51 protein-coding genes (2 of these 51 cut by a window edge) are annotated in these 57,671 nt (G+C 74.0%); 17 read left to right on the forward strand and 34 right to left on the reverse strand.

From position 1 onward, the window contains the following. From AAEM63_RS16575 to AAEM63_RS16620, 10 genes are all read right to left on the reverse strand, one after another. Nucleotides 1–17, reverse strand: the 5' end (the start) of a protein-coding gene (locus AAEM63_RS16575) for a hypothetical protein (RefSeq protein ID WP_341359327.1). It extends 868 nt beyond the left edge of the window; 17 of the gene's 885 nt are visible here — the first part of the coding sequence; it begins with the start codon at nt 15–17; its stop codon lies beyond the left edge, outside the window. 343 nt (nt 18–360) lie between these two features. Next, on the reverse strand, nt 361–603 hold the full coding sequence (locus tag AAEM63_RS16580; protein ID WP_341359328.1) for a glycoside hydrolase family 99-like domain-containing protein: 243 nt from the start codon (nt 601–603) through the stop codon (nt 361–363). Between the two features lie 70 nt (nt 604–673). Continuing rightward, on the reverse strand, nt 674–1,546 hold the full coding sequence (locus AAEM63_RS16585) for a glycosyltransferase (RefSeq protein ID WP_341359329.1): 873 nt from the start codon (nt 1,544–1,546) through the stop codon (nt 674–676). Beyond that, a complete protein-coding gene (locus tag AAEM63_RS16590; RefSeq protein WP_341359330.1) occupies nt 1,537–2,496 on the reverse strand; it encodes a glycosyltransferase in 960 nt (319 codons plus the stop codon). Before AAEM63_RS16590 ends, AAEM63_RS16585 begins: the two co-directional genes overlap by 10 nt. 1,503 nt (nt 2,497–3,999) lie before the next feature. Then, on the reverse strand, nt 4,000–5,337 hold the full coding sequence (locus tag AAEM63_RS16595; protein WP_341359331.1) for a glycosyltransferase: 1,338 nt from the start codon (nt 5,335–5,337) through the stop codon (nt 4,000–4,002). After that, the gene (locus AAEM63_RS16600) at nt 5,249–6,385 is read right to left on the reverse strand and encodes a glycosyltransferase (protein WP_341359332.1); all 1,137 of its coding nucleotides are present in this window, start codon (nt 6,383–6,385) and stop codon (nt 5,249–5,251) included. The genes AAEM63_RS16595 and AAEM63_RS16600 overlap by 89 nt, the downstream gene beginning before the upstream one ends. Next, nucleotides 6,382–7,395: a glycosyltransferase family 4 protein gene (locus AAEM63_RS16605; protein ID WP_341359333.1), complete on the reverse strand. Its 1,014-nt coding sequence runs from the start codon at nt 7,393–7,395 to the stop codon at nt 6,382–6,384. Before AAEM63_RS16605 ends, AAEM63_RS16600 begins: the two co-directional genes overlap by 4 nt. Continuing rightward, complete coding sequence (locus AAEM63_RS16610) at nt 7,392–8,528, reverse strand: glycosyltransferase family 4 protein (RefSeq protein WP_341359334.1); 1,137 nt, start codon at nt 8,526–8,528, stop codon at nt 7,392–7,394. The genes AAEM63_RS16605 and AAEM63_RS16610 overlap by 4 nt, the downstream gene beginning before the upstream one ends. Beyond that, entirely contained in the window at nt 8,525–9,829 is a 1,305-nt protein-coding gene (locus AAEM63_RS16615; protein ID WP_341359335.1) for an O-antigen ligase family protein, read from the reverse strand. Before AAEM63_RS16615 ends, AAEM63_RS16610 begins: the two co-directional genes overlap by 4 nt. Then, nucleotides 9,826–11,805, reverse strand: a complete 1,980-nt coding sequence (locus tag AAEM63_RS16620; protein ID WP_341359336.1) for a glycosyltransferase — start codon at nt 11,803–11,805, stop codon at nt 9,826–9,828. The genes AAEM63_RS16615 and AAEM63_RS16620 overlap by 4 nt, the downstream gene beginning before the upstream one ends. A gap of 175 nt (nt 11,806–11,980) precedes the next feature. Here AAEM63_RS16620 and AAEM63_RS16625 point away from each other — a divergent pair, with 175 nt between their 5' ends. Next, nucleotides 11,981–13,534 carry a polysaccharide biosynthesis tyrosine autokinase gene (locus AAEM63_RS16625; RefSeq protein WP_341359337.1) on the forward strand — a complete coding sequence of 518 codons (1,554 nt, stop codon included), beginning with the start codon at nt 11,981–11,983 and terminating at the stop codon, nt 13,532–13,534. A gap of 5 nt (nt 13,535–13,539) precedes the next feature. On the opposite strand, the gene AAEM63_RS16630 is transcribed toward AAEM63_RS16625, so the two are convergent. Continuing rightward, nucleotides 13,540–14,118, reverse strand: coding sequence for a hypothetical protein (locus AAEM63_RS16630; RefSeq protein WP_341359338.1), 579 nt, complete (start codon nt 14,116–14,118; stop codon nt 13,540–13,542). Nucleotides 14,119–14,444: 326 nt separating this feature from the next. Between AAEM63_RS16630 and istA the strand changes: the two genes are divergently transcribed. Continuing rightward, a complete protein-coding gene (istA, locus tag AAEM63_RS16635; protein WP_341358078.1) occupies nt 14,445–15,977 on the forward strand; it encodes an IS21 family transposase in 1,533 nt (510 codons plus the stop codon). Next, the gene (istB, locus tag AAEM63_RS16640) at nt 15,977–16,786 is read left to right on the forward strand and encodes an IS21-like element helper ATPase IstB (RefSeq protein WP_341358079.1); all 810 of its coding nucleotides are present in this window, start codon (nt 15,977–15,979) and stop codon (nt 16,784–16,786) included. Before istA ends, istB begins: the two co-directional genes overlap by 1 nt. Before the next feature lie 379 nt (nt 16,787–17,165). On the opposite strand, the gene AAEM63_RS16645 is transcribed toward istB, so the two are convergent. From AAEM63_RS16645 to AAEM63_RS16660, 4 genes are all read right to left on the reverse strand, one after another. Next, nucleotides 17,166–17,453: a PqqD family peptide modification chaperone gene (locus AAEM63_RS16645; RefSeq protein WP_341359339.1), complete on the reverse strand. Its 288-nt coding sequence runs from the start codon at nt 17,451–17,453 to the stop codon at nt 17,166–17,168. A gap of 8 nt (nt 17,454–17,461) precedes the next feature. Next, complete coding sequence (locus AAEM63_RS16650; protein WP_341359340.1) at nt 17,462–18,340, reverse strand: hypothetical protein; 879 nt, start codon at nt 18,338–18,340, stop codon at nt 17,462–17,464. Between the two features lie 53 nt (nt 18,341–18,393). Then, the gene (locus tag AAEM63_RS16655) at nt 18,394–19,560 is read right to left on the reverse strand and encodes a hypothetical protein (protein ID WP_341359341.1); all 1,167 of its coding nucleotides are present in this window, start codon (nt 19,558–19,560) and stop codon (nt 18,394–18,396) included. A 72-nt stretch (nt 19,561–19,632) separates the two neighbouring features. Next, nucleotides 19,633–20,229 carry a hypothetical protein gene (locus tag AAEM63_RS16660; protein WP_341359342.1) on the reverse strand — a complete coding sequence of 199 codons (597 nt, stop codon included), beginning with the start codon at nt 20,227–20,229 and terminating at the stop codon, nt 19,633–19,635. Nucleotides 20,230–20,486: 257 nt separating this feature from the next. On the opposite strand from AAEM63_RS16660, the gene AAEM63_RS16665 reads away from it, so the two are divergent. Then, a complete protein-coding gene (locus AAEM63_RS16665) occupies nt 20,487–21,335 on the forward strand; it encodes a response regulator transcription factor (protein ID WP_341359343.1) in 849 nt (282 codons plus the stop codon). A 64-nt stretch (nt 21,336–21,399) separates the two neighbouring features. On the opposite strand, the gene AAEM63_RS16670 is transcribed toward AAEM63_RS16665, so the two are convergent. The 6 genes from AAEM63_RS16670 to AAEM63_RS16695 all read right to left on the reverse strand — a co-directional run bounded on the left by AAEM63_RS16670 (nt 21,400) and on the right by AAEM63_RS16695 (nt 29,137). Beyond that, nucleotides 21,400–22,599 (reverse strand): signal peptidase I, encoded by a 1,200-nt coding sequence (locus AAEM63_RS16670; protein WP_341359344.1) that lies wholly within the window; start codon nt 22,597–22,599, stop codon nt 21,400–21,402. Next, the gene (locus tag AAEM63_RS16675; RefSeq protein ID WP_341359345.1) at nt 22,599–23,987 is read right to left on the reverse strand and encodes an alternate-type signal peptide domain-containing protein; all 1,389 of its coding nucleotides are present in this window, start codon (nt 23,985–23,987) and stop codon (nt 22,599–22,601) included. Before AAEM63_RS16675 ends, AAEM63_RS16670 begins: the two co-directional genes overlap by 1 nt. A gap of 7 nt (nt 23,988–23,994) precedes the next feature. Beyond that, nucleotides 23,995–24,540, reverse strand: coding sequence for an alternate-type signal peptide domain-containing protein (locus AAEM63_RS16680; RefSeq protein WP_341359346.1), 546 nt, complete (start codon nt 24,538–24,540; stop codon nt 23,995–23,997). 135 nt (nt 24,541–24,675) lie between these two features. Then, nucleotides 24,676–25,830 (reverse strand): GGDEF domain-containing protein, encoded by a 1,155-nt coding sequence (locus tag AAEM63_RS16685; RefSeq protein WP_341359347.1) that lies wholly within the window; start codon nt 25,828–25,830, stop codon nt 24,676–24,678. Then, on the reverse strand, nt 25,827–27,446 hold the full coding sequence (locus tag AAEM63_RS16690) for a PAS domain-containing sensor histidine kinase (RefSeq protein WP_341359348.1): 1,620 nt from the start codon (nt 27,444–27,446) through the stop codon (nt 25,827–25,829). Before AAEM63_RS16690 ends, AAEM63_RS16685 begins: the two co-directional genes overlap by 4 nt. Nucleotides 27,447–27,853: 407 nt before the next feature. Next, nucleotides 27,854–29,137 (reverse strand): MFS transporter, encoded by a 1,284-nt coding sequence (locus AAEM63_RS16695; RefSeq protein WP_341359349.1) that lies wholly within the window; start codon nt 29,135–29,137, stop codon nt 27,854–27,856. Nucleotides 29,138–29,231: 94 nt separating this feature from the next. On the opposite strand from AAEM63_RS16695, the gene AAEM63_RS16700 reads away from it, so the two are divergent. Together AAEM63_RS16700 and AAEM63_RS16705 are read left to right on the forward strand one after the other, a co-directional pair. Further along, on the forward strand, nt 29,232–29,834 hold the full coding sequence (locus tag AAEM63_RS16700; RefSeq protein ID WP_341359350.1) for a low molecular weight phosphatase family protein: 603 nt from the start codon (nt 29,232–29,234) through the stop codon (nt 29,832–29,834). A gap of 155 nt (nt 29,835–29,989) precedes the next feature. Beyond that, nucleotides 29,990–31,465: a hypothetical protein gene (locus tag AAEM63_RS16705; RefSeq protein WP_341359351.1), complete on the forward strand. Its 1,476-nt coding sequence runs from the start codon at nt 29,990–29,992 to the stop codon at nt 31,463–31,465. A gap of 660 nt (nt 31,466–32,125) precedes the next feature. Here the strand turns inward: AAEM63_RS16705 and AAEM63_RS16710 are convergent. The 5 genes from AAEM63_RS16710 to AAEM63_RS16730 all read right to left on the reverse strand — a co-directional run bounded on the left by AAEM63_RS16710 (nt 32,126) and on the right by AAEM63_RS16730 (nt 35,798). Continuing rightward, complete coding sequence (locus AAEM63_RS16710; protein WP_341359352.1) at nt 32,126–32,476, reverse strand: hypothetical protein; 351 nt, start codon at nt 32,474–32,476, stop codon at nt 32,126–32,128. A gap of 379 nt (nt 32,477–32,855) precedes the next feature. Then, the gene (locus AAEM63_RS16715) at nt 32,856–33,212 is read right to left on the reverse strand and encodes a hypothetical protein (protein ID WP_341359353.1); all 357 of its coding nucleotides are present in this window, start codon (nt 33,210–33,212) and stop codon (nt 32,856–32,858) included. 266 nt (nt 33,213–33,478) lie between these two features. Further along, on the reverse strand, nt 33,479–33,709 hold the full coding sequence (locus AAEM63_RS16720; protein WP_341359354.1) for a lipoyl domain-containing protein: 231 nt from the start codon (nt 33,707–33,709) through the stop codon (nt 33,479–33,481). Continuing rightward, nucleotides 33,706–34,743 (reverse strand): alpha-ketoacid dehydrogenase subunit beta, encoded by a 1,038-nt coding sequence (locus AAEM63_RS16725; protein WP_341359355.1) that lies wholly within the window; start codon nt 34,741–34,743, stop codon nt 33,706–33,708. Before AAEM63_RS16725 ends, AAEM63_RS16720 begins: the two co-directional genes overlap by 4 nt. Then, nucleotides 34,740–35,798: a thiamine pyrophosphate-dependent dehydrogenase E1 component subunit alpha gene (locus AAEM63_RS16730; protein ID WP_341359356.1), complete on the reverse strand. Its 1,059-nt coding sequence runs from the start codon at nt 35,796–35,798 to the stop codon at nt 34,740–34,742. The genes AAEM63_RS16725 and AAEM63_RS16730 overlap by 4 nt, the downstream gene beginning before the upstream one ends. A gap of 564 nt (nt 35,799–36,362) precedes the next feature. Between AAEM63_RS16730 and AAEM63_RS16735 the strand changes: the two genes are divergently transcribed. From AAEM63_RS16735 to AAEM63_RS16750, 4 genes are read left to right on the forward strand one after another with little or no spacing between them, the layout of a single operon-like run. After that, nucleotides 36,363–38,063 carry a S8/S53 family peptidase gene (locus tag AAEM63_RS16735; RefSeq protein WP_341359357.1) on the forward strand — a complete coding sequence of 567 codons (1,701 nt, stop codon included), beginning with the start codon at nt 36,363–36,365 and terminating at the stop codon, nt 38,061–38,063. Then, complete coding sequence (locus AAEM63_RS16740; protein ID WP_341359358.1) at nt 38,060–38,671, forward strand: sigma-70 family RNA polymerase sigma factor; 612 nt, start codon at nt 38,060–38,062, stop codon at nt 38,669–38,671. The genes AAEM63_RS16735 and AAEM63_RS16740 overlap by 4 nt, the downstream gene beginning before the upstream one ends. Further along, complete coding sequence (locus AAEM63_RS16745) at nt 38,668–39,150, forward strand: hypothetical protein (protein WP_341359359.1); 483 nt, start codon at nt 38,668–38,670, stop codon at nt 39,148–39,150. The genes AAEM63_RS16740 and AAEM63_RS16745 overlap by 4 nt, the downstream gene beginning before the upstream one ends. Nucleotides 39,151–39,199: 49 nt before the next feature. After that, nucleotides 39,200–41,713 (forward strand): CHAT domain-containing protein, encoded by a 2,514-nt coding sequence (locus AAEM63_RS16750; RefSeq protein WP_341359360.1) that lies wholly within the window; start codon nt 39,200–39,202, stop codon nt 41,711–41,713. 24 nt (nt 41,714–41,737) lie between these two features. Here AAEM63_RS16750 and AAEM63_RS16755 read toward each other — a convergent pair whose 3' ends face one another. From AAEM63_RS16755 to AAEM63_RS16780, 6 genes are all read right to left on the reverse strand, one after another. Then, the gene (locus AAEM63_RS16755; RefSeq protein WP_341359361.1) at nt 41,738–42,475 is read right to left on the reverse strand and encodes an IclR family transcriptional regulator; all 738 of its coding nucleotides are present in this window, start codon (nt 42,473–42,475) and stop codon (nt 41,738–41,740) included. A 75-nt stretch (nt 42,476–42,550) separates the two neighbouring features. Continuing rightward, the gene (locus AAEM63_RS16760) at nt 42,551–42,928 is read right to left on the reverse strand and encodes a hypothetical protein (protein WP_341359362.1); all 378 of its coding nucleotides are present in this window, start codon (nt 42,926–42,928) and stop codon (nt 42,551–42,553) included. Between the two features lie 428 nt (nt 42,929–43,356). Continuing rightward, entirely contained in the window at nt 43,357–44,772 is a 1,416-nt protein-coding gene (locus tag AAEM63_RS16765) for an MFS transporter (protein WP_341359363.1), read from the reverse strand. 148 nt (nt 44,773–44,920) lie between these two features. After that, on the reverse strand, nt 44,921–45,805 hold the full coding sequence (locus AAEM63_RS16770) for a sulfite exporter TauE/SafE family protein (RefSeq protein ID WP_341359364.1): 885 nt from the start codon (nt 45,803–45,805) through the stop codon (nt 44,921–44,923). A 55-nt stretch (nt 45,806–45,860) separates the two neighbouring features. Then, nucleotides 45,861–46,736, reverse strand: a complete 876-nt coding sequence (locus AAEM63_RS16775; protein ID WP_341359365.1) for a DUF3027 domain-containing protein — start codon at nt 46,734–46,736, stop codon at nt 45,861–45,863. A 34-nt stretch (nt 46,737–46,770) separates the two neighbouring features. After that, on the reverse strand, nt 46,771–47,145 hold the full coding sequence (locus AAEM63_RS16780; RefSeq protein ID WP_123914989.1) for a cold shock domain-containing protein: 375 nt from the start codon (nt 47,143–47,145) through the stop codon (nt 46,771–46,773). 392 nt (nt 47,146–47,537) lie between these two features. Between AAEM63_RS16780 and AAEM63_RS16785 the strand changes: the two genes are divergently transcribed. After that, entirely contained in the window at nt 47,538–49,358 is a 1,821-nt protein-coding gene (locus AAEM63_RS16785; RefSeq protein ID WP_341359366.1) for an SseB family protein, read from the forward strand. Between the two features lie 12 nt (nt 49,359–49,370). Here the strand turns inward: AAEM63_RS16785 and AAEM63_RS16790 are convergent, their stop codons facing one another. Next, entirely contained in the window at nt 49,371–49,742 is a 372-nt protein-coding gene (locus AAEM63_RS16790; RefSeq protein WP_341359367.1) for a VOC family protein, read from the reverse strand. Nucleotides 49,743–49,782: 40 nt separating this feature from the next. Here AAEM63_RS16790 and AAEM63_RS16795 point away from each other — a divergent pair, with 40 nt between their 5' ends. Next, nucleotides 49,783–52,125 (forward strand): helicase-associated domain-containing protein, encoded by a 2,343-nt coding sequence (locus AAEM63_RS16795; protein WP_341359368.1) that lies wholly within the window; start codon nt 49,783–49,785, stop codon nt 52,123–52,125. Nucleotides 52,126–52,131: 6 nt separating this feature from the next. Here AAEM63_RS16795 and AAEM63_RS16800 read toward each other — a convergent pair whose 3' ends face one another. Continuing rightward, nucleotides 52,132–53,328 carry an aminotransferase class I/II-fold pyridoxal phosphate-dependent enzyme gene (locus AAEM63_RS16800; protein WP_341359369.1) on the reverse strand — a complete coding sequence of 399 codons (1,197 nt, stop codon included), beginning with the start codon at nt 53,326–53,328 and terminating at the stop codon, nt 52,132–52,134. A gap of 79 nt (nt 53,329–53,407) precedes the next feature. On the opposite strand from AAEM63_RS16800, the gene AAEM63_RS16805 reads away from it, so the two are divergent. The 5 genes from AAEM63_RS16805 to AAEM63_RS16825 form a co-directional block, all read left to right on the forward strand. Next, nucleotides 53,408–53,797 carry a DUF2237 domain-containing protein gene (locus tag AAEM63_RS16805; protein ID WP_341359370.1) on the forward strand — a complete coding sequence of 130 codons (390 nt, stop codon included), beginning with the start codon at nt 53,408–53,410 and terminating at the stop codon, nt 53,795–53,797. A gap of 5 nt (nt 53,798–53,802) precedes the next feature. Beyond that, nucleotides 53,803–54,303: an HIT family protein gene (locus tag AAEM63_RS16810; protein WP_341359371.1), complete on the forward strand. Its 501-nt coding sequence runs from the start codon at nt 53,803–53,805 to the stop codon at nt 54,301–54,303. 109 nt (nt 54,304–54,412) lie between these two features. Further along, complete coding sequence (locus AAEM63_RS16815) at nt 54,413–56,506, forward strand: PhoX family phosphatase (protein WP_341359372.1); 2,094 nt, start codon at nt 54,413–54,415, stop codon at nt 56,504–56,506. Between the two features lie 169 nt (nt 56,507–56,675). Further along, entirely contained in the window at nt 56,676–57,533 is an 858-nt protein-coding gene (locus AAEM63_RS16820) for a Rieske (2Fe-2S) protein (RefSeq protein WP_341359373.1), read from the forward strand. 66 nt (nt 57,534–57,599) lie between these two features. Further along, nucleotides 57,600–57,671, forward strand: the start of a protein-coding gene (locus AAEM63_RS16825) for a DNA repair helicase XPB (protein ID WP_341359374.1). The gene runs 1,572 nt beyond the window's last position; 72 of the gene's 1,644 nt are visible here — the first part of the coding sequence; the start codon lies at nt 57,600–57,602; the stop codon falls past the right edge of the window.

Here is a 57,671-nt window from a genome sequence, read left to right on the forward strand (position 1 = left end):
GCAAGCAACTCGGTCACCTCCCGCAGGTCAGGCTTTTCGGTTTGTGAGCTCGTCCTTGAGCACCTCGAGCCGCTGGTAACCGTACTCGAGATCCGGCTCGAGGTAGTTGCCCTCCGCCCACTCGTTCCAGACTTCACCCAGAGCAGCCGCTCCTGCCCGGGTCGGTCTGCGAGCGTCGTGACGGCGTCGCCGACGTGGACGCAGAAACGCTCCGGCAGCAGCGCGGCGAGTACGCACGGTAGTCCTCCACACCGGGATAGGTCTGCTCGATCAGCACCCGGTCGCGCGCGCCTTGCCAGATCGACGTCCAGGTCTCGTTCGCCCAGCGCAGGCAGCACCGTAAGGGCGGCCGCCCGGAGGTCAGCACAGCACGTCGGTGAAGGGCCGTTCGAGAATCCGGCGTCCGCCTCCGAACCAGTGGTGCCGGTAGCAGAACGCCTCGATCCCGTGCACCCCGGCAATCTCGGCCTCGGCCTCCCATGGCTCGAGCAGCCGCAGGTCGTAGAAGCCGAGGACGCCGGGCAGGTGCGGTTGGCGGTGGCCGGGGAAGCGCTTGCGCGCGCCGGCGACGTTGCGCCACTCGGTGAAGCCGGGACCCCCCACTCGTCGTTCTCCGGTACGGCGTGGAACTGCGGCAGGTAGAGGGCGGCGACGCGCGCCGCGGGCGCTCCGCTCACTCACGCACCGCCAACAGTCGGACTGTGCGGGCCAGGACGGCCTGCTGTACCGGCCCGAGCACCGTGCGCCTCGACTCGATCAACGCTCGGAGCGGCGCGAGCTCGCGCACCATGCGCTCAGTTCCCGACTCGCGGGACCACAAGGCCTCCAGCCACGACGCTGGCACACCGAAGTTGCGGTCGACGAACTCGTCGTAGGCGGCCCGAAGCGGGGGGTCGTCGAACGCGCTGCCGATGAAGTGCTGTTGCTTCGAGGTCTGCCGGGGGTGGTGGCGGTAGGCCAGGACCGGACGCGCCGTGCGTTGGAGACGAAGGCCGGCCGCCAGGGCGCGGAGCCACAGGTCGTGGTCTTCCGCGACAACGCTCCGGTAGCCGCCGGCCGCGTCGACTGCCGACCGGCGGGCGGCCATCGTCGGGTTGCAAAGGAGGTTGTGCACGAGGAGGTGCAACGGCATCGCCTCGGCCGAGATCGGTAGCGGCAGGCCTGGCCGGATCCTCCGTGGGGTGTCCCAGAAGCTGATGATCGGGGAGAAGACGAGGTCGGCCCCGCCGCGCAGTGCCCTGAGCTGGGACCGGAACCGCCCGGTCAGGGTGACGTCGTCGGCATCCATCGACGCCACGTACTCGCTGTCGGTCCTGTCGAGCAGGAGCTGCCGCGCTGGTCCGATGCCGGCGCTCACGTCGATGCGCTGGAGCCGCAGCCGCCGGTCCTCGAAGCCCGCGAGTGCGCCCCCGAGGTGCTCCCGCGATGCGTCGTCCAGGACCACGAGCTCCGCGTCGCGTGGGAGCGCGGCAAGCGTCGATCGCACTGCCAGTGGCAGGGTGCCGGCGGCGTCCCGAGCGGGGAGGTGCACCGAGATCAGCGGCACTGCGCCGCCACCTCCCCCCAGAACCGCTCAAGCGAGCAGCGCTCCAGGACCTCTGCGCGGGCGGCCCGTCCGAGGGAGGACCGCAGCTCGGCGTCCGCGATGAGACGGGTCAGAGCGGCACCGAGCGCCGCCGCGTCCCCGGGCGGGACCACCAGGGCGGTCTCGCCGTCACGGACGTAGTCCCGTGTGCCGTTGACCGCGGTGGCGACGACGGCCTTGCCGGCGGCCATGGCGTCGAGGAGCACCAGCGGGCCGGCAGGGAGGTCGGTCTCCTCCATGACCACCGCCACCACACTGGCCCGCGCGGCGAGCGAACGGCCGACCTCGGGCGGCGGCATCTCGACGACCTCGACGCGACCGCGGGACCGTTCCGGGACGTCAACGTCCCGTCCCGGGGCGATCTTGGCCACCAGCCGCTGCTCATCCAGCGCGGCGACGAGCGTGCGCCAGTCCCGGTGCGCCCAGCCGGCCGAGTAGACGTAGCCGTCCTCACCGACGTCGGCCGGCACCTGGTCCGCGCGCACGGGCCACGGCACGAAGACGCACCGTTCCCGGGGCACGCCGAAGCGACGCGCGAGCATCGCGACGTCGCCGGAGCGGATCACGAGGAACCGGTCGATGCCTCGGAAGAGCAGGCTGGCGAGGCTGCGGGGAAGTTCGCGGCGGGGTGCGAGGAAGTCGAAGACGACCACTCTCGTCGAACGCGAGCGCACCTTGATCAGGAGGGCCGTGAGGGCGGCCTCGACACCGACGGTCGACAGGACGACGGCGTCGTATGCGCCTGCCCGCCATGCGAGGGAGGCCGCGTAAGCCAGCATCCCTCGACGGGTGGCCGCACGGGACAGGCCCCAGTCCGACCGTCGCCGCAGCAAGGTCAGCGTGACCTCACCGAGGTCGTCGGGCTCGCCGAGGTTCCACGTCCACGACGTCGACATCAGGACGTGCGACATCGCCCTCCGTCCGTCGCCTGTCAGGAGTCAGATTATCGCCTGGCTATGGCGCACGGTGCGTTTTGGCCCAGTCCGCTTCTCCTTCACCTAGTGTCCCCCCATGCGAGTGCTGTGGTTGAGCGACGAGACACCCGACGTTGACGGTCAGGGTGGACAGAGACGTCAGTTCTTCCAAATCAAGGCGTTGCGTGACGCCGGACATGAAATCACGGTCGCATCCGTTATGGGGTCACAGTCAGACGACAACGTGAGAAGAATAGCAACAGTGCACCGCGTCCAGACCAGGATTGGTCCGCTGAGGAATTTGTTCGCGGGGGTTCAGACACGCAACAGTGTCGCAGGGGAATGGGATCGAATAGTTGTGGCTCATTCCGAGTCTTGGGTCCGTTGGGGGGATACTGCGAAGCGCCTCGGCGCCCCCACCCTCGTGGACATGCACAATGTCCTGAGCGCCTGGCATCGACAGCGAGGTGAATTTGATGTGGCGAGGCACTGGCACTCGATAGAGAGCGATATTGCAGCGAGGGCAACTATTAGCGTTTGCTCCCCGAAAGAAGCGGAGCGCCTTCGTCCGATCTCAGATGCAGCGATAATCCTTCCGCACGGAGTGGAGCCCTCAGAGTGGAGTAGGCCACCGAGCAGGTCGGCACGCCCGAAACTCAAGTTATTCGGCAATTGGTACTGGCAACCGAATCGCGACGGTCTGGCGTGGTTCGCCGAGCGCGTCTGGCGAGAGCTGCCCGACGGATTGTCGTGCGAGATCGCAGGAGCGGGCGCCGAATCAATTACCCTACCGCCAGGCGTCCGGGCGGTCGGTCGCGTCCCGAGTGTTTCCGAATTTCTCTCCGACGCGCACCTTGTGGCAGTCCCGGTGCAGGGCGGTGTCGGCGCTCCGGTCAAGTACCTCGAGGCTCTCACTTCGGGCGTGCCGACCCTGGCCACGCTCGATGCTGCCGCATTTGCTACTCCTGTTCCCACCTTCATCTCGGACAGTGCGGAAGAGTGGGTTAGTCACATTGGAGACGTTCTCAATCAACCGGAGATGCCAGCACGGGAAGCACTGACAATCCGCGCTTGGGCACTCCACGAAATGCACTGGGCTCGCACATCAGAGCCTCTCTTGGCATGGGTAGAGGATTCGTCGCGATCGCATGAACCCGAGCATGCTTGACGGCCATGTACGCAAACGTGCCACCAGGGGGTAGCGAGAAGGAGCGCGAGTCCAGCGACGATCCTCGCTGACGAGGAAAGATGGCCTGCCCTGGCCGATTGTTTCGCTAAGACCCCACGCCACGCATTACAGGCGCGCCAACAGTGGCGAGCCCCAATAGCGGTTACACACGAGTTCACTCGAGATCACCGCCACAAGGCACGTTCTCGCGTCGGCGGGTGCGTGCCGTGCACCCCTTGGAACGACTGCAGATCTGCGATGACGCACCAGCGCATTGAGGTGCGTTCGAGGAAGTCGCGCGACGATCAAGACAGGGCCTCGAGGCCTGTCGGTCACCGCGGTCTCGCACGTCGATATACCGAAGCCGCCGCCCATTCTGCGAGGCGCACGCACGGGAACGCGTCGAATCCCGAGTTTCTGCACCAGGATGAGTAGCGGCGGAAAGCGAACTCACGGTCCAACACGGCACTCAGGAGGTCGTGCGTCCGATGCAACGCCTCACCCTGGACTGCCAGTGCGCTCCCGCGAGCGGCGTTGCTCAGGGAGCGTCGAACCTCGGGGCCGCTCAGGCCCTGAAGGGCGATTACCAGCGCCTCGACATCGCGTGGCGGAATCAGTACCCCCGTGACGCCGTCACCAACGAGCTCGAGCGGGCCGCCCTCGGCCATCGCCACGACGGGGCGCCCTCGAGTCAGGTACTGGAGGACGTTCTGCCCCAGGGGCTCAGGCTGCGTCGAGCACTGAACAGCGATGTCGAGGCTGTCGATGAACGCGCCGACGTCCCGGACGTGTCCGTGGAACACCACCCGCTCCGCGACCCCGAGCTCAGTGGCGAGCTGGCGCAGTCGGGCCAAATGGTCGGACTCACCGAAGAGGGGGGCGCCCGCCAGGTGCAACGTGACATCTTCACCCGGGTACGCGAGCGCGAACGCCTTGATGAGGAGGTCTTGCCCCTTCCACGGCGAGATCCGGGCGACCATACCGATCCGTTCGACCTTCAGCCGCGGAGCCGGGGGCTCACCGGAGGAGACATCACCCACCGGGCTGTGAATAACGGAGGTGAGCCCCGACAGGGGCGCACAGCGCTCCGCCAGTTCTAGCGTGTACCTCGAGTTCGCGACGACGGCCGCCGCCCGGGGGAGCACCAGACGGGTCATCGCCTTATACCCCGTCGTCCCGAGCGCCTGCCGCGAGACGGCGTCACGGAGGTGGACGACCACGGGCTTGCGCAGCAACGCGCCGACGACGGTGGTGTACACCGCCGAGCGCGCCGAGTTGGCGTAGAGCACATCCGCGCGACGCACCTCTTGGCGTAGCACGAGGGCGCCGACCTGCCGCATGACGTCCAGGGCATGGCGAACCTGAGAGTGAAGCTCAGCGCTACCCGCCCCAGGCCGCAGTGTCGGCCCAGCGCGGACCACCCCCACTGGGCCGCCCCGCGATAGCGCGGCGTACGCCCCCAGTGGCCCGCGGGGTACCACGAGGCTCGCGTCCCAACCGGCGCTGGCCGCCAGCAACCGCGAAAGGGCGAGCTGGGCACCACCGGGCACGGTCGTGTGGTCCGTGAACACGACGCGCACGTCAGCTGCCTCCCGCGACACGTGCCACGACCTCGGCCATCTGCTCGGTCCGCTCCCGCCACGTCGGCACACCCAGCGCCACGCCGTCACACGGCGAGTGGCCCCAAGGGTCTACCACCCGGACGGCCTCGGTCGTGGCCAGGACCGCGCGGGCGAAACCGTCCCGGTCCGTCACGGTGACCAGCGGGTCGGTGGAGTCCCGGAACCCGGCCACGGGGGTGCTCACCACGGGCCGGCGGGCGGCGGCGTACTCGTAGAGCTTGATGGGGTCGAGGCTGTCGGTGAAGTCGTCGACGACGTGCGGGACGACGAGGACGTCGGCGTGCCGCAGGTAGGCGGGGACGTCGCGGCGGTCGCGCGGGCCGAGGAGCACCGCCCCGGCGTGCGTGAGCAGGTCGAGGTCCGCCGGTGGCAGCGGCGCTGGGCCCACCAGGGCGAGCCCGCCGGGGCCGAGGGCACGGGCGACCTCGGCGCAGAGCTCGACGTCGATGCGGTCCCGGTGGACCGTGCCGACGTAGACGGCGACCGGCGCGGGCGGCAGATCGGCGGGCCGCGCGACGGGACCGGTGTACCCGGCCGTGTCGACAGCGTTGGGGACGAGCGTGACGGGCCGGACAGCGCCCTTGGTCCGGGCCAGGTGCGGCGAGCAGACCACGACCTCGGCGCACCGGTCGAGCAGCACGCCCTCGTCCCGCAGGAGCCGGTCGTGCTCGGCGGGGGTGCGTCGGGCGGCCACCCAGTCGTCGGTGACGTCGTAGAGCGCAGGCCATCCGGTGAGTGCGAGGACGGCGGCGCCCGCGGGGTCGTTGACCCACAGGACGGGGTGCCCCATCCCCAGCCGCCGCGCGGCTCTGCGCACGACGTCGGCGAGACGGCGGTCGGCGCCCGGGTCCGTCCGTCGTGGCAGCCACTTCGTGGGCTCGAGGAGCCAGAGCCGTTCGGTCGTGGGCTCCCGGCGGAGGCCGCGGCCGCGCCCGGGGGAACGACCGGACGCGAGGGCATGCAGCGGGTCGGCCGCGGGCTCCACGAAGAGCACGCGGAGCGACGGGTCGCGCCGGAGCAGGCCCGCGACGAGGTGCTGGTTGCGGCGCCAGACCGCGTCCCAGACCTCCAGGGAGAGGACCACCAGCTCTGTCACAGCACGCTCCGGTAGACGGCCTCGGTGGCCCGCTGCTGCTCCGCCACGGTGAACCGTTGTTGTTGGGTGAGGCGCAGGGCACTCCCGTACGTGTCACGGCGGCCCTGGTCAGCTGCGAGTTCCCGGAGGAGCCGGGCCGCGACGTCGACGTCTCCCGGTGGGAAGAGCGCCGCACCCTGGGTGGAGCCGACCGTCTCGAGGTGTCCGCCGGCCGCGGCCGCGACCACCGGCAGGCCCGCGGCCATCGCCTCGAGCACACTCATCCCCAGCCCTTCGAGGGGGCACGGCGCCAGGAGTACAGCCGCCGCCGCCATCCGGTCCTGCACGTCGTGGCGCCGGCCCAGGAAGCGCACCGAGCCTGGTGATGCCTGCGCAGCGGCCTGCCGCTCGAGCCGCGCCCGCTCGGCACCGGGGCCCACCACGTCCATCGACCAGCCCTGCTCCGCCAGCCCGCTTCGGGCGAAGGCCTCGACCGCGACCGCCGTCTGCTTCTCCGGCTGAAGTCGCTGCACCACGAGGACGGTGCGGTCACGCTCGGCGGCGGGACGGCCGGGAGGTCGGACCGGCACCCCGGTCGGGACGACCGTGCTCGTGCCCTCGACGGAGCGCGCGACGTAGGAGCTGATGGCGATCTGCGCCGCCAGTCGGTGCTCGATCACCCGAGCGGCTGTGCGGGCCAGGGCCTCTGAGCCCCGCCGTCCGGCGAAATGGCGGGTGGCGACCACCGGACTCCTGCCGAACGGATCGGCCAGGACCGCCGCGAGCTCGGCCGCCGTCATATGGACGTGCAGGACGTCGTAGCCCCGCCACCGCCCAATCGCAGCCGCCGTCTGGGTCACCGTCCGCGCCGGACGGTGCGGCACGGTGTCGAGGAGGCCGGCCATCGCCGTCGGGTCCCCACCGACGACGGCCACCCGATGCCCTGCTCGCTCCTGCTCGACGGCCAAGGAGGCGATGTGACGCTCGACCCCCGCGAACCCGTCCGACCGCACGGCGTGCAGGACCCTCATCCCGGTTGCGCCGCTCTGGACTGGACCACGTGGTCCACCACTGCGAGGTACTCGCGCGCTACGGCCGCCCAGGAGTGGGCTTCCGCGGTTCTGCGAGCCGCGTGTGCCATGGACGACGGGCCCTCCCGCAGAAGGTCGAGGATGCGGCCTCTGATCTGTTGCGCCGAGCCGTCCACGACGTACCCGTTCACCCCCTGAAGGATGACGTCGGGGACGCAACCTGTCGAGGTGGCCACCACGGGCAGCCCCGAGGCCAATGCTTCGAGCACCACGAGCCCGTACGACTCGTAGGAACTGGGGAAGACCAGTGCATCAGCGGCATGGAAGTACGCACGGGGGTCTTCGCACGACCCCACCGCCTGGACGCGCGCGCCGAGCCCGCGCGCATGTGAGCTGCGTCGGAGGGCGTCCACGGCGGTCACCGACCCGCCCACGACAATGAGCCGGACATTTTCGGGGAGCTCCGCGAGGGCGTCGAGCACAACGGGCAGTCCTTTGCGCTCGTGCTCGTGACCGACGAAGAGAAGCGCGAGATCCTCGTGGGCGAGCGACAGCGACTGCCGCGCCGAGGTGCGCTCCGCATCGCTGGGCGGGCGGTATCGATCGACGTCGACTCCGTTGCCGATCACGAGGGTGCGCGGCCGAATCCCGGGGTATGTGCGCCGCAGATCGACGTCCTCCCGTTCGGTGAGGTTGACGACGGTCTGGTGAACGGTTCCCCGGTAGCGGATGTGGTCACGCGCGGCTGTGAACAGGTGGAGCGGGTTGCGCACCATCCGACGCACGTAGTTTCCTCTGGCCCGCATGGCCACCTGGAGGATTCCGTGATTGACGTACACATCCCCTGCGACGACGTCGTTGTGGCAGATCGTGACGACGTCGGAGCGCCTCGCGTACCGGCGGCGAACGAGAACGGTGCCGACCGTGGAGAACCAGGTCACGCGGAGGGCGTGGGCGCCCTGCCGCACCCAGCCGCGCCCAGTCTCGGGGATCCAGTCACCGCGCGCATCTTTCATCGTGAAGCGCTCGGTCCGCACGCCGGCTCTCTCGAACTCCTGCTCGAGATGGAAGGCCACTGCCTCGACACCACTGCCCGGCCTTATCGCCGGTGCGATCTGTGCAATCACCGTCATGTCGCCGCCCGGACGAGCGCGGACTCCAGGCGCTCGCGCTCCACAGCCCACTGCTGTGCGCCGAGACATATCCCCGCCACCACGAAAGGAACCGACACCTGGACAGCTGACCAGAAGAGATCGAACTGGGCCTGGGTGAGGCGGACGAGGAGGATCGAGAAGGCGAGGGTCCCGTAGGTGGGGTCGAGCCGCCAGAGGACGATGAGCCCGCCGAGCATGAGGAGCAGGAACCCCGCCAGTCCGACGACGCCGGCGGAGGTGAGGACCTCCAGCTCGGCGTTGGGTGGCTGGGCGGTCTCGGCCCCGATCCACCACCGCAGCCCCACGCCCGCCCACGGGTTCTCGAGCCACACGTGCCAGGCGTCCGCGAGGAACGTGGCTCGCTGAGCGAGGGAGTTGTGCCGACCGCTCTCGATGTCCTCCTGGATGAGCGAGGCGACGAAGAGCACGGCGGGCACCAGGGCGAAGACGATGAGCTTGGAGCGGCGGCGGTGCGGGTCGCGGCGGAGGGCGATGACGAGCAGGCCGAGACCGATCCCCACGAGGGCCTGGCGCGACTGGGCAAGTATCACTCCGGCAACGGACGCCCAGAACAGGGCCATGGCCCACCGCTTCGACCACCCCAGCCACACCGGACGGGCATAGGCGATGACCGCGACGAACCCGAGGGCCGTGCCCACGAAGTTCTTGTGCATCCCGTACGGCCAGGAGGGGTAGACGGGCGAGAAGTTCCCTCCTGCGAACTGGAGGACGCCCTGGCCGATCGTCACCAGGGCCAGCAGCCCCCCCGTGAGGAGGAGCAGCGTCAGACCCGCCCGTGCGAACCCCCGCCGGCCCACGGCCCAGCCCACCACCAGGGCGCCGGCCACGAGCAGCCAGGCGTGGAACCACTCCACGGTGTTGGCCAGCGCCGGGTTGGCGATCACCGTGAAGAGCGTGCTCGCCTGGTAGGCGGCGGAGAACCACAGGAGCGTCCGCATGGGCGGGCTGTACGGCCGCGGGGCGAGCAGCACCGCCGGCCAGAACGCCACCGCCAGGATGAGGTCGGAGAAGGACAGGTCGACCCCGCCGAGGTCGGCCCGGGCCACGACGAGCATCCCCGGCATCGCCAGAAGGGGCAGGGCGGCCGGCTCCACCAGCGACAGGCCGATCGCGAGTACGACGGCTCCCAGCGCCACGGCGACGAACGGCCGCTCGGGCAGGAACCACCCGGCGGCCAGGAGGAGCGCCACGACGGCCGGGACCGCCGTCACCCACAGCGCCACCTCCCGCACCCGCGGTGAGATCTCGACGGCGGTCATGGGGACACCTCCACCCGGACCGGCCCACGGCGGTATAGCCGTGCGCGACGGCGCGCGGCGGCGCGCCGGTCACCGCCAAGCACGAGCCCCCGCACGCTCGCCCCGAGGACCTGGCCGGCACGGGCCACCGCCCAGCCGACGTCGCCGTGGTGCTTGCGGAGGTACCGCTCCTGCGACGCGTGGAAGTGCCGTTCCCGTGCTGCCTCGTCCTGGCTCGTCGCCGCTCCGGCGTGCCGGGCGACGACGTCCTCGACGGCCGTGTGGCGCCAGCCGAGTCGTGTGGCGCGGCGCGCCCAGTCGGTCTCCTCGGCGTAGAGGAAGAAGCGCTCGTCGAACAGCCCCACCTGCGCCAGGGCCTCGGCGCGGAGCAGCAGGACCGAGCCGATGACGAAGTCCGTCCCGCGCCGGAGACGGCCGAGGCCGAGCGCCTCGAGCCACGTCCCGCCCGGGGTGGGGAACGGCCAGCCCACCCGCGCTCGACGGCCTGCGTCGTCCGCCTGCGCGGGCGCGACCGAGGCGAGGTCGGGGGCCGCGCGGAGCGCGCGCTGGAGGCGGATCACGTCGTCGGGCGCGACCTCGGCGTCAGGGTTGAGCAGGAGGACGTCGGCGCCGGGCTGCAGGCGATCGGCGAGGCCGACATTGACGCCCGCGGCGAACCCGCCGTTGCGGCCGGGGTCGAGGTAGCGCACGCCCAGATCTGTGCACACCGCTCGCACCTGCGACGAGGAGGAGTTGTCGACCACCGTCACCGGCAGGCCGGCGATCGGCACCAGCGCGCGGCGCAGCAGGTTGGGCGTCCCGAAAGCGACAACCACGACCTCGACCCCCGGTGCCACGGCCGGCGGCTGGCGGGTCACCCGCCGGTACATCGTGAGATACCGCTCGGCGACCGCCGCCCAGTCGCACCCGGCGGCACGGCGAAGTCCTGCCGCGCGCATGCGCCTCGCCAGGTCCGTGTCCAGGCCCGCCCTGAGCAGGGCCTCACGCAGCGCCACCGCGTCTCCCGGCGGGACGAGCAGGCCCGCCTCGCCGACGACGTCGGGCAGCGCTCCGGAGTCGCTCGCCACCACCGGGGTCCCGCAGGCCATCGCCTCGACGGCGACACGGCCGAACTGCTCGCGCCAGCCGCGTGTGTCGAGGGATGGCACGGCCAGGACGTCGAGGCTCCGGTAGAAGTCGGGCAGATCGTCGGCCGCGAGCGAGCCGACGAGCTCGACACGGTGGCCCGCGGCAGCCGCCCGCTCACGCAGCGACTCCAGGTCCGGGCCTTCCCCGGCAACCCGGAGGGCGAGCCGCGGATCGCCGACCACCGCGTCGAGGAGGACGTCGACACCCTTGTGCGGCGCGAGCCGACCGACGTAGCCGACCCGCACCCCCGGCCCACCGTCCAGAGCCGGCCCCTTCGTCGATCCCCCCACCACGGAGGCGGTGACCGGGTCGGGTGCCGACGGTGCGAACTGGTCCGTGTCGACGCCCAGCGGGATGACGTCGGCCACCCCGGGGAAGCCCTTGCGGACGACGATCCGGCCGGCCTCGGCGTTGCACACGCTCACCCCGGAGGCGTGCCGCAGTGCCCAGCGCTCGAACCAGCGGAACGGCGGCGGGTAGCGCTTGTCGATGTTCTGCGCCGAGTACAGGACGTACGGCGCCCGCACCCGCCGCAGGGAACGCAGGAGCAGGATCTCGGCCGTCGCGAGCGCGAACGGCTCCTCGTGGATGTCCAGGACGTCCCACCCGCGGCCGAGCGCCCGCCACAGCGGGCGCGGGTCGTAGATGAACAGCGCGGGGTGGCTGCCCACGGTGGCAACACCCTCGACCGCCTCGCCCGGACGGGGCCTCAGCGTCACCAGGGCGCCGCCGACGTCCCAGCGCGAGGCGCTCAGGAGCTCGACGTCCACCCCGCGGGCGCGCAGCAGCCGCTCGCGCTCGCGCCACGCGTCGGTGACGGCGCTGTGGGAGATGCGCAGCACCCGCACGTGGAGGGCTCCCTTCGCCTCACGTCACGCTACAGCTCCCCCGGCGGCCGCCGTCGGGGAATCGGCCCGCCGGAGCGAGCCCGCCGTCCGGAACCGGCCCGGCGGATTCGGGTCCTGGCCTCTGAGCGTTATGCGATGATGCGAACCACTGCCCCCCGAGCGTGGGAGTCCGATCGTGCAGTTTCGCGAGTTCCTGGCAATCCTCGGTCGGCGCTGGCTGACGATCGCGGCGAGCACCCTGATCGTGCTGGCGGCGGCCGCAGCCGCCACGCTCTCCATCCCACCGACCTACACCGCGACGGCACGCGTCTTCTTCTCCGCGGAATCTCCCGAGACCGAGGACGGCGCCGCCGGGGGCACGTACGTCATTACCAGCTCCGACCTCACCACGTACGTCGAGGTCGTCAGTTCGCCTGTGGTGCGCGACCCGCTGCGAACCGACCTGGGACTGACCGAAGGTTTCGGACTCGCCGCGAGCATCCCCGGCGGCTCTCCAATGCTCGACATCACCGCAACAGCCGGCGACGCCGCCACCGCGGCTGAGATCGCCAATGCCGCCGGGCCCACACTGGCCGAGGTTGCCGGTGACTTCTCGCCTCTCTTGGCCAACGCCGGGCAGAGCGTCACAGCCACTGCTCTGAGCCCCGCGCGCATCCCAGGTTCACCCAGCTCGCCCGATATCGAGAGAAACCTGCTCCTCGGCGCGCTAACTGGCCTCATGCTCGGGGTCGGGCTCGCGCTCGCCCGGCAGGGTCTGGACACGAAGGTGCGGTCCGAGTCCGACATCAAGGCGCTGTCTGACCGCCCCATCCTTGGCGTCGTGCCGTTCAGCCGGGCGTCCCGCCAGGATCCGTTGGTCATGGAGACGGACCCGCACGGTCCGCACGCCGAGGCCCTTCGTCGGTTGCGAACGAACCTCCTCTTCGTCGACGTCACCACGCGGAAGCACTCCTTCGTCGTCACCTCGGCGGTGCCCGGCGAAGGCAAGACCACCACTGCCGTCAACCTGGCCCTCGCGATGGCCGACGCCGGCTCACGGGTTCTTCTCGTCGACGCGGATCTTCGCAACCCCTCCGTAGCGTCGACGATGGGGCTCGAGGGGTCCGTGGGCCTGACAACGATCCTCCTGGGACGCGCGACCGCCGATGACGTCGTCCAGCGCTGGAAGGACACCTCGCTCCAGGTCCTGCCCGCCGGGCAGATACCACCCAACCCGAGCGAGCTGCTGGGTTCGGAGGCCATGGCGACGCTCTTCCGCGAGCTGAGCGCCAAGGCGGACTTCGTCATCGTGGATTCGCCGCCCGTCGTGCCGGTGATCGACGCGGTGCTCCTTACGCGCCTGACCGGTGGCGCCCTGCTCGTGGTGGGGGCCAACCGGACCCGCAAGCGTCATGTGTCGAGCGCACTGGAAGCGCTCGAGACGGTGGGTGCACCGGTCTCAGGTTTTTCCCTCAACATGGTTCAGGGCGGCTCGCGCGACGGGTACTACGGGTACCACAGGTATGGATCCAGACCGACCGAGGGGCGCACCGTCGCCACGGACGAGGAAGGCGAGTCAACCACCACTCCCCCCCTCCACCCCTCGGCTTCGGGCGGCGACCGCACCGGACGCGACACCACTCCCGCCCTCCACCGCGGCGGCGAGACGCAGAATCTCCAGTCCGCCGACGCCATGCAAGCGGTGGAGGAAATGGCGGCCTCACGCCGTCGAGGTCGCGGGCGCTCCTAAGTGCCTTACCAGGTGAGGCCGCCGTCGAGAGATACAAGGAGCTCGGTCCCCACCCACAGCCACACTGCGGTACCCGCGCGCGCCACCGCGACCCCGTCTGCTTCAACCGCCGTCGCACAACCGCTCGCCGCGCCGACGGCCTCGGCTTCGGGGGCCATCGAGGCGACCGCGATACCCTCGCAGGCCGCGGAGCGCGTAGCGATGACATACCCCTTCACGTCTGTGCTCACGGCGACGGCCGGGCCGTCGGTGGTCACGGGCGCCCACGAGGCGCCCGCGTCGTCAGTGCGCTGAACGCTTCCGTCCGTGCACCGTATGAGCGCGCGCGGGACGTCCAAGCCGTCCAGGGTCGCTGCACCACCGGCACAGGGGGTGTCCGCCTCCCCGAGTGGCGTCATCATCCGGCTCGGATTGATCGGCATGAGGTACCACGAGCCGGCGAGAAGATCGGACCGGTCCTCCCACACCTCACCATCCGCCGATGTCACGTACCGCGGCGCACAGTCGGCGTCACCACCGATCACCGCCACAGGACCGTCGCCCGTTATCCGGATCCGCGTTACCGGACCAAGGTCGAGGCCCACAGACGTCCAGGTCCGGCCAGCGTCGAGGGTGCGCTCGACCAGCGGTGGAGTGCCACACCTGCCGCCCTCGGTCCGCCACGCCTCGACGTCGCTGGCCGCCGCTAGGATCCGAGACGCACGGGGGGAGGGATCCCTTGTTGGCGGCCACGGGAGACTGCCCGGAGGCGGCCAGATAGCTGCCCGGTGGCGGTCGTGAGAGTTGCCCGCTGACGGTCATGGGATCTGCCCGACACGACATTCCTGCCCTGCCGCGCTGACGCGGTTCGGGGCCCCTCCTCGGGTGCGATGGCGGTGCTGAAGCGCCCATCGCCCCGAGGAGGGACAACGTGAAGTCTGCCGAGGAGATCATGGAAATTCTCGAAGCGTTTGATCTGACTGGTTCGTACAGGGACGCCGGCGAGCTCGCCGGGGTCTCCCATCACACCGTCGCCCGATACGTCGCCGCTCGTGACGCGGGACGGTTGAGCGAGAGGCCGGCGGCCCGTCCGCAGCTGATCGATGAGTTCTTGCCCAAGGTCGAGGAGTGGGTGGACAAGAGCAACGGCAAGATCCGCGCCGACATCGCCCATGACAAGCTGGTTGCCCTGGGATTCACCGGGTCGGAGCGGACAACCCGCCGGGCGGTCGCGGCGGTGAAGAAGGCTTACCGGCAGGGCAGGGCCCGGGTGCATCGGCCCTGGGTCACCGAGCCGGGGCTGTGGTTGCAGTACGACTTCGGTGACGGCCCGGTCATCGACGGCGCGCGGACGGTGTTGTTCTGCGCGTGGCTGGCGTGGTCGAGGTTCCGGGTCGTGCTGGCGATCAGGGACAAGACGATGCCGAGCGTGTTCGCCGCCCTGGACCAGGTCTTCCGGGTTCTGGGTGGGGTGCCGACGTATGTGCTGACCGACAACGAGAAGACCGTCACCGTCGAGCACATCGCCGGGATGGCGGTGCGGAACCCGCAGATGGTGGCCTTCGCCCGGCACTACGGGGTCAGCGTGCTCACGTGCGAGCCGGCCGACCCGGCAAGCAAGGGCGGGACGGAGGCCACGGTCAAGGTCGCCAAGGCCGACCTGGTCCCGAAGGAGACGAACCTGCTGCCCGGTTACGCCTCGTTCGCCGAGCTCGAGGCGGCCTGTCAGGCGTTCACCGATCTGGTCAATCACCGGGTCCACCGGGTCACCCGGCGGGTCCCGGCGGAGATGCTGGCCGAGGAACGCGCCCGCCTGCATGCCCTGCCGGCGGCCCCGCACACGGTCGCGTTCGGGCTGACACGGCAGGTGCCGGCGAACTCCCCGATGGTGACCTTCGAGGCCGGGCAGTACTCCGTGCCGCATCACCTCCTCGGGGAGAGGGTGTGGGTCCGCACCTACGGCGCCGGGCCTGGGGAGCAGGTCGTCATCGTCCACGCCGGCGAGTCCGGCCCGGTCGAGGTCGCCCGCCACGCCCGCGCCACACCGGGCTCCCCGAGCATCGACGACGCGCACTTCCCGCCCGCCCCGGCCGGTGCCCTGGAGCGCCGGCCGCGTCCGAAGAGCGCCGCGGAGATCGAGTTCCTCGCCCTGGGTGACGGGGCCCGGCTCTGGCTGAGCGAGGCCGCCGCGGCCGGCACGACGAAGATGCGGGTCAAGATGGCCGAGGCCGTCGCCCTGGCCAAGCTCTTCGATCCCGGTGAGGTCGACTGGGCCCTGGGCCACGCCGCCGTCCACGCCCGCTTCGCCGAGGCCGACCTGCCCTCGATCCTGAACCACGCGGGCACGAGCGACGGTGAGGTCCACCGCGCCGGGGAGGACCGCTCCTTGACCCAGGGCACCGCCGGCTGGGCCGCCCTGGGCCAGCAACCGCCCGCCAGCCCCGGCGTCGAGGAGGTGGCCTGATGACCACCACGACCACACGCACGAGCGTGCCGGCCCTGGGAGTGCCGTCCGCGCCGCCGCTACCCGGCGACCTCGAGGCCCTGCTCCGCCGGCTGCGCCTGCCCCACATCCGCCACCAGGCACCCGAGGTCATCGCCACCGCCAAGGCCCAACGCTGGGAACCCGTCGAGGTTCTACGGGCCCTGTTCGCCGAGGAGGCCGCCGGCCGGGACCGGGCCTCCCTGGCCACCCGCCGGACCGCGGCCGGGTTCCCCACCGGCAAGACGTTCGACGCCTGGGACGAGGCCGCGTCCTCGATCCCGGTCCCGACCCAGCACGCGCTACGGACCCTGGAGTGGGTCCACCGCAAGGAGAACCTCGTCGTCTGCGGGCCGTCGGGGACCGGGAAGACGTTCCTGCTCGAGGCCCTGGGGCACCAAGCCGTCGAGCAAGGCCTGCGGGTCTCGTGGTTCACCCTCGAAGACCTCGGCGCCCTCCTGCGCAGGCACCGCGCCGACGACACCGTCACCAAGGCCATCGCGAAGGTGCTGCGCGCCGACCTCGTGGTCGTCGACGACATCGGCCTCCTCCCGGTCGCCACCGACGCCGCCGAGGGCCTCTACCGCCTCGTCGACGCCGCCTACGAGAAACGAGCCGTCGCGATCAGCTCCAACCTCCACCCCGCCGGGTTCGACGAGCTCATGCCCAAGACCATCGCCACCGCGACCGTCGACCGGCTCCTCCACCACGCCCACGTCTGCCAGACCAGCGGCGAGTCCGTCCGCCTGTCCCAGGCCCTCTCCGGTCGAGGAGTGACGCCCTTGGCCTGACCACCCGGGCCGGTGATGGCCAGCCCCTGGGCAGATCCCATGGCCATCACCGGGCAGATCCCGTGACCGTCACCGGGCAGGTCTCACGACCGCCCCTGGGCAGTTCCCACTGTCCCTTGACATCCCTGGACGGAACAGGGACAGGGTCCTCGGTCGGGACGGAGCTCGAAGGCGTTGTGGTGGTACCGCCGAGATCTTCGGCTGGGGCGGGTTCCGCGTCGGACCCGAACAACCCGAAGAGCCGACCGATGAGCACGGCATTCAGCGCAAGCAGGGCGATCAGGCCGGCATAGGCAGCCAGCCGCCATCGGGATCGACCCATGCGTCGGAGCGTAACGGCGCCGCTACCGGCCCGGGACCCCGATATTGGGTGCGATGCCTACCGGCCGGTGTCCGTTTCGCGTCTCTCGAGCAGTCCGAGCGAAACCAGCTCAGAGACGAACGCCTTGACCTGAGCCTCGATCGCGGCCGGCTTCTGCTCCGCCCGGACGGCTACGCGCTCCACCAGTCCGGCCTCGGGTTGCCCAGCGACCTCCGTCCAGATCAGCCCCGACACACCCGTGAGCGCGTACAGCGGACCCGTCGGGAGCTTCGCAAGGTACACATCGGCGGGGTGGACCTCGTCGGCCTCCACCACTGCGGCCACGTCTCGGGGCAGCCGGTACACCCACCGGCTCATCGTGGACGACCTCGACGCACGCGGGCTCCGACGACGCCGACCTGCTCCCTCAGACCGCGGAGGGGGCGCGCGAAGAACTCCTTGACGATGTCCCACCTCGTCGGGGCGCGCCCCAAGACGTGTGCGAGGTGCGGGACATTGACGAGTGGCGCACGCAGGATGAGCGCAGCTGCGCCACGGAGGCTGGGAGCGGCCCGTACCCGGGCAGTCCATTCCTGCAGCCTTGTGCCCCCTTGGGAGGCGATCCGCCACAGGCTGTAATCGCGAGCACCCCGGAACTGCTCGAGGTTGCCCGTCCCGGCCGCGAATGCGACGTCGGCGTGAAGCCGGCGAACCAGCTCCTCGCAGTCCCTCATCACCTCCGAGGGCAGGGACGCCAACGTCCCAAGTGTCTCCGTGTTCTGTCCTCTCCCACCCCGCGCGGAGTTCAGGACCAGTAGCAACACCTGTGCCGGCACGCTGGGGACCGGGCAGGCGACGCCCGCGATCTCCACAGACTGGCACCCGGCCCAGAGAACGTCGAACGCCTCGGTGGGATCGATGCCGATGCCGGGGAAGAGCTGGTGGACGTCGACCGATCCCCACGTCTCGTGGGTCAGGGTCGTCGCGTGCGCGAAGGGCGAGCCGGAGGTAAACGTGCCGTGCGCCGTCCAACCGATTGCCCGCATCTCCTCGATCAGTCCACGAGCGGAGGCCGGCCTCACGATGACGTCAGCATCATTGCCAGCCCGAACGAACGGCCTGATCAGAGGTGACCACGCCCACCCCTTGATGTGAAGGACGTCGATCTCGAGGCGGTCAGCGAGGTGCTGCACCACGGCATGGCCGAATGCGACGCGGACCCGCAGGTCCACCGACACCTCGGGCGAAGTCACGACCTCATGCTAGAAGCCGGCGCGAACGGGCGGGGTCGGTCCGAAGACCGCCGTCATGGGACGGCCGTCGATGTGGCTGCAGAGCGCGAGAGCAGTGAGCCGAGGCGTTGCGGAGCTCCGCGCACGACCACGCCGGCCTGCACCATATGCTCGACCGCCTCGTGCACCTGTGCACGGGCCTCGGGGTGTGGTCCGTGAACGTCGACCACGACCTCCACCAGGTTGTCGAGCGTCGGTTGATCGACGGCGGCCTGCCAGATCGTCAACCCGATACCGCTCAGTCGCACCGGGGTTCGCCCGAGAAGGACGAGAGCCTCGCCCTCGACGATGACGGCATCCGTCCACGGCGTCCGCCGGACCCGGCCATCGAGCAGACCCCACCTCATGTCCTCGCCATCGTAGGGCTCACCGGCGGGTCGCCACACCGACGCGCGTGGTTCCTCTGTCACCAGCTGCCGGAGGATCCCGGCCGCGGCGGAGACCTCGCTGTAGTGCAACCTCTTGGCGCCGCCGCAGGCGTCCAGAAGCGTACTCAGCTGGATGAACGGCCGGGAGAAGGACGTCACGTCGACCGACAACTGGGCAAGCTCGAGTAGCCCGTCGATCAGCGGGACCGACTCCACCCACGGGGTTGTCACATCGTTGTCACGTTCCAGGAGCACGACTGCTCGGAGCCTCAGGTCGGCCGGGCATCTCCTCAGGCCGAGCGCGTCCGGGCCGTGCTGGGTCTTGATGCTGGGGTGCATCTCCGATACCAGGGAGAGCGGCTTGGGATACGCGATGACCTTGCCGAGCGGAGTGATCCCCACGGCCTCGTCAGTGACATATCCGAACTCGGAGGTCGTCAACGCGATCGCCGCGGTGGTCTTGCCGCTCCCTGAAGGGCCGACGAGGGCGATGACGTCCCCGTCGTCGGTGGCAACGCCGCAGCCGTGGACCACCCACAGACTGCCGCTCGCCGCGCGTGCTGCGAGCGTGGTGATGTTCGTCGCGAGCCGGTAGCCGAAGGTTGGGACGTCGGGAGCGCCAGGAGCCTCGACAACGGCGAGCACGTCGACGTCTTCCTCCCGAGCGCTGCAGCGTGCCCACTCGGCCGCGAGGAGATTCCTCGTGTCTGCCTGGTCGCAACGGATCCGCACACGGGAGCCGAGCACAGCGATCTCCAGCTCGTAGTCCGGGGACTCGGCTTCGCTGTCGGTCAGTGCACGGGCAGAGCTCACGGGGGCAGCCGAACGACCGCGGTCACTGGCCGGCGTACGAGCGCCGAACTCCAAACTTCCGCTTCCCACCTATCAGGTATTCGGTAGCCACTGCGCGAAGTTCGGCGTGTCGACGTTCTGGTACGGCGACGGCGGCTTCTGAGAGTTGCAGTCGGCGATGTTGACACCGATCAGGAGATCGGTGATCGAGCCCGAGTCCGTCGGCGGGTCGGTCACGCCGTTCTCGTCTCCAGCCGTCCAGGTGTAGTCGAGCTCAAGGTCGAACGAGGCGGCTGTGTCGCTCGGCTGTGAGTTGACAACCAGGACGTAAGACTCGCCCGGAGCGAAGGTGCGCCCCGGGATCGGAGGGAACACCACGTCCGCTCCGCTGCTCGCATTAGGAGTGAGGACCACGTCACTGATGGTGATGTACACCCCGGTGGTGTTCGTGAATACCAACTCGAAGTGATAGACCTTGGAGTTCGAGAACTTGCAGGCACCCTCGACGGCCGTCACCTCGACCGGCGGCGGTTCAGGAGAGAAGCCCGCATATGCAGGCACCGCGGTCGCCACAGCGACCACTGGGACCGACCAGGCGGCGCCGGCGAGCACCGTCCGGCGGCTCATCCCGCGCTTCTCCTGCTGCTCGCCCGAACCTGTAGCGTCCATGTTCTCAGCCATCTCGCTCACAACCCCCAACGGTCGACGCACTCCCCAACGTACCGGCCGGTCGGCCGACCAGACCGCACTTTCGTGGTCGTCTGCACAGCACACCACCGACGGTCATCCCGGTCACCGTGCCACCGGGTGAATATGGGGGTGAATTCCACGCCTCACCCTCCGGATGATGCAGGGTGATACGGACCCCACAGCAGGCGTGACACGCCTCACCCGCGCCTGCCCCCGACCTGCGGGACGATGTGGGTCCGCGTTGCTAGTTTCACCCCGTGGGGGAAACCGGACGGGAGCGCACCGCCGTCGTCGTCGAGGACGACGCGGACGTCCGCCTGCTCCTCGCCGCGACGTTGAGCCAGGCCGGTTTCACCGTCCACACCGCCGGTTCGGGCGCCGACGGCGTCGCGGCGGTGCGCGAGCACGCCCCGGCCGTGGTCACCCTCGACCTCTCTTTGCCGGACATCGACGGCTTCGAGGTCTGCCGGCGGATCCGGGCGTTCTCCGACGCCTACGTCGTCATGCTCACCGGCCGCTCGGAGGAGATCGACACCCTCCTCGGCCTGGAGTCCGGCGCCGACGACTACCTCACGAAGCCCTTCCGCCCGCGCGAGCTTCGGGCTCGCGTCGAGGCGATGCTGCGCCGTCCGCGCCGCCCGGACGGGGCCACCGTGGACGCCGGGCCGGGAGCCGCCGCCGATACCGCGGCGACTGGGGGGAGCACCGGCGGGGCCCCGCCGGCCGGGCACCCCACCACGGCGTCGCCCGCCCAGACCGGGACGCCCCCTGCGCAGCCCGGGCACCTCAGCCACCACGGTCTGCGCGTGGACACCGCCGCCCGCATGGTCGACATCGACGGCACCCCGGTCCACCTCACCCGGAGCGAGTTCGACCTGCTGGCCGCCCTGGTCGCCGAGCCGAACCGGGTGCTGCGCAAGGCCGAGCTCGTCCGGCGCCTGTGGGGCCAGGACTACGACACCGGCACGCCGGTCCTTGACTCGGACCTGCGCACGGTCGAGGTCCACATGGCCAACCTGCGCCGCAAGCTCGGCGACGACGCCGCGTCCCCGCGGTTTGTCGTCACGGTGCGCGGGGTCGGGTACCGCCTCGCCCCGGCGGTCTGACTCCGACCGGACCCCAGCACGGCTCAGGGCGCCTCCCGCGTCCGGACCGCGGGAGCGCACCTGCTCAGGGGGCGAACATCGCCCCGGCGGTCCCCACGCGCAGGTGCTCGGCGAGCGCCCGCTGGGTCTCGTTGGTGAGGTCCATGAGCCGGCGCAGCTCCCGGTCGGCCACGGCCATGTCGCCGCGCCGGCCCGCCTCGGCGACGAGCTGGGCGTGCCGGGCGAGCGCCGCTGCCCCCACCATCGAGGCGGAGGTGTGCAGGCTCAGGGCCGCCACGTGCACCTCCTCGGCGTCGCCGGCGACGACGGCGCGCGCCACCCGGTTGCACGAGTCGCCCAACCGCTTGAGGTAGGCCAGGCCGAAGCCGGACGCGGCGTCGTCGCCGACGTCGTGGGCAAGGGTGCCCAGGGCCGCGGGGTCGAGGATCATGTCGTCTTCTCCGGTCCGGTCGGCGTCCGTCGGCACGCCGTGCCCGGCGTCGACGTCCTGCGGGCCGGCGGGGGCGTCGTGGGCACGCCGGCCGGCAGACCGGTCGGCCGCGGCGCGTACGAGCTGGATCCCCGCATAGCCCAAGAGTGCCACGGCCAGCGCGGCCGTGCCGGTGCGCTTCTGGTCCCCGTCCAGCGCCGTCGCGAGGTAGCCGGCGTAGGGGATGTGGTAGCGGACCACGCCCCTGACCTGCGTCGCCGTGAGCGGCCACGGGTCGGCGGCGTCGTTCGCGTCGCCCCGGGTCGTCAGGACCACGGTGCCGTCCGCGGCGACGGCGCGCGCCACGACCCGGTGGGTGACGAGGGTCGGGTCGTTCGGGTAGGGCATGACGGTGACGACGTCACCGGGCGCGAGGGCCGCCGTCGCCGCCTCGCCCCGCACGGGCTCGACGACCACCTGGCTGCCGGTGGGGATGGTCGGCTCCATCGAGCCCGACAGGATCGTCAGCGGCACCCAGCCGGCCAGGTGCGGGACGACGACCATCGCCAGGGCCAGGGCCGCGACGACGGCGAGCGCGAGCCATCCGGCGACGGTGACCACGGCGCGCGCACCGAGATGAATCGCGCCTCGGCGCACCTCCGCCTGCGGCCCGGCAAGCTCGGCGTCGGGCCCGGCGTCGGGCTCGGCGGCGACGGCGAGGTGCCGGAGGTCCGACGACGGCGCGCGATGTGCGCCGAGGCCGAGACGGTCGACATCAACCCGGTCCCGGAGCCCATCGGCCTCGGCGCTCCGCTCACCGTCGGGCTCGGCGACGCCGGTGGTCAGGGCCGCCATCACACGCCTCCCGCCGGGCCGAGGCAGCTGACGTTGCCGCTCTGGCCGCGAACCTCGGCGGTGACCGCCTGCGCGCCGCGGACCACGCCGCCGGCGGCGGTCTCGGCGACGAGGACGAGGTCGAAGCGGTCGGCCGTGGCGACGGGGATCGCGCCGACGGTGAGGTCGAGGGTGCGCGCCCCGGGCGCCGTCAGCGCGGTGAGCCGGGTCCACGGACCCAGGGTGTCGCCGGTCCCCGTCGCCGTCCGGGTGCGGGCGAGGACGTGCCAGGAGCGCACGGCCGCGCCGGACCACGTCCAGCCCAGCGCCGCACCGGCGTTGGAGTTGTAGGAGGAGCAGGTCAGGGTGAGCCCGGCGTCGGACGCGGGGGTGGGCACGGTGAAGGTGGCGCCGGTGACGGTGGTGGCGGGGAGCGTCCAGCCGCCCGCCGCGACACCGGTGCCCGTGACCGTCGTCGTCGCGACGACGGCGCGCCCGGGCAGCGCGAGGCTGAGCAGCACGGGGTCGGCGGGAGCGACAGCGAGGCACAGGGCCATGGCCGCGCCGGGCGCGAGGACCTCGGTGCCGGTCAGCGGGGCCGTGGCGGCGCAGGAGGAGCCGTCGGTGCCGCGTGCGAGGCCCACGCGGAGCGCCGGGGCGAGGGCGGCGGCCTCCGCGGCGGTGGTGCCGGGGCCGGCGACCAGGGTGGGGGCGCTCGCCCGCCACGCCAGGCTGGTCTCGGCGGCGGCGGACGTCAGACGCGTGCCGCCGGGGACGGGGGTGGCGGACAGTTGCAGCCGGTCGGTCGTGACGGCGGGCAGCGCCGTGGCGGTCGCGGCGGACCAGGTGCCGCCCGCGTCCTGGGTGAGGGACCAGGCCAGGGCCGGGGTCGCGGTCTCGCCCTGGAGGTAGGCGCCCCACGCACTCGCCCCGGGTCCCACCGGGAGGGTGAGCGTGGCGGTCAGCGGACCGGCGTTCGCGGGGACGACCCGCCAGGACCCGGCCGCGACCGGCACGGGGGCCGGGCCGTTCGCGGCGGAGAGGGCGACCGCCGCGTGGGCGATGAGCTCGGCGGGCAGGGACCCGGCGCCGGTGGCCGAGGGGGTGAGCGTGAGGACGGCGCTGAGGCCGTCTCCGGCCATCGCCAGGTCGCCGCCCGCCTCGACGACGAGCGTGTCACCGGGCAGCAGACGCCGGTCGCCGAGGGACGTGGTGACGTCCGCCCGCGGGCTGCCGGGCCGGTCGAGGTGCAGCCGGGCGGCGCCGCCGGTGACGGCGAGCCGGCCGGAGGTGAGCTGCGCCCCGCCCACCTCCCGGGCGTCCGACCAGCCCGCGTAGCTGCCGCCGTTGCCCGCGAGGAGGGCGACGGCGAGCACGCCCGCGGCGGCGGCGCTCAGGAGGCGGGACATCGGGTCGTCAGGCGATCTTCTGCTCGAGGGTGATCTGGAAGTCGGCGAGCTCGGCGGTCGCGTCCTGGGCGCGCTGGCCCCAGGCCGCTTCCGCGTCGTCCACCGTGGGGAAGGTGATGGTCGCGACGACGGTGTACTCGCCGCTGTCGGTGATCGTCGTGCCGTCCTGACCGTTGACCTGGACCTCGACGGTCAGGCCCTCGGCGAGAGCGACGTCGGCCTCGGCCTCGGCCGCCGCGGTGACGGCGGTCGGCAGGGTGGTGGCCAGCTCGGCCTCGAGCCCGTCGCCGGCCAGTGCGACGTCGACCGTGGCGGTGTAGGTGAGGACCGAGCCGGGGATGACGAGGTAGTCGTCGATGGCGATCTCCTCGCCGCCCGCGGTCCAGACGACGCTGGCCTCGTCGACCCGCAGGTGGCCCGAGGTGATGGTGGCGCCCCCGAGGTCCTCGGTGTCCGACCAGGTGGCGAACGAGCCGCCGCCGGCGGCGAGGAGGGCGATACCGGCGACGCCGGCGAGGACGGCCTTGCGGGTGCGGGTGCGGGGGGCGCTCATGGTCTTCTCTTCCGGCTCGGTGCGCCGGCGTGTCTGCCGGGCTGCTGGTGAGAAGACTCGCGGGCGTCCCTCAGGACCGGGCACCGTCGCGGTTCATGTCCGCTCAAGATCACCTCAAGAGCAGTGAGGTGCGTCTCAGGCCCGGGCCACCCGGTTCCCGCCGGCCGCCGTCGCCGAGCGCGAGAGGTCCCGCGCGGCGTCGCACATGGCCTCGAGGTCGAAGCCGTGGTCCGCGGCGTCGACGACGCCGACGCTCGCGGTGACCCGCATGTGCCCGCCGGGCACGGGCACGGGGGTGTCGATGAGCTCCTTGCGCAGCTCCTCGGCCCACTCGTGCGCCTCCTCCACCGTGCAGCCGGTGAGGACCACCTGGAAGGCCCGCCCGTCGAGGGCGTCCCGGCCGAGGACCGCCCGCGCCGGCAGCACCATCTGCAGGACCTCCCCGCACACGGCCATCGCCTGCTCCGCGCACCTCGCGCCGAACGCCGCTCCGAGGGTCTGCACGCCCTCGGGCGCGACCGCGACGAGGACGGCGGGGCGCCCGGTGCCGCGGGCGCCGTCGAGCACGTCCTGCGCGCGGCGGGGGAACGTGCGCGAGGTCCGGGCCCCGGTCATGGGGTCGAAGTTCGCGGCGTCGACGCGCCGGTCCTGGGCCCGTGAGGCGCGCAGCGCCACCATGCAGAACGCCGCCCCGACGATGACGAGGACGTTGACGAGCGTGGCGACCTCGGTGCCGGCGTAGGTGAGGAAGGCCCGACCCTCCGGCCCGACGCCGACGAAGAGGACCAGCCGGAACGTGTAGAACAGGGCGTGCCCGAGGAGGATGACGGCGAGCATGACGCCGAGCCGGTCCCGGCGCAGGTGCGAGCGGAGGATGGCCGCGACGGTGGCGTAGCCGCCGGCCGCCGTCGCCGCCAGGAGCGCCTCCTCCCCCGCCCAGTACCCGCCGTCGGGCCCGTGGACGGCGGAGGCGAGGGCGGTGAGCACGGGCACGCCGTACAGGACCCCGACGAGCGGTCGCCGGCCGGTGTGCAGTCGCACGCCGGCCCACATCGCCCACACGGTCAGGGCCGTGAAGCCGTTGACGAGCGGGACGGCCGGCCACAGGTCGGGGGCGAGGACGGCGACGAGGAGGAAGGTGGTCGTCGCGACCGCGGCGACGAACGCCAGCGCCCAGACGCGGTCGACGTCCTCCCCCGTCTCGGTCCAGGCGTGGGAGACGAACATCCCGGCCGTCAGGACGATGACGAGCGCGGCGACGACGAGCAGCGTGGGCAGGTCCAGGCTCACCCGGCACCTCCGGCGCGCCGGGCACTGGGGCGGCCCGCGAGCGGCAGCACGATGGTGACCTCGGTGCCCTCCCCGAGGGCGCTCCGCAGCGCGATCGTGCCGCCGTGGGCCTCGACGATCTCGCGCGCGAGGTGCAGGCCCAGCCCGGTGCCGGGGACGTCGCCGCGGCGCACGGCCGCGGCCCGGTAGAAGCGGGTGAACAGGCGCGCCTGGTCCTCGGGGGCGATGCCGATGCCGGTGTCGGCGACCCGCACGACCACCTCGTTGTCGACCTGCTCGGCGACGACGTCGACGCGGCCGCCCGCGTGGGAGTACTTCACCGCGTTGGACAGCACGTTGGCCAGCACCTGCGCCAGGCGCAGCCGGTCGCCGTCGACGGGCAGGGGCATCCCGTCGTGGAGCTCGACGACGACGCCGCCCGCCGTGGCGCGCGGACGGTGGTCCTCCACGGCCTCGGCGACGACGTCGCGCAGGTCGAGCGGCGCGTGGCAGATCTCGACCCGCTCCCGCACCGTCGCGGCGTCGAGCAGGGCGGCGACGATGTCCTGGATCCGCTCGGCGTTGCGCTCGGCCACGGCGAGGTGCTCGCGCACCACCGGCGGCAGGCTCGGGTCCTCGGCGGCCAGCTCGAGGTAGCCCACCACCGAGGTCAGCGGGGTGCGGACCTCGTGGGAGACGGCCGAGACGAAGTCCTCGCGCTCGGCGAGGGCGGCCATCTCGGACGTGAGGTCCTGGTAGACCACGACGGCGCCGGCGGGCCGGCCGTCGGCCCGCTGGAGCTGGTTGGCCGAGACCCGGTAGGCCCGGCGGGCCAGGCCCGGCCCGAAGTCCCACCAGATGAGCTCGCGCTCGAGGTCGCGACCGCCGGCGGCCCGGGCGAGCGGGCTCTCGTCCGGGCGGAGCGGGGTCTGGCCGTCGGCGGCGTAGGTGGTGACCGGACCGCGCCGCCGGTCCGGGGTCTCCCCGCGGGCGCGGGCCCGCTCGTGTGCGTCGTCGCCCACCCGCAGCCGGCCCTGCGTGGCGGCGGTGTAGGCGCGGTTGACGAGCGTGACCCGGCCGCCGGCGTCGAGGGCGACGACGCCGACGTCGACGGTGTTGAGGATCGACTGCAGGAGCCGCTCGTGGTACCGGGCGTCGGCGAGGATCTCCTCGACGAGGGAGCTCTGCCGGGCGAGGAGGTCACGCCGCGCGGCCGACCGACGCTCGGCGAGGTGGACGTACAGGGCCACGGCGAGCAGGACGAGCGGGAGGATGAACAGCCGCGGGATGTCGTCGCCCTCGAAGTGGGCGGTGCCCAGGACCCGGGTGCCCCACGCCGCGAGGGTGCCGGCCGCCACCGCGACGACGACGCCCGTCACGCCGAAGACCGTGGCCATCCACAGCACGGGCAGGATCAGCAGCATGCTCACACGGAAGCCGGACTCCACGGCCAGGCCGATCGCGAGCATGTCGAGCAGCGGGACGGCCGCCGAGAGCCAGAGCGGCAGCCGGCGCCAGGGCACGAGCACCGAGAGCGCCACCGCCGAGCCGGCGACCGCGAACGCCGCGAGGAACGCGGCGTCGTCGAGCATCGTGGGCGCGTACACGAGGACCCCGGCGAGGATCGCCAGGGTCACGCCCGTGAAGGGCAGCTGCCGGAGGAAGACGCTGAGGTGGCCCTCCGCGGCCGTCGGGACCTCGGGGCGCCGGGCCGGCGTCGCCGGCTCGTGCCGGCGCGGGGCGCGGCCCGGAGTGCCGGGTGGCGCCTCCGCACCGGGGGGCGTCTCCGCTGTCGCCGGCGCTTCGGTCGTGCGCGGCGTGGCCTCGCCGGTTGACGGTCCCCCCTGCGGGCCGTCATCGGTGTCGGCGGTCGTCCCGGTCCCCCCCGGGACGACCCCGCGCAAGGGCGTGGCGGCCCCAGCCGCCCTCACCCCCGCCGTCTGCACCCGCACAGCCTATGGCTGCAAGAATGCAGATACGGCACGTTTGCGAACGTAGCAGCGAGCTGGTCTTACCCCTCGGACGGCGGAGCGGCGTGTCGCGGCTAGCGGATCCCGGCCGCGCGCCTTGTGGTGCGGTTGGCGTGCACGGACCACCGCGGCACCCACCGGGCCTGGGCGCCGGCGGCCGCCGCGCCGAGCGCCGCGGTGACCCAGATGCCCGCGGCCAGCGAGCCCAGCGCCGCGCCCGCGGAGACGATGAGCGGACCGGCGGCCGACCCGCCGTCCTGGAGGACGCGCCACAGGCCGAGGAACTGGGCGCGGCCCCGGTCGGGTGAGACGTCCGCACCGAGCGTCATGAGGATGCCCGAGCTCATCCCGTTGCCGAGGCCGAGCAGCGCCGCGACGACGGCGACCCCACCGATCGTCGTCGTCAGCGGCAGGAGCGACATCGCCACCCCCATGACGAGCATGGACGGCACCCCGATCCACAGCCGGCCGTAGAGGTCCATCACCCGCCCCGCGGGGTAGAAGAGGAGCATGTCCACCCCGCCCGCGAGACCGAAGATGAGGGACGTCGTCGCCGGGTCGAAGCCGAGGTGCTCGCTCCACAGCGGCAGGACCGTCATGCGCGCACCGCGAACGGCCCCGACGAGCAGCACGGCGAAGCCGAGCGTGCTCAGCACGGCGCGGTGCGCGCGCAGCACGCCGCCGAGGGTGAGGTGCTCCCCGGCGGCGCGGGCCGCCCGCCGGGCGGCGCTGCGCTGACGCAGCGTCCCGCCGTCGCCGTCCTCCCCCACCGCGACGACGATGACCGTGGCCAGCACCGCCGTCACCACGCCCAGCGCGAACGCCGCGCGCAGGCCGGCGAGGGCGATGACGCCCGCCCCGGCGAACGGACCGACGAACTGTCCGATGCGGTGGACCCCGGCCAGGGTGGACAGCACGCGTGCCCGGCGCAGCGGCGGGGTGACCTCGGTGAGGTAGGCGTGCCGCGCGAGGTTGAACACCGCCGCCGCGGCACCGGTGAGGAGCACCGCCGCGGCGAGGAGCACGAGCGAGGGCGAGAGCGCGGCGGCGAGGAACGCCGCGGCCGCGACCACCCCGGCCAGGGCCATCGCCCGCCGGTCCCCGACGCGGGCGGCGAGCTGGCCGGCGGGGACGTCGGCGAGGATCTGCCCGACCGGGAGCATCGCGGCGACGACGCCCGCGGTGGCGAGGTCCGCCCCGCGGCCCACCGCGGCCGGGGCGATGATCGGCAGCATGGCGCCGAAGCCGACGTCGAAGAGGAACGACGGCACGAAGGTCCCCAGGACCAGGCGGCGGGGGAACATCGGACCGTTCCCGGGCTGCGGCGGGGGGTGCGGGGCGGGCGGGGGCTGCGGCATGGTGCCGTCATCCTGCCCGAGGACGCGGGCTCGGCGCCCGGCCTCTAGCCTGGGGCGGCCGGACCTGCCGGCCGACGGACGACCAGGAGGACGGATGGGGCGCAGGGCGCTGTACGAGGTGAACGAGGAGTTCACGGTCCTGACGGTGTGCACGGGGAACATCTGCCGGTCCCCCGCGGTCGAGCGGCTGCTGCGGGCCGAGCTCGGGGAGGGGTCGGGGATCCGCGTCCACAGCGCCGGGACGGGCGCCCTCGTCGGAGAGCCCATCCACCACCCCGTGGCCGGACTCCTGCGCGACCTGTCGGTCGACGCCGACGCGCACGAGGCCCGCCGGATCACCGAGGCGATGGTGCGCGAGGCAGACCTCGTCCTTGCCCTCACCCGCGAGCACCGGGCCGACGTCGTCGAGCTCGTGCCTGCGGCGGTGCGGCGCACGTTCACGCTGCGCGAGTTCGCACGGCTGGCCGAGCAGGTCGACCCCGCCGCCCTCGCCGAGGCGGCTGGCGCCGAGGCGTCCCCGGCCGAACGCCTGGCGGCGCTGCTGCCGCTCGCCTCCGCCTACCGCGCCCAGGTCGACCCCTCCCTGGACGACGTCGTCGACCCGTTCCGCCGAGCGCCCGAGGTGTACCAGCGCTCGATGGACGAGATCGTCCCGGCGGTCCGCACCATCGCCGACGTGGTGCTCGGGCGGCACTAGAACCGTCCGGCCGCACCCTTCCCGGGAGCCCGGGGCCCCGAGTAGGTTGTGCTCGACACCCGAGACCCCGGAGTCCCATGCCCGCTCCTGCCCAGCCCTCGGACCGTCCAGGCAACCGACGCCTGGCGCGGTGGGCAGGTCGATGCCTTCTTGCGGTGAGCGGCACTGCCGCAGGCGCCGTCCTCGTGCTCGGGCTGGCCGGCGGAGCCGCCGCGGAGGAGGTGCCCGCCCAGCCCGCGGCCACCGTGCAGGACCCCGCCGCTCCGGCCGAGGCTGTCGAGCCTGAGGCGGCCACGGTGCCTTCGTCCGAGTCCGCGCCGGCGGCGGAGCCCGCGGCCGAACCGCAGCCTCAACCTGTGAGCGAGCCGGAGCCGGCAACGCCGGACGAGCCGAAGCCCGCACCCGCGCCCGCACCCGCGGCCGAGCGGCAGTCCGCCCCGGAGTCGACCCCCGCGGCCAAGCCGGAGCCCGCACCCCCGGCCGAGCCGCAACCCGCACCGCCGCCGGCGCCCGCGGCCGAGCCAGAACCGGCACCCTCTGCCGAGCCGGCACCTGCTCCCGAGCCAGAACCCGCACCCGCACCCGCGCCCGCGCAGGCCCCCTCCGAGACGGAGCCCAGATCACCGGCCGTGGCCGACTCCGTTCCCGCCGACCCTCCGGCGCTCGAGGGCGACCGTGCTGCGGAGCCTCTGACCGGAGACGGCGCACCCGACAAGGGAACGATCGCGTCGGTCGGTGGCAGCACGTGGGAGAAGGAGGACGCGGCTACGGGCGCCGTCGAGACCGCCGACAGCGACACCGAGAAGAGCGACACTGCGAAGAAGGATGACCGCGACGCCGACCGTACTGACGACGACCGGGAGGACGAAGATCCCCGCGCTGGCGTCGCGGTGAGCGACCGGGGCGACCTCGAGGGCGACGAGCGTGGCGACGACCGCAAGAAGGACGACCGGGACGACCGCGACGACGAGCCCAAGCCGGACGTCCGCGACGACGAGCCCAAGACGGACGACCTCGACGACGACCGCAAGAGGGACAACCGGGACGACCGCGACGACGAGCCCAGGCCGGACGTCCGCGCGAGTGACGACCGCGACACCGAGCGGAGCTCCGGCGACGACCGGGACGGCCAGGTGGCCGGCCGCACCACGGTCGCCGTCGCGCCCCTCACCGTCGACCGGCCGCATCGCCACACCGGCGCGTCCGCTCCCGTCGGCTCGCCGGAGGCGCAGCAGGCAAGCACGGCCACCTTCGACCGCCGCAGCGACGGCCTCGCCCCGGAGGTGGCAGCAGCCCCGCTGCACGACTCTGTCCCCACCGAGAGCGCCGCGTCCTCGACCCGGGCCACCGGTCCTGTCCCCCACGCTCGGCCGCTGACCGACCCGCACAGTCCAGGCGACGGCGTCCGTACCGGGCCGCCCACACCCTTCGCTGTGCCACCCACCTCCGACACCGAGGCCTCGAGCTCGGGCGGCAACGCCTCCCAGAGCCAGCGCGGCAGTGGCAGCAGCGACGCCGACGCCGCTCGTGTCCTCGCCCAGGCGCAGGCCGAGCTCACCTGGGCCTATGCCGTCGCACAGCGCTCGGTTCCCACCGACGTCTTCGAGGAGATCCCGGTCTCACCTGCCTGATGGGGACGCGCCGATCCGGCACGTCCGCGCGCCCTGACGGGCGCACCTCCATCACGCAAGGAGAGACCCGTGCGCGTCCACCTTTCCCGTGCGCCTGGCGCACCGAGCACCACCAGCGTCGTCCGCCCTCAGATCCGCGGCGGGCACGCGACGGCAAGGGCTGAGGACCACGCCGGCAACGAGCCCGGTGGGAGCCCGCAGCCCGCTATCGCCGGTCACGAGCGGCCGTTCGACGATCCTGTCGCGCTACCGCCCGAGGACCTCCCGGCCCACCGGCCGCACGGCACGCTGTGGGGGTCGCTCAACCGGACCGCCGACGCGGCCACCCTCCGCTCGGTCGCTCGTCGGCTGACGGCGGGCGTGGCAGAGCTCGTGACCGGCACGGCACTTCACCGAGCCGCGGTCACGGGCTGAGGACGTGCGCCGTCCGGCGCTGGCGACGCGCAGGGGGCTCGCCATCGCCGACTCGGCGCACCACGACCGCCCGTTCCGACAGTGGTGACGCGCAGGGGGCTCACCACCGTCGGGACGTGAGGCGGTCACCGGTTCCTGGGGCGACGGGGCGCAGGGGGCCCCGTCGCCCCTGGCGACGTCCGGACGGGCCGGTAGTGGTGGGCCGCAGGGGTGCCCACCACCACCGCCCCCGGGGCGCTCCCGGCGTCACGCCGCCCGGTGGATGACGGCCTCGAGCTCCAGTGCCGTACCGGCGGCGAGCCTCTTGATCTCCCTCAGCGCCGCACGCGCCGGCTCGGCGTCCCCGTCGCCCAGCGCCGCCACGACGGGCGCCAGCCGGCCGGCGAGCGCGGCCGCACCCACCGTGGCGGAGGACTCGGCGAGGGCGTCGGCCACGGTGTGCGCTCGAGCGGTGTCTGGCTCGGCCAGCAGGCGCTCGAGCTGGGCGACCCGCACCGGGAGCCGCTCGAGGTAGTGCTGCACGACCTGGACCGCCACCCGGGGGCCGAGGCCGGCCCCGAGGTCGCGGAGCACCTGAAGACGCACCAAGGCCTCCACGGTCGCCTCCCTCGGCGAAGCGGTCGTGGAGCAACTGTGCGGCGCGAAGCCACGCACCGGAGGGCGCGCCGAGGGTGATGACGGGATGAATCCGGGACGCCACCCTCCCGGACGGGAGGGTGAGGCGATGGGGGCTCCAGCGGGCGACGTCGCGACGCGACGTCAGCGCCGGGTGCTCAGCAGGAAGGCCGTCGCCCGGACGAGGCCGACAACGATCGCGAGCCCGATGATCTCCACGGTCGAGGACCCTGCCGCGAATTCAGGACGGCCGCGAGTAGCAACTTCGTGGGAGGGGCCGTGCGAACCGGCCGGGATAGGCGCAGTTCCGCCGCCGCGGTGGCCGGTTCTCCACTCAGCGTGACGAGGGTCACGCCTGCCGTCAGCGGCCGAACGTCTCGTAGAACTCCCAGGATGCGGGGACCTTGCCGAAGGCGCCCCGACGGCGAGGCCTGACGCGTGGGCTCGTTGCGGTGGTCGCCCTCGTCGCAGGTGCGGTCCCCTGCGGAGCCGGCGCACGCAGCGCACCTGCGGTGCGGGGCGCGCCGCCGAGGAGGCCGTTGAGCCCGAGGACGAGGCCCAGGCCCATGACCACCGAGAGGGCCATGGCGACCACGGGGTTCACCGGGCCGGTGGCGGCGAGGTAGAAGGTCGCGGTCAGACCGAGGCCGACGAGGAACCAGCCGTTGCGTGCCGACCACCGCGGGCGCCCGTCGCGTCGCATGCCGTTGAAGCTCACCGTCCACCTCCGTGCCGCCCGATGGGTTTCTAGGACTTTAGGCCCGGTCCGCACGACACGCCAGCGGAAGTTTCGAACCGGGAGAGTCCGGTCAGGAGGCCCTCCTGCGTGAGGACCACCGGCGGGTCGGGCCCGCTCGGGAGCCGGGCGGCGGGCCAGGGGCACAGGTCACCTGGCTCGCCGCCCGGCCCCCGAGAGTCCCGTGCGTCACCCGGGTCGTGGTGGCGCACGGGACGAGGCCGGGTGCTTTCAGGTCATCCCCCCTTTCACTCGATGGTCGCGATCGGTGCGCCCTGGCGCACCGCGTCGTCCTCCGCGACCAGGAGGCGGACCGTGCCGGCCGCCGGGGCCATGACCTCGGCGTCGACCTTGTCCACCTGGACCTCACCCAGGAGCTGGCCCTCGGTGACCTGCTCGCCGTCGGCGACGTACCACGTCGCCAGGACGCCCTCGGCGTCGGGCCGGGAGGCGTCCAGCGGCGGGAAGGTCACGTTCACCCCAGGGCCTTCCGGACGGCGGCCTCGATCTTGTCCTGGCGGGGCAGCACCGCGTACTCCAGGTCGTGCGCGTACGGGATCGGGATGTCGGGCATCGCCAGGCGCTGGACCGCCCTGAGCATCGTCGGGTCGTGCTCGACGACCGTGGCGACGACCTCCCCCGACAGCCCGTAGGACAGGTAGTCCTCGTCGACGACGACGAGCCGGCCCGTCTTGGCCACCGAGGTGAGGATGGCCTCGCGGTCGAGCGGGACGAGCGAGCGCAGGTCGAGCACCTCCACCCCGATGCCCTCCCCCGCGAGCTTCTCGGCGACGTCGAGCGCGTGGTGGACCGAGAGCGAGAGCGTCACGACCGTGACGTCGGACCCCGCGTGGACGACGTTCGCCCGGCCGATGGGCACGAGGTGCTCCCCCTCGGGCACGACGTCGATCGAGCGCCGGTTCTTCGCCATCCACGGCAGGCCCATGACGCCCTTGTGGAACATGTAGACGACCGGGCTGTCGTCCCGGATGGCCGAGGTCATCAGACCCTTGGCGTCGGCCGGTGTGGCGGGGACGACGACCTTCATCCCGGGGAGGTGGGCGAACGTGCCCCACAGGCACTGCGAGTGCTGACCACCGTCGGAGTACCCGCCGCCGACCGCCGTCGTCAGCACCATCGGCACCTTGACGTTCCCGCCGGAGAAGTAGTGGATCTTCGCCATGTGGTTGTAGATCTGGTCCAGCGTCACGCCCATGAAGTCGGCGAACATCAGCTCCACGATCGGACGCAGGCCCTCGGTCGCGGCCCCGATGCCCAGCCCGATGAACGCCGTCTCGGAGATCGGGGTGTCGATGACGCGGTCCTTGCCGAACCGCTCCAGCAGCCCGGTGGTCGAGGAGAAGATGCCGCCGTAGGCACCGACGTCCTCGCCGAGGTAGATGACGGCGTCGTCCCGGTCCATCTCCAGGGCGATGGCCTCGACCATCGCCTTGGAGGTGCTCAGGCGCCGGTCGGCCCGTGCGGGCTGGACGGGGCTCTCGGTGAGGGTCATCGCGCCGCTCCTTCCGCGAACACGTACGTCATGACGTCGGCGGGGTCGGGGGTCGGGGACGACTTCGCGAAGGCGACCGCGTCCTCGACCCGGGCCGAGGCCGACTCCTTGACCCGGGCGACGGTGGCGTCGTCGAGGACGCCCGCCTCCCGCAGCCGCTGCTCGTACCGAGGGACCGGGTCGAGGCCGGCGACGGAGTCGAGCTCGGGCCGGTAGCCCTGGGCGTCGCCCTCGAAGTGGCCCCACATGCGCAGGGTCGCGACCTCGATGAGGCTCGGCCCCTCGCCGGCGCGGGCCCGGGCCACGGCCTTGGCGGCCTCGGCGTGGACGGCCTCGACGTCGTTGTCCTCCACCCGCACGCCCGGGATGCCGTAGCCGGCGGCCCGGTCGGCGTTGGAGGCGACGGCGGTCGAGGCGGTGCGGGCGACGGAGATGCCCCACTCGTTGTCCTCGACGACGAAGACGACCGGCAGCCGCCACAGCGCCGCGAGGTTGAGCGACTCGTGGAAGGCGCCCTGGTTGGCCGCGCCCTCGCCGGTGACGGCGACGGCGATCCGGTCGGTGCCGCGCCGGCGGAACGCGAAGGCCATCCCGAGCGCCGGGGGGTAGCCCTCGGCGATGATCCCCGAGCAGGAGAAGTGCGTGTCGGGGTCGAACAGGTGCATGTGCCCGCCCCGGCCACGGCCCAGGCCGGTCTCGCGACCGAAGATCTCGGCGGTCATCTTGCGCAGGTCGACCCCGTGGGCGACGGCGAAGTGGTGCGGCCGGTGCGTGGCGGTGACGGCGTCATCGGTGGTCAGGTGGGCGCAGACGCCCGCCGCCACCGGCTCCTGCCCGGCGGAGAGGTGCATCTCGCCGGGCACGAGGCCCTTGCCGATGTCGAAGCCAGGGCCCTTGTCCGCGTGGTACTCCCGAAGGATCGCCTCCTCGAACGTGCGTGAGAGGACCATCGTCTCGTACAGGGAGAGCCGGACCTCGTCGGGCAGGTGGCGGCCGGCGGACCCTGAGTCGGTGGTCTCGGGGACCGGCGCCGCCGCGGAGAGTGATGTCGACATGTGTGCCTCCATTGGCGTGTCCCACCACTGTCGGACGCGTCGCACGGGGCGGCAACGGTCGATATTTCAGATGGTGATAGCGCGGCGGCACGCGAGGCTGGTGGCGCAGCGGCACGCGAGGCGGCGTGGGCGGAGCACGCGGCGACGTCGGCACGCGGCGACGCCGGCAGGACGCGCAGCGGCCCGGGAGGCCACCGGACGGCAGGGGCGCCGCGGCCGGGCCTCCCGGGCCCGCTGACGGTCCCGCACCCGGCGCCCGGCGACCGGGCGCGTTTCATGGCGACCGGCAGGGGGGGTTTTCCGGTAGCGACCAGCCACCGGGCCCCGGGTGGGGGACGGCTCCGGATCCCTCCGGCGCCGAACACCCTCAGGAGAACGGTGACCACGGTCCTGATACATCCGTGCCGGAGGAATCGGTCCGCGCGTCGAGCACCAGCCCCGTTCGCGGCGTGTATCAGGGGGACGTCCGGCGCGCTCCTCGTCGAGCGGGGCCCTTCCGGGGCCCTGACCAGGGCCCCTACACTGCGGGAGCCGGGGGGCCGGCAGGATGACGAGGAGCGGCGCGTGAGCCAGACCGACGACCAGCAGCGACCCCCCACCGACCGCGGGCGCCCGCCGGGCGCGGCCCGGGCCGGCGTGCCCCTGCCCACCCCGGCCCGGGTGGCCCGGCACGGCGGGCGGGTGCTCGACCCGCTCACCGCCTCTCGCCTGCCCGGCGAGCCCGCCCCTCTGCCGACGGCGTACCGGGCCGACCGCCTCGTCGTCGCCGGCGAGCACGCCGACGAGGCCCGCGCGGCCATCGCGGACGCCGCCCGCCGACTGAGCCTCGCCGCCGTCGAGGACACGCGCGGCCGCAGCCTCGCAGCACGCCGCGGCGGCCGGGCCCCGCGCACCCTCACCCTCGAGCCCGCCGCCGTGCGCGAGCTGACGACCCGAGTCGTCGCCGCTCCGGACGCCTGGGAGGTGCTCCAGCTCGCCCGGTCCGCCGTGCGCCCCGAGGTCCGGGCCGCCATGGGCCTCGACCACATCCTCATGGGCACCGGTCCCGACATCGGCGGCGCCCCCTTCACCTCGGGGCACGGGGTGGAGGGCGCCCCGTTCACCTCCGGTCACGGCGTCGAGGAGTACGGCCGGGCGGGCTCCGGCGGACGCCAGCCCGTCTCGTGGCTCGGGGCACCCCCCGTCCGCCGGCCGGCGGCGGACCTGCCCGGCCGCCGGCCCGTCGTCGCCGTCGTCGACACCGGGTGCGGCGAGCACCCGTGGCTCGCCGACGTCGAGCGCGACCTCGCCCTGCCCGACGGCACCGCGGCGGGCCTGCCCGGCCCCACGCCGGAGGAGTCCGGGGACGTGGTCGGCCCGCTCGACGGCGAGCTCGACTCCCACGCCGGCCACGGCACGTTCATCTGCGGGATCCTGCGCCAGCTCTGCCCGGACGCCGACCTCGTGGCCGTCCCGGTGATGGCCGGCGACGGTGTCGTCCTGGAGAGCGACCTGCTCCACGCCCTGGCCGTCATCACCGAGCTGGTCGAGCTGGACCGCGCCGGGGCCACCGGTGGGGTGCCGGTCGACGTCGTCGTGCTCTCCCTCGGCTACCACCACGAGGTCCCCGAGGACGCGACGTTCGACACCCCGCTGCTCGAGGCGCTGCGCGGGCTGGGCCGGCTCGGCGTCGCCGTCGTCGCCGCGGCGGGGAACGGCGCGACCACCGACCCGCTGTACCCGGCGGCGTTCGCCCCGCACGACGGCGGCCCGGTGCAGCCCGACGGCTGCGTGCCGGTGACGTCGGTGGCGGCGACGAACCCCGACGGCAGCGTCGCGCTCTTCGCCAACGCCGGCGCCTGGGTCAGCTGCTGGCACCCCGGGGCCGCGCTGGTCTCGACGATGCCGGTGACGTTCCAGGGCGGGCGCCAGCCGCGGGTGTCCTACGCCGGGCCCGGCGGCCACCGCCGCGCGACCCTGGACCCCGACGACTTCGGCTCCGGCTTCGCCGTGTGGAGCGGGACCTCCTTCGCCGCACCCGTCATGGCCGGGCTCCTCGCGGCGCGTCTGCTGGACGGGACCTCCACGGGAGCAGCCGGGGAGGATGCGACCGGCGAGGAGGGCGCGAGCGGAGCCGGCGCGACCGACGAGGCCGGCAGTACGCCGGTGAGCCTCCTCGCGGCGGCCGGGACCCCCGGCGACCCCGTCGCACGCATGGCGGCGCTGGTGGGCGAGCTCGTGGCCGCCTACGCCACGCCCGGCCGCAAGGCCGAGGTGGGGTCATGACCGAGCACACCGCGACCTCGGACGAACGGACCGCCACGTCCTCGCCCGTCGCCGACGAGGCTCGCACGGCCTTCGCGGAGTGGGTCGGCGGCGACCCCGGGGGCCTGGACCGGCTCGTCCGGCTGCTGACGCCGATGCTGTGGAACCTCGCCCGCGCCTACCGGCTGGACGCCGCCACGGCCGAGGACGCCGTCCAGGCCACCTGGATCGCTCTCGTCCGGCACCGCGAGACGGTCCGTGACCCGCAGGCGGTCCTGCGCTGGCTCAGCGTGGCGGTGCGCCGCGAGGCGGCCCGCCTGTCGCGGTCCGCGGCCCGGGCCGCCCCCGTCGAGGACGAGACGCTCGCGGCGGTGCTCGAGCCCGAGCCGGGCATCGAGGAGGAGGTGGTCGCCCGCGACACCGGCGCCCTGCTGTGGCGTCACCTCGCCGCGCTCTCCGAGCGCTGCCAGCGGCTGCTGCGGGTCCTGGCGTTCCAGGACAAGCCCGACTACCGCGCCCTGTCCGTCGAGCTGGGCATGCCCGTGGGCAGCATCGGACCCACCCGCGCCCGGTGCCTGGGCAAGCTGCGGGCCCTGTGCACAGCCGACCCCTCCTGGAGCCCCGCATGACCACCGACCTCCCCGAGCTCCCACCCGAGGACGCTGAGCTGCTCGAGCTGCTTCGCACGGAGTGGGAGCGCCGCGACCCGCCGGCCGAGGACCTCGCCGACCGGGTGATCCTCGCGCTCGCCCTGGCCGACCTCGACGCCGAGCTCGCCCGGCTCGAGGCGGAGGTCGAGCTGCCGGTCGGGGCGCGGGCGGCCGAGCCGACCCGCAGCCTCACCTTCACCAGCGAGCACGCCAGCGTCATGGTGACCCTCACACCCCGCACGACGGGCCGATTCCGCCTGGACGGCTGGGTGGCGCCGGCGTTCGCGGGGCAGGTGGAGCTGCGCCGGGCCGGTGACGGCGACGACCGCGCCGCGGTGGACGACGACGGCCGGTTCGTCCTCGACGACGTCGCCGCCGGGCTCGTCCAGCTCGTCTACGTCCCCGCGCCGGGCGGCGACCTCGTCCGCCCGGTGGCCGCGCCGCCCGTGCAGCTGTAGGCCCGGCAACCCGGCCCGGGACGCCCCCCGGCTGTGCCACAGTGGGCGGGTGCCCGCCGACCCGGCCCTGCTGTGGGAGCGCGCCGTCACAGCGAGCGAGCGCGGGCGCCCGGCGGCGGCCGTCCGGCTCCTCGAGCGTGCGCTGACCCACGACCCCTCGCCCGACCTGCGGGTCCGCATCCTCATCAGCCTCGCCCACGCCCGCGCGGAGTCCGCCGGGGTCGGCGAGGGCCTCACCGAGCTCGACCGGGCCGCGCCCGGGCCGGGGTCCGGGGCGTCCGCCCTCGTGCTCGGGCTCTGGCACGGCCAGCGCGGGCTCCTCCTGCTGCGGGCCGGGCGCCTCGCCGAGGCGGCGGTGGACCTCGACCACGCCGCCGAGCTCATCGGACCCGGCAGCCCGGTCGACCTCGCCCGCGTCCTGCTCAACCGCGGCGTCCTGGCCATGGGAGCGGCCGACCTCGAGCGGGCCGAGGCCGACTTCGGCCGCTGCCTGGCCGTCGCCGAGGGCGCCCGGCTCCACGTGCATGCCGCCAAGGCCGGCGCCAACCTCGCCTACCTCGCGCACCTGCGCGGCGACGTCCCGCGCGCGCTGCGGCTCCTCGACGGCGCCACCCCGGCGCTGGCCGCCGAGTCACCGGTGCTCGGCGCGGTGGCCGCGCTCGACCGCGCGCGGGCCCTCGCGGCCGCCGGCCTGCTCACCGAGTCGGCGGCGGCGCTCGACGCGGCGATCCCCGTCCTGGGCCGGGCCCGGCTCGTCCAGGACCAGGCCGAGGCCGAGCTCACCGCCGCCGAGGTCGCCCGGCTGCACGGCGACGCGCGACGCGCGCGCCGGCTCGCCGCCCGCGCGCAGGCCAGGTTCGCTCGGCGCGGCGCCAGCGGCTGGGCGGCGGTCGCCGAGCTGGAGGTGCTGCGCGCCGACCTCGCCGGCCTCCCGGGAGGCGGGGCGGCCGCGCGCGCGGAGCGGGTCGCCGACGGCGCCGCCGCGCTGGAGCGCCGGCTCGCTGCCCTCGGGCTGGCCGAGGAGGGGCGGACGGCCCGCCTGCTGCGCGTCCAGGCCCTGCTCGCCGCCGGACGCACCGAGGAGGCGACTCGCGCCGCCGGCGGCTGGGCCGCCGTCACCGACCCCGACCGGGCCCGCCTCGCCACGAGGATGCTCGCCCACGAGACCCGGGCGAACCTCGCCGCCGCCACGGGCCGGTCCGCGGCAGCCCAGCGGCTCCGGGCCGCCGGCCTGCGCGACCTCGCCACCTTCCAGTCGCGTCTGGGCAGCCTCGACCTGGCCACCGCCGCCACCGCCGTCGGCGCGGACCTGGCCCGCGCCGGGCTGGCGGAGGCGCTGCGCGGCGGGCGCACCGCGGCGGTCCTCGCGTGGTCGGAGCGGGTGCGTGCCACCTCCTCCCGGCTGCCCGCGGTCCGCCGGTCGGCCGACCCCGCGGTCGTCGCGGCGCTCGCGCGGCTGCGCATCCTGCGTGAGACCGAGCGGACCGAGCGGCTCGCCGGCGCTCCTCGCGACCCGCGCCGCGCCGCTGACATCCGTGAGCTCCAGGAGGAGGTCACCCGCCTCACCTGGCACCACCGGGCCCCCGACCGCGCGGTCCGCGCCACCTCGCTCGAGGACGTGCGCGCCGTGCTCACCGACGCCACGCTCGTCTCGCTGGTGATCACCGGCGGCGTCGTCCGCGCACTGACCGTGACCGGCTCCCGGGCCCGGCTGGTGCCCGTCGCCGCGGCGGCCGACGTGCGGGAGACGGTGCTCCGGGTGCGCGCGGACCTCGACGTGCTCGCCGGCCGCCTGCCCGCACGGATGCGGGAGACCGTGCTGTCCTCGTTGCACCGGGGTCTGAGCTCGCTCGACGCCCTCACGGCGGGCGCCGCAGACGGTGACGGCCCGGTCGTCGTCGTCCCGGCGGGTCTGAGCGCCCAGGTGCCGTGGCCGATGCTGCCGTCGCTGACGGGCCGGCCGGTGAGCGTGGTGCCGTCGGCCACGTGGTGGGTGGACCGGGTCGCCGGCGACGGTGCGGCCGCCGGGAGCCGGGGCGCCGAGGTGTTCGTCGCCGGGCCCGACGTGCCCCGGGGTGCCGCGGAGGTGACGGCGAGCGCCGGGCCGGGCGCCACGGTGCTCACCGGGCCCGCGGCGACGACCCGGCAGACCCTCGCCGCGATGGACGGCGCCGCGGTGCTCCACGTCGCCGCCCACGGCAGCCACGAGGCGGACAACCCCCTCTTCTCCTCCCTCGTCCTCACCGACGGCGCCCTGTTCGGTCACGACCTGGAGTCGGTCGCCACGCTCCCGCGCCACGTGGTCCTCTCCGCCTGCGAGACGGGGCTGGCGAGCATCCGCACCGGCGACGAGGCGCTGGGGATGACCGCCGCGTTCCTCCACGGCGGCGCCCGCACGGTGGTGGGCTCGGTGGGACGGGTCGGGGACGACGTGGCCGAGCAGGTCGCCGTCGCCCACCACCGCGGGGTGCGCTCCGGGCTCCCGCCCGCGGCCGCCCTGGCCGTCGCGCTGGCGGAGGCCGACGACGTCGCCCCGCTCGTGTGCTTCGGCGCGGGCTGGTGACCGCGTCGCGCAGGCGCCGGGCCGTCAGGGGCGTCCGGCCATCGCGATGAGCCGGGCCGCCCGGCGCAGCTCGTGACGGCGCCCGAGCACGCTGCCGGCTCGCGCGGCCGGGACCGAGACCGCCACCGCCGCCGAGATCCCCGGCGCGGGCACGGGGGCGGCCAGGCACACCGTCCCGAGGGAGTACTCCTCCCGGTCGACCGCGAGGTCGGTGGTGGCGGCGAGCTGGTGCATGAGGACCTTGCGGCTCGTCACGGTGCGCGGGGTCAGGTCGGCCAGCAGGTGGCTCTCGACGTAGTCGCGGCGCTCGTCCTCCGGGAGCGTGGCGAGCACCGCCTTGCCCAGGGCGGTGGCGTGGGCGGCGTCGTGGAAGCCCACCCACAGGTCGGTGCGGGGCGCCGCCGGGGAGTCCACGATGTCGACGAGACGGATCTCGCCGTCGTCGAGGACGGAGAGGTAGGCCGCGGCGCCGAGCTCGACGTGGAGCTGCTGGAGGATCCGGTGGGTGCGCTGGGGCGGGACGGGCGTGTGGCGCGCACCGGCGAGCGCGTCCACGTGGTCACCGAGCACGTAGCCCTCGTCGGTGCGCAGCAGGTACCCCTCGTGGACGAGCGTGCGCAGGAGGTGGTACGCCGTCGCCACCGGCAGCCCGGTGGCGTGGGCGAGGCGCTTCGCGGGCACGGGACCGTCGGCGGCGGCCACCGCGTCGAGGAGGCTCAACGCGCGCACCACCGAGTTGATGAGCGTCGGCTGCGGTGCCATGTGGCCTCCCGGAGCCAGGGTAGGCGTCCCGTCCCGGCGTGGGTAGAGCTGGGCGCCCGGGCCTGCGCGGTGACGTCAGGCGACGGCGGAGCGCTTCGACCTGGCCGCCGGCCGCTTGGCCGTGGCCGCATCCCAGGCGTCGGTCAGGGCCTGGTACTGCGCCTCGCTCAGCGACTCGGGGAACGCGGTGGCCATCACCTTCCAGCGGAACGCCATGCGCACGTCCGGCGGCAGGTCGTGACGTGCCGAGCGTGCGGCGTCGTCGGCGGCCGCCATCTCCGTCCCGTGGCCGCCGGTGACGAGGATGCGCCGGCCGGAGTCGAACGCCTTGACGTAGCTGGCACCGAGGCGGTGGCGACTCGTGGTCTGGGCGGTGCGGATGGTCTCGATCTGCTCCTCGGTGAGCTCGTCGAGCTGGGTGATCAGCTTGTGCAGGGTGCGGTCGAAGGTCATGTCGTGCTCCTGTTCCGCTCGTGGCGGCGGGTGGACGGCGGTGCGGCGTCGTTGCCGGGGCCGGGTGGCGCAGGGGGCGTCTTCCACCTGCGATGTCATCGGGGTCAGGGACGACGACGGGGGTCACCGTCGGTGGTGGCCCCGGCTTGCTGTCGGAGTGATCACTCGCCGGGCGGCCGATGTGCTCGGCTCGCCCTTCTGCGAGTGCTGCCCCTCCCGGGTGGCGCACCGGCGCAGCCGGTGGGGAGGTGGGCGCCCGTCGTACGAACGTCGGCGTTCGAGACCGTGCTGGACGACATCGACCCTCCTTCCGGCGCGCGACAGCGAGACCCGTTGTCTGTGACGCCCATGGTAGGAGCGTCCGACAGCGGTCCACAAGGGTCTGGGCCCTCCCCTGTCCGGGGGACAGCCGGACGCGCTCTGCCGGGCTACCGGCGTCCGGCGGGGTCCAGGTCCGTGCTGCCCGGGTCGGGCTGGTGGCGGTCGACCGGGCCCGGCGCGCCACGGTCACCGTCCGAGCCGTGCGTGCCGTGCACCTGGGCGTCGTCGACGCCTGCGTCGCCGCGACGCACGGCCGCGACCGCGAGCAGCACGGCCGGGACGAGCAGGAGGGCCGCGGCGAGGTTGACGCCGCGGAAGCCGTCCAGGGCCAGGATCGGGCCGGCGAGCGCGGCGGCCCCGGCGCCGGCGTAGTTCATGAGGGCGTCGGTCGCGCCCTGGAGCGGCACCCGGACGTCGCCGGAGTCCACCCCCGCCAGCATGGCGGAGGAGGCGATGAGGCTGGCGGACCAGCCCAGCCCCAGCAGCACCAGGGCGGTCATCGTCACCGCGAAGGAGCCGCTGCCGGCGGCGAGGAGCCCGAGGGCGACCGCGGTGGCCAGCACGGTGATGCCCAGGACGGCCACGCGCAGGGCGCCGACCCGGTCGGCGAGCCAGCCGAAGAGGGGGCTCAGCGCGTACATCCCCAGCACGTGGGCGCTGATGACGATCCCGACGAGCTCGAGGCCCATGCCGCCGTGGGTCATGTGCAGCGGGGTCATGGCCATCACCATGACCATCGTCGCGTGGGCGACGGCGATGAGGACGACGGCGAACCGCGCGACCGGGTGGCGGCCGGCCCAGCGCAGGGACGCCGCCGCACTGACCGGGCGGGCGCCCCAGGCGGGGCGGGCGGCCCGGGCGGGGCGGGCGGCCCGGCCGGGGACCGCCGCGACCGGGGCCACCTCGGGCGTGGCGGGTTCCGCCACCGCCGACAGGCCGGCACGACCGGGCCGGTAGAACAGCGCCAGGACCGTCCCGGCGAGGGCGAAGGCCACCACGGAGAACAGGTACGGGCCGGCGAGGCCGGGCAGCCCGGCCGAGGTGCCGAGGCGCTCGCCCACCGGGGTGAGGTTCGGTCCGGCCACCGAACCGACGGTCGTCGCCCAGATGACCACGGACATCGTCCGCCCGCGCGAGGCCGGGTCGGCGAGGTCCGACGCGGCGTAGCGGGTCTGGAGGTTGGTCGCCTGGGCGACCCCGAAGAGACCGAGACCCACGAGCAGGACGAGCAGGGAGTCCAGGACGGCCCCGCCGATGATGACGACGCCGCCGAGCATGGCCAGGGTGTACCCGACCGCCAGCGCCCAGCGCCGCCCCAGCCGCACGGCGGCGGTCGCGAGCGGGACGGCCGCGACGGCGGCACCGAGGACGCTCATCGCCTGCCCGAGCCCCGCGACCGCGGTCCCGCCGACCTGCTGGGCGAGGATGGCGCCGACCGCGATGCCGGAGGCGACCCCGATGCCGCCGAGGATGTTGCTGACGACGAGGACACCGATCGGCCGGCGGGCCGTGCCGGCGGTCATGGGGTTGCTCTCGTCCGGGGCGCCGGCCGCGAGGGACGCGGTCGTCGCGCGCGGGGGTCCTTCGTCTCGCACGTCGGGGCAACGGAGAGCCGGCCGCCGGCATTCCGCGGGTTGGGTCCGGCCGGTCCGCACGCGGACCGAGCGGCGCTCATCGCAGGAGGTCCGGCACGGCCTGGGTCGCGGTCGCGACCGCGACGACGGCGAGCAGCACCGCGAAGGCGGTCGTCAGGCGGTGCGGCGGGGTGCGCGCGGAGAGCCTCGACCCGGCGAAGCCGCCCGCCATCGACGCCGCGGCGAACGCGACGACGGTTGCCCAGTCCACCGTCGGCAGGCTCTCGGTCCGACCGGCCAGACCGGTGAGCGAGTTGACGACGATGACCAGCAGCGAGGTGCCGACGGCGTGGCGCATGGGCAGACCGAGCGCGAGGACGAGGGCCGGCACGACCGCGAACCCGCCGCCGACGCCGAAGAAGCCGGTCAGCAGGCCCACCAGGCTCGCGGCCGCGACGACGAGACCCGCCCGCCGCAGCCGGGTGCGACGCCGCGGGTCGAGCAGCTCGGCGTGCCGGGCGACGTCCGGACCGGGCGCCAGGTCGGCGTCGTCGCTGCTCGCCTCCGGCTCGGCGTCCAGGGCTGCCGGTCCGGCCGGCGTCGCGTCCTCGCCCGACCGCGCGAGCGCCTTGCGCAGCATGAGCACCGCGACGAGCGTGAGCAGCATCGAGAACGCCGTCATGAGGACGGCGGGGTCGGCCCCGGCGGAGAGCCGCGAGCCGAGGAATGCCCACACCGCGCCGAGCAGGCCGAAGGTCAGGCCCGGACCCCAGCGGACGTTGCCGGCGCGCGCGTGCGAGACGAGGGCGACGGCGGAGGTCGCGCCCACGATGACCATCGACGCGGTCGCAGCCCCGTAGGGAGCCGTCCCGAGGAGGTAGACGAGGATCGGGACGGTGAGGATCCCGCCGCCGCCGCCGAGCGCGCCGACGACGACGCCGACGGCCAGGCCGATCGCTGCCGGGAGGAGGACCTCGGTCACGGCCTTCTCCGGCCCGCCAGGACGGGGACCGCCACCCCGGCCGGGGCGCCGGCGGTCACTCCTGGCCCGCGACGTCCTCGGTGGGGGCGGCGTCGTCCGCGACGTCCTCGGTCGAGGCGGAGGCCTCCAGAGCGGCCCCGATGACGGCCCCCACGTTCGCGGTGGCGACGACCTCGAGGTCCATCTCGTCCCGGACGGGGCGCGACGGCTGCCACAGGGGCTGCGCCTCGGGCGCGTGGGTCTCCGAGTGCGCACCGCAGCCGTGGTCGACCGAGACGACCCGGCCGTCGTCGGGCGCCCACTCGTTGCCGCACACACCGAACACGGTGCGGGGCGAGCCCGCCATCTTCATGAAGAAGCCGCAGGTGGAGCACTGCGCGGTCGCGGCCTTGGCGACCGGTGCGTGCGGGCCGTGGTCGCCCTCGTACCACCGGGTCATCGCCTGGGCACGGCCCTCGCGGGAGAGCACGCGGGCCCGGCCGAGCCCCAGCTCGTAGATGGCGAGCTCGTCGGCGTCCTCGCCGGTCGCCTCGTACCCCTGCTCGAGGCGCTCGTCGTCGGCGTCGTAGGGCAGGACGTCCCCGGGGCCCACGTCGCCCGGGCGGAGGCGCTCGGACCACGGCAGCCACTCCGGCGCCAGCAGGGCGCCGTCGCCGGGCAGGAGCTCGACCTCGCACACCGTGGCGACGCGTCCGCGCGGCGGCCGCGCGACCGTCACCGCCCAGTGCCACCCCCGGTAGCCCGGGACGAGGGACTCGAAGCGGTGGGTGACCAGCCGCTCGTCCTCGACGACCGCACCGCGGTGCTCCCCGACCTGGCCGGGCAGCGCCATCTCCTCGGCCGCCACCCGGGCGACGTCGACCGCACCCACGAGCACCGCCTCCTTGGCGGCGCGGACGGGGGTGCGGGGGGACGCGGTGGCTGCTGGCACGGTGTCGATTCTATCGGTCGGTTTCTCGGGCGGGTCAGGCGTCGAACTGGTCAGCGACGGCGCGCAGGAGCTGCGCCAGCTTCTGCCCGTTCTCCGGGTAGTGACCACGGTGGAGGCTGTTGGAGGTGCGGTCGAGGGTCTTGATGAGGTCCTCGACGATCGGGACCATGTCCTCGGCGGGCATCCGGTGCGCCTTGGCCACCGACGGCGGGGCCTCGACGACCGTGACGGACAGCGCCTGGGGACCACGACGGCCGTCGGCGATACCGAAGTCGACCTTCGTGCCGGGCTTGGGGGTGATCCCCGACGGGAGCGCCGAGGCGTGGAGGAAGACCTCACCGCCGTCGTCGGACGCGATGAAACCGAACCCCTTGTCGACGTCGTACCACTTGACCTTGCCGGTAGGCACGGTTCTTACCTCTTCTGTCGTCACGAACGAAAGCGCCGGCGGTCGCCGGCGCCACCGGTCCAGGGTAGCGGGGCGCCGAGCACCTCGCCGCCGCCTTCGCGCGCCACCGTGCCGTGCCGGCGAGCGAGTCCGGCAGGCCCGAGGCGAGCGAGTCTGACAGGCCCGAGGCGAGCGAGTCCGGCAGGCCCGAGGCGAGCGAGTCCGGCAGGCCCGAGGCGAGCGAGTCCGACAGGCCCGAGGCGAGCGAGTCCGACAGGCCCGAGGCGAGCGAGTCCGACAGGCCCGAGGCGAGCATGTCCGGGCGGGCCGAGGCGAGCAGCTCCGGCGGGGCGGTAGCGCGGCGGCGGACGGTGCGCGAGGCTGGAGGTGACCGCGTCGCCCGGAGGATCTCGATGGCCGAGACACCGCTCACCCGCCAGGCCGCCCTCATGAAGGACCTGGGGATGTGGGTCCACCGCGCCTCGGCGCCGGGCTGGGACGAGATCCGGCTCCTCCTCAAGCCGGTCGGTGAGGCCGTCCACGTGCGCATCGAGGAGGTCCGGGGCCAAGGCTCGGTCGTCCGCACCGGCGAGCTGGCGCCCGGCTCGCAGGCGTACTCGGACGTCCACGAGCTGCGGGACCTGCTCTACGCCCACCCGTCGGGAACCTGGCACACCTTCCTCATCCACCTCCACGCCCGTCACTGGCCCGCGCCCACGGTGGCGGTGGACGGCGTCGCGGACTACGACGACGAGCCGCCGCACTGGGAGGAGGGCGAGGGCGCCGACCTCTCCGCCGAGGACCTCCTCGAGGACTACACGACCTACCCCCGCACCCGGGAGGCGACGCCGGAGTGGGTGGTGCGCCGGGTCGCCGAGGCCGGGCTGCACCTGCCCTACATCCCGGCGGACGAGTCGACCCCCGGGCGGTGGCCGGTGGTCGACGCCGGCTCCCTGGGCGGGGCCGACGGTCCCGGCGCTCCCGCGCCGCGGGCGGTGACGGACACCCGCTCGGGCCACCGCCACGTGCCCCGCCTCGCCGCGCCGCCCGAGCGGCTGACGGTGCTCGTCGACCGCGACGGCATCCCGTACGAGGACGGCCGCCGCCCGCAGCAGCACCGTCGGACGTTCCCCGGCGGCGCCTCGGTGCTCGAGATCCTCGACGGCCTCGGCCTGCCCCTGGAGTTCGTCGACGGGCACGGCACCTGGATGGTCGTGCGCGGTACGAGCGGGGCGGACGGCGCACACACGCTGGGCGTGGTGGTCCAGGAGGGCCGGGGCGCGGTCGCGCACGTGACGACCGACCTCGAGCCCTGGCAGCTGGCCGACGAGGAGGGCGAGCTCGCGCTCTACTACCGCTCGGTACCGGGACCGCCCGCGGAGGTCGTGGCCGCCGCGGAGCTCGACGAGATCTGGACGCCGACCCGGCCGCGCGGCGCGGTGGCGGACAACCTGCCGGTGCGGCGGGCGCTCGAGCGCTACTCCGCGGCCCCCGGCGCCGACCGCGGCCTCGACGTCCTGCGGCAGGCGCTGGGCGGGCAGCTCCTCCTCGACTGCACGGGCACCGTGCTGGGCCCGGACGGCAAGCCCACCAGGGTGGTCGTGAACTTCGTGACGGCGCCCGACGGCGAGAAGGCCCTGCCCGCGTTCACCCACCACTCCGAGCTGGTGGCGTTCCGCCGCGACGACGACGGCGCCGCCCGGTCCCTCGTCCAGCCGGCCCACGGCGTGCTGGAGTTCTTCGTGGCCGACGGCGACGCCGCCTGGCTCTACATCAACCCCGCCGGCCCGCCGCTAGGCATCCACCGCGACCAGGTCGAGCTCGCGCTGCGGCCGGGGCACAACGCGGCGGTGAAGAACGCACTCATGGGCTGCGGCCCGACCGGCGTCCCGCTCGGCCCGCACCACGATCGTCCGCCGTCGATGCAGGTGCTCTTCGACGCGCTGCGCACCGAGGGCGGGTTCCTCTTCCTCGGCGACCGGACTGCCGCGGGCCCCGGCACCGGCACCGGCACCGGCACCGGCACCGGCACCGGCACGCTCCTCGCGTACAGCTCGGCGGTCGAGGTCGCCGCGTACGACCGCTCCCTGCCCTTCCGTCGGACGGAGGTCCGCCGGGTGCTGGAGCAGGTGGTCTCGGACGGGCTCGACGTCCTGCGCATCAACCCCGGCGGGCCGCAGGCGGAGATCCCGACCGAGCAGGTGCGCCGCTTCCTGGGGCTCACGCCGGCCTGAGCCGCAGCGCCCTCACTCGCAGTGCGAGAGGGCGAGCTTGGTCCCGCCGGGATCCCGGATGATCGCCAGCCACACCCCGGGGGCGGCCTGGGTCGGCTCGAGGACGGTCTCGCCGCCCAGGTCCTCGACCCGCTCCAGGGTGGCGCCGAGGTCGTCGACCTCGACGTAGGGCAGGACGTCGCCGGGCTCGAGCACCTCCCGCACCGGGGCGAAGCCTCGCCGGAGGTCGGGGAACCCGCCGCTGAGGGCCCCGTCGTGGAAGGAGGTGTACCCCTCCTCCTCGTGCACGTCGGTCCGCCACCCGAGCAGGGCGCCGTAGAAGGAGGCCGATGCCGCGGGGCTGGCGCTCGCGATGTCGATGTGTCCGATCCTGCGGGGGCCCATGGACGCAGCACCGTAGCGGACCGGTCGTAAGGTGGGACGGATGTCCAGGACCAGCGGCGACGCCGATCCCCGCACGCCCGGGCGGCGCAGCGCCACCACGGAGCAGCTCGCGACGGCGCTCGCCGCCCGCACCGACGCCGAGATCGCCGACCTCCTCGCGGTCCGTCCGGACCTGGCCGGCCCGGTGCCGCCGTCGCTCACGGCGATGGCCGCCCGCGCCTCCTCGCGTCCAAGCGTCGAGCGGGCCCTGGCGCTGCTGGACGCCACCGAGCTCGCCGTCGCCGAGGCCGCCGTCGCCCTCGCCCCGGTGCGACGGCCCACCACCGCGGCGCTGACCCGCGCGACCGGCCTGCCCGCGCAGGCCGCCCACGCCCGGCTCCACGAGCTCGGCCTGCTGGTCAAGGACCTCCCGGTCGCCGCGCTCGCCGAGGCGCTCGGACCCCACCCGGCGGGCCTGGGCCCCACCCTGGGCGAGCTCGACGCCCTGCTGGGCCCCGCGGAGGCACCGACGACGCGGGCCGCCCTGCGGACCGCCATGACGGGTGCGCCGGAGAGCGCCGTGCGCACCCTCGAGGCGATGACCTGGGGACCGCCGGTCGGCACCGCCGCCACGCTGCCGGAGGGCGCCGCATGGCTGGTCGCGCGCGGCGTCCTTCGTGCGCTCTCGCCCACCCAGGTGGTCCTCCCCCGCGAGGTCGCCCTCGCCGCCCGCGGCGGCCTCACCCACGCGGTCCCGCCGGCCGCGCCGGACCTCGGCGACGCCCGGCGCGTCCCGCCCACGGTCGTCGCGGCCGAGGGCGCCCGGGCCGCCGAGGAGGTGGTCCGGCTCGTCGTCGCGCTGCTCCAGGCCTGGCAGCACAGCCCCGCCACCGTGCTGCGGACGGGCGGGGTGGGTGTGCGTGAGGTGCGGCGCACCGCTGCGGCCCTCGAGGTCGGCGAGGGCGACGTCGCCCTGCTCGCCGAGCTGGCGGGGATGGCCGGCCTGCTCACCCAGGACGGTGACGAGCAGGTGGCGTGGGCGCCCGCACGCACGGCCGCGGACTTCCTCGAGGACACGGTCTCCGAGCGCTGGGCGGCCCTGGCCGCGGCCTGGTTGGACTCGGCCCGCACGCCGTGGCTGGTGGGCACCCGCTCGGAGCAGGGGACGCTGCGGGCGGCGCTGGAGCCCACGCTCGAGCGGGGCTGGGCGGCGGGGCTGCGCACCCGGGTCCTCGCGGCACTCGCCTCGCTCCCCCCGGGCACCGCCCCGACGGCCGCCCAGGTCCGGGCGCTCCTCGCGTGGGAGCGGCCGCGCGCCACCGCCCCGGAGCCGACGGTCGCGGCCGTGCTCGCCGAGGCGGAGCGGATCGGCCTCACGGGCGCCGGTGCGCTGACCGCTGCCGGGCGGGCTCTCCTCGACGGCGCCCCGGCCGACGACGTCGCCGCCGCCCTGGAGGAGGCGCTGCCCGAGGCCGTCGGCGAGCTCCTCGTCCAGGGTGACCTCACCGCCGTCGTCCCGGGCCGGCCCGTGCCCGAGCTGGCCGACCTCCTGGGGCTGTGCGCCTCGGTGGAGTCGCGCGGCTCGGCCCTGACGGTGCGGTTCACGGCGGAGTCGCTCCGCCACGCCCTCGACACCGGTTACGGCGCCGACGAGCTCCTCGCCGGGCTCGCCGGCTACTCCCGCACGCCGCTGCCCCAGCCCCTGGAGTACCTCGTGCGCGACACCGCCCGCCGCCACGGGCAGGTCCGCGTCGGGGCTGCCGGGGCGTACCTGCGTGTCGACGACGCCGGGGCGGTGGCCGGCCTCCTCGGTGACCCCACGCTACGTGCGCTGCGTCTGCGCACGATCGCCCCGACGGTGCTCGTCTCCCCCGTCCACCCCGGGGACGTCCTCGACGTCCTGCGCGAGGCCGGGCTCGCCCCCGTCCTCGAGGGCAGCGACGGTGCCGTCGTCCTCGACCTCGGCCCCGGCGGGATCCCGGGTGGTGCGCCCCGGCGCGGTGGGCGGAGCGGGCGCGGGTCCCGGCGCACCGCCGGGCTGCCGACCTATCCCGGCGCGGCACCCACGACCTACCTGCGCCGCACCCCGCCGACCGAGCTCGGACCGGTCGTGGCGCGCATGCGGGCGGGCGAGGAGCAGGCTCGCCGCGACGCCGCCCGGCACGCCGGCGACGCCCCGCCGGCCACCGACCCGGTGCACGCCCTCGCCGTGCTGCGCGAGGCGGCGCGGGCCGGCACACCGGTGGAGATGGTCGTCGTCGGCGCGCTGGGGAAGCCGGAGCGGCGCCGTGTGCAGCCCGTGAGCGTCGACGGCGGCCGGGTCCGGGCCACGGACCTCGAGCGGGACACCGAGCTGACGGTGGCGGTGCACCGCATCTCCGCCGTCGCGCCCGTGGCCCGCTGAGGCGCGTCAGCGCGCCTGGAACCGGACGATCCGCTCGACCGCCTCGGCCACGTTCTGCCGCCCGGCCGCGAAGGAGAGCCGGACGAAGCGCGAGCCGTGCACGGCGTCGAAGTCCGTCCCGGGGACCACCGCGACCCCCTCACGCTCGAGCAGCTCGGCGCACCAGTGTGGGGATCCCTCGAAGCCGTCGAGGTTGTGCCCGAGGTCCGCGTAGAGGTAGAACGCACCGTCGGCCGGGGCCACCGGTCCCCAGCCGAGCCGGTCGAGCTCGCCGAGGAGGACCGCGCGGGTGCCGGCGAACCCGGCGACACGTGCGTCGGCCTCGGCGTAGGCGTCGTCGGTGAAGGCGCCGAGGCCGGCCACCTGCGCCGGGGCGGGCGGGCAGAGCGCGACGTTGCCGGCGAGGGCGTCGAAGGCGGGAGCGAGGTCGGCGGGCATGAGCGCCCAGCCGAGCCGCCACCCCGTCATCCCCCAGTACTTGCTGAAGGAGGAGATGACGATGCCGGTCCGGTCGAGCTCCCAGGCGCTGACCCCCCGCGGGTCGGGCGCCCCTGCGGGCGGGTAGGTGATGCCGTGGTAGATCTCGTCGCTGACCAGCCGGACCCCGTGGGCGCCGGCCCACGACGTCAGGGCCTGGAGCTGGTCGCGGCCGATCATCGTGCCCGTGGGGTTCGCCGGGGAGGCGACCACCAGCCCGTCGACGGCGCCGGTGCGCGCGACGACGTCGTCGAGGACCTCCGGGGTGGGCTGGAAGCCGACGTCGGGGCCGCAGTCGATCTCGACGACCTCGCACCCCAGCGCGTGGAGGATGTTGCGGTAGGCGGGGTAGCCCGGGCGGGCGAGGGCGACCCGGTCACCGGCGTCGAAGGCGGCGAGGAACGCCAGGACGAAGGCGCCGGAGGAGCCGGTCGTGATCGCGACCTCCTCGGGGGCGACGTCGAGGCCGTACCAGCGCCGGTAGTGCCCGGCCACCTCCCGGCGCAGGCTCCGCAAGCCCAGCGAGCTGGTGTAGCCCATGTCTGACCGGGCCGTGTGGGCGCGCGCGGCGAGCTGCTCGACGTCGGCGGGGGCCCCGCCTGACGGCTCCCCCGCGCACAGGGAGATGACGTCCCGGCCCGCGGCCCGCAGCTCGGCCACCCGGTCGAGGATGTTCATGACCTCGAACGGCGGCACCGCCGCCCGGCGTGCGACCTTCAGCGTCATGCCCGCTCCCCTCTCGACACGGCCAGGTTCCCACACGCGGGCCGTGGGCAGGACGGGCGATCGCTGCCATGATCTGGCCATGGCCGATCGCAACGTCCTGGGCGGGGAGCTGGCCGAGTGCGGGAGCGACCCCGTCACGGGCTACTACCGCACGGGCGGGTGCATGGCCACGCCGGAGGACCTGGGCAACCACAGCATCTGCACGGTGATGACCGAGGAGTTCCTGCGTCACCAGCAGGAGGTCGGCAACGACCTGGTCACCGCCCGCCCGGAGTGGATGTTCCCGGGGCTGCGGCCCGGGGACCGCTGGTGCGTCGTCGCGCTGCGCTGGTGGCAGTCGTACGAGGCGGGCGTCGCCGCCCCCGTCGTGCTGGCCGCCACGCACGAGCGCGCCCTCGAGGTGGTGCCGCTGGAGATCCTGCGACAGTTCGCCGTCGACGTGCCCGACGACGCCTCCTCCCTCGCGTAGGCACCGTGGACTGCCTCTTCTGCCGCATCGCCGCCGGGACCGAGCCGGCCCACGTGGTGCTCGAGACCGACGACGTCGTGGGCTTCCTCGACACCCGGCCGGTCTTCAAGGGCCACACCCTGGTGGTGCCGCGCCGCCACGTCGTGACGCTGCCCGACCTGCCCGACGAGCTCCTCGCCCCGTTCCTCGGCGCCACCCGGGCCGTGGCCGCCGCGATGACCTCGGCGCTCGGCGCCCAGGGGTCCTTCGTGGCGATGAACAACGTCGTGAGCCAGAGTGTGGCGCACCTGCACGCCCACGTCGTCCCGCGCACCAAGGGCGACGGTCTGCGCGGCTTCTTCTGGCCGCGGAGCCGCTACGACGACGACGAGGCCCGGCAGTACGCCGACCGGCTCCGCGGGGTCCTCGGCCGGGCCGACAGGCCCGCGGCGGGCCAGGACGCGGCGCACCCCGGCGGAGCCGCAGGCCGGGGACGAATCCTTGACACCCCCGACGCCCCCTGGTGAGGATCGGTCGTCCGAGGGCCGGGTATCGGACGAACCCGGACAGACCGGCACCGTCGCCACTCCCTCGGACCGTGCGCACCGTCGCGCACCCGAGTAGATGGAGGACGTGATGACCGAGACCATCCCCACCCGCCGGCTCCTGCCGCTGCTCTCCGCCCACACCGGGGGCCGTTCCGCGCTGACCTGCCGCTACCGCTGCGGCAACGCCTGCCTGCACGAGCCGACGAACCCCTCGGACAACGCGTACTTCGGGGACGTCGTCACGCGCGCCCTGTCGCGGCGCAGCGTCCTGCGCGCCGGCGCCGTCGTCGCCCTGGCCGGCCTCGCCGCGCCCGCGCTCGACCGTCAGAGCGCCGTCGCGGCACCCGGGCGGGCGGGCGCACCGCCCGCGCCGGGCCTGCGGTACACCCCGGTCGAGCCGAACACGGCCGACGCCGTGCACACACCGGGTGGGTACCTCCAGCAGGTCGTCGTCCGGTGGGGCGACCCGCTGTTCCCCGACGCCCCGGCCTTCGACCCGATGAACCAGACCGGGGCCGCGCAGGCGCGCCAGTTCGGCTACAACAACGACTTCCTCGGGCTGCTGCCCCTTGGCGGCGACGACCACCTGCTGTGCGTCAACCACGAGTACACGACCGAGGAGATGATGCTCCCCGGCTACGACCCCGCCAGCCCCACCCTCGAGCAGGTCAAGGTGGGCTGGGCGGCCCACGGGCTGAGCGTCGTCGCCGTCACCGGGAAGCACCAGGGCAAGCGGTCGGGCGCGCTGGACGTCGTCGTCGGCCACCCCCTGAACCGGCGGTTCGTGACCTCGCCGACCCTCACCGGTGAGGACGGGACCTCCTCGGCGTTCGAGCTGAGCGGGCCCGTGGCGGGCACGGAGCTGGTCCGCACCGGCGCGGACCCCGCGGGGACGACGGTTCACGGCACGCTCAACAACTGCGCCGGCGGGCTGACGCCGTGGGGCACGTGGCTCAGCGGCGAGGAGAACTTCGACCAGTACTTCGCCAACCGCTCCGCCGTCACCGAGCCCATGGCCGCGGCGAGCCTGGCCCGGTTCGGCGTCCCCGCGGGGGCCTCCGAGCGGAAGTGGGAGTGGTACGACGACCGGTTCGACCTCGCGAAGGAGCCGCACGAGCCCAACCGCTTCGGGTGGATCGTCGAGATCGACCCGTACGACGCGACGTCGACCCCGCGCAAGCGCACCGCCATGGGCCGGTTCAAGCACGAGGGGGCCAACGTCGCCCTCGACCGCGGCAACCGGGTGGTGGCCTACATGGGCGACGACGCCCGGTTCGAGTACATCTACAAGTTCGTCTCCCGGGACGCCTACCGGGCCGGGGACGACGCGCACAACGGCACGCTCCTGGACAACGGCACCCTGTACGTCGCGCGGTTCGAGGGCGACTCCCCGGGCGAGATCGACGGGACCGGCACGCTGCCCACGGACGGCGAGTTCGACGGGACCGGCGAGTGGCGCCCGCTCGTCACCAGCTCCGACGGCGTGGCCACCTCCCACGTGCCCGGCATGACCGGTGTCGAGGCGCTCGTCTACGCCCGGGAGGCCGCGGACCTGGCCGGCGCCACCAAGATGGACCGCCCCGAGGACGTGGACGTCAGCCCGAAGACCGGCGTGATGTACGCGGCGCTCACGAACAACACCGCCCGCACCTTCGCGCAGGTGGACGAGCCCAACCCGCGGGCGTTCAACAAGTTCGGCCAGGTGCTCGAGCTGGCGCACGTGAACGGCGACGCGACGGGCGCGGCGTTCGTGTGGCGGCTCCTGCTCGTCTGCGGCGACCCGGAGGACCCGAGCACGTACTTCGGCGGCTACGACAAGAGCGAGGTCTCGCCGATCTCCTGCCCGGACAACCTCGCCTTCGACAAGTACGGCAACCTGTGGGTCTCCACCGACGGTGCGGGGAGCAGCATCGGGGTCAACGACGCGCTGCACGGTGTCGCCGTCGACGGCACCCGCCGGGGCGAGGTCCGCACCTTCCTCACGGTGCCCCTCGGGGCCGAGACGTGCGGACCGATCGTCACCGACGAGCGGGTCATGGTCGCCGTCCAGCACCCGGGCGAGGCCGACGGCGCCTCGTTCGAGAACCGGGTCTCGAACTGGCCGGACGGTGGGGACTCCCTGCCGCGGCCGTCCGTCGTGACGGTCTGGCGGGCGGACGGGAAGAAGATCGGCCACGCCTGAGGCCCAGGCTCTGCCGAGACCCGCCGGGCTCGGGGTCCTCCGGTCCCCGGGCCCGGCCGCTCGAGCACCTCCGGAATCCGTGGGCGGGCGGTAGCCGTACAAGGGGCGAGCGTGTCGGATCGTCGCTACGCTCGCGGGCACCCTGGCAACGGCGGAGGTGGAGGCAGCGATGTTCCTCACGAAGGCGGTCCACAAGCTCGAGCAGGCCTCGGCGATCGACCCCGTGGTCGAGACGGTGACCAAGGTCGTGAACGGGATCCTGCCACCGGGGCCCGTCAAGGACGCCCTCCACGGCCGACCGCTGGGACACGCGCTGCACCCCCTGCTCGTCGCCCTCCCCATCGGGCTCAGCACCGGTGCGTCGATGCTGGATCTCACCGGCGGTGAGCGCTACCGGCCGGCGGCGCAGCGCCTGGTGGGCGCGGCGGTGCTCTCGGTCCTCCCGACGGCGGCCTCCGGCCTCGCGGACTGGTCCGAGCTCGGCTCGTCGAAGCGCCCCAAGCGCGTCGGGCTCGTCCACGCGAGCTACAACGTCGTCGCCACGAGCCTCTACGCCGCGTCCTGGCTCGCACGTCGGAGCGGCCACCACCGCCGCGGCGCCCTTCTGGCACTTCTCGGCGCGGGTGGCCTCGCCGCGGGCGGGTACCTCGGCGGGCACCTGGTCTACTCCCAGGGCGTGGCCGTCAGCCGCAACGCCGACCGCACGCCGAAGCCCCGGAAGTGGACGGACGTCGCGCCGGTGTCGGACCTCGACTCCGGGACGCTCCGGATCGACGTCTCCGGGCAGCCCGTGATGATCACCCGGCAGGGCGGACGGCTCTACGCTCTCGGCGCCGTGTGCAGCCACCTCGGCGGCCCCCTGGACGAGGGCGACATCACGGCGGAGGGCTGCGTCGTCTGCCCGTGGCACGGCAGCACGTTCCGGCTGGACGACGGCTCGGTCGCCCGGGGCCCGGCCTCCGTGCCCCAGATCGCCTACGAGGTCCGGACGGTCGGCGACCGCCTCGAGGTGCGCGCCAAGGACTGACCCCCGTGACCAGGCGCACGACCCCCCGGCGCGACCAGCACCCCGCGCCCGGGTGACAATGGTCGGATGCCCGACGGCCCCCTGATCGTCCAGTCCGACAAGTCACTCCTCCTCGAGGTGGACCACCCGCGCGCCGGC

The organism is Georgenia sp. M64, from assembly GCF_038049925.1.
In the GTDB taxonomy this organism is placed as follows: domain Bacteria; phylum Actinomycetota; class Actinomycetes; order Actinomycetales; family Actinomycetaceae; genus Georgenia.

Excerpts from the sequence above, each read along its gene's own strand:
- AAEM63_RS16605 (WP_341359333.1), bottom strand. The coding sequence starts at position 7,395 with ATGAGGGTCCTGCACGCCGTGCGGTCGGACGGGTTCGCGGGGGTCGAG.
- AAEM63_RS16785 (WP_341359366.1), top strand. The coding sequence starts at position 47,538 with ATGGCCGAGACACCGCTCACCCGCCAGGCCGCCCTCATGAAGGACCTG.
- AAEM63_RS16745 (WP_341359359.1), top strand. The coding sequence starts at position 38,668 with ATGACCACCGACCTCCCCGAGCTCCCACCCGAGGACGCTGAGCTGCTC.
- AAEM63_RS16675 (WP_341359345.1), bottom strand. The coding sequence starts at position 23,987 with ATGTCCCGCCTCCTGAGCGCCGCCGCCGCGGGCGTGCTCGCCGTCGCC.
- AAEM63_RS16610 (WP_341359334.1), bottom strand. The coding sequence starts at position 8,528 with ATGACGGTGATTGCACAGATCGCACCGGCGATAAGGCCGGGCAGTGGT.
- AAEM63_RS16790 (WP_341359367.1), bottom strand. The coding sequence starts at position 49,742 with ATGGGCCCCCGCAGGATCGGACACATCGACATCGCGAGCGCCAGCCCC.
- AAEM63_RS16695 (WP_341359349.1), bottom strand. The coding sequence starts at position 29,137 with ATGCCGCAGCCCCCGCCCGCCCCGCACCCCCCGCCGCAGCCCGGGAAC.
- AAEM63_RS16760 (WP_341359362.1), bottom strand. The coding sequence starts at position 42,928 with ATGACCTTCGACCGCACCCTGCACAAGCTGATCACCCAGCTCGACGAG.
- AAEM63_RS16680 (WP_341359346.1), bottom strand. The coding sequence starts at position 24,540 with ATGAGCGCCCCCCGCACCCGCACCCGCAAGGCCGTCCTCGCCGGCGTC.
- AAEM63_RS16670 (WP_341359344.1), bottom strand. The coding sequence starts at position 22,599 with ATGGCGGCCCTGACCACCGGCGTCGCCGAGCCCGACGGTGAGCGGAGC.
- AAEM63_RS16820 (WP_341359373.1), top strand. The coding sequence starts at position 56,676 with ATGTTCCTCACGAAGGCGGTCCACAAGCTCGAGCAGGCCTCGGCGATC.
- AAEM63_RS16805 (WP_341359370.1), top strand. The coding sequence starts at position 53,408 with ATGGCCGATCGCAACGTCCTGGGCGGGGAGCTGGCCGAGTGCGGGAGC.
- AAEM63_RS16730 (WP_341359356.1), bottom strand. The coding sequence starts at position 35,798 with ATGTCGACATCACTCTCCGCGGCGGCGCCGGTCCCCGAGACCACCGAC.
- AAEM63_RS16800 (WP_341359369.1), bottom strand. The coding sequence starts at position 53,328 with ATGACGCTGAAGGTCGCACGCCGGGCGGCGGTGCCGCCGTTCGAGGTC.
- AAEM63_RS16615 (WP_341359335.1), bottom strand. The coding sequence starts at position 9,829 with ATGACCGCCGTCGAGATCTCACCGCGGGTGCGGGAGGTGGCGCTGTGG.
- AAEM63_RS16725 (WP_341359355.1), bottom strand. The coding sequence starts at position 34,743 with ATGACCCTCACCGAGAGCCCCGTCCAGCCCGCACGGGCCGACCGGCGC.
- AAEM63_RS16765 (WP_341359363.1), bottom strand. The coding sequence starts at position 44,772 with ATGACCGCCGGCACGGCCCGCCGGCCGATCGGTGTCCTCGTCGTCAGC.
- AAEM63_RS16740 (WP_341359358.1), top strand. The coding sequence starts at position 38,060 with ATGACCGAGCACACCGCGACCTCGGACGAACGGACCGCCACGTCCTCG.
- AAEM63_RS16590 (WP_341359330.1), bottom strand. The coding sequence starts at position 2,496 with ATGTCGCACGTCCTGATGTCGACGTCGTGGACGTGGAACCTCGGCGAG.
- AAEM63_RS16795 (WP_341359368.1), top strand. The coding sequence starts at position 49,783 with ATGTCCAGGACCAGCGGCGACGCCGATCCCCGCACGCCCGGGCGGCGC.
- AAEM63_RS16700 (WP_341359350.1), top strand. The coding sequence starts at position 29,232 with ATGGGGCGCAGGGCGCTGTACGAGGTGAACGAGGAGTTCACGGTCCTG.
- istB (WP_341358079.1), top strand. The coding sequence starts at position 15,977 with ATGACCACCACGACCACACGCACGAGCGTGCCGGCCCTGGGAGTGCCG.
- AAEM63_RS16755 (WP_341359361.1), bottom strand. The coding sequence starts at position 42,475 with ATGGCACCGCAGCCGACGCTCATCAACTCGGTGGTGCGCGCGTTGAGC.
- AAEM63_RS16815 (WP_341359372.1), top strand. The coding sequence starts at position 54,413 with ATGACCGAGACCATCCCCACCCGCCGGCTCCTGCCGCTGCTCTCCGCC.